The following is a 56,657-nucleotide window of genomic DNA, read 5'->3' as shown; positions in this document are numbered from 1 at the left end:
GCGATCGACGATGAACGGCATCCCCAAGAAAACGGGCCGCTTCGTCTGGCACCCCGTCGGCGCGGTCCAGATCGGGGACTACGCGGTGAGCGTGGGCGAGGGCCGGCTCGACCTGAGCGACCTCGCTCTCGGGCCCGGCGCCCGGGTCAGGTTCAACGCGTCGGTGTCGGTCGGGCAGCTCACGGTGATCGTGCCGGCGACCGCGCGGGTGGAGGTGCACGGGTACGCCCGGCTGGGCGAGGTGAAGATCGGCCACAGGGTCGAGGACGGTACGGGCGTCCGATTCGACCGGGTGCTCGAGCCCGAGGTGACCGGGACGTCCGACGCGCCCACCATCGAACTCCACGTGCGCGCCGGGATCGGCGACGTGGAGGTGCGCCCCGCTGCCTGATGCCTCTTATCCGGCCTGCGCCGAACATTTCTCTGGCCATGGTCGATGGGTCTCGTCGGCCGTCCGGGCGATCCTGGATATGACGGAATCGAGCGGAAGTGACGCATACCGAGGACACGCGGTCAGGGCCGTCTGCGCGGCGGTCGGCCGGCCGGTCAACGTGCTCGCGGGCAGCTCGCCCGGGGTGACCGTGGCCGAGCTCGCCGCCGCCGGTGCCCGGCGCATCAGCCTTGGGTCGGCGCTGGCGCGGGCTGCGCTCAGCGCCACTCTCGCCGCGGGGCGGGAGCTCGCGGAGCACGGCACGTTCGGTTTCTCCCGCGGGGTGCTCACCTATGCCGAGGCGAACGCGCTGTGGACGGAGGACGGCGTATGACCGACGAGTTGGAGCTTGAGCTGTCGGAAAATCGGTGGACGGTCCGTACGGCCCGCGGCGATCGTTGGCGGCATGCGTCAGGAGGAGATCTGGAACGTCGACGCCGCTCGGCGTTATGACACGCCGGGCACCGGCATGTTCGCGCCCGATGTGTTGGGGCCGGCCGTGGACCGCCTCGCCGAGCTCGCGGGCGACGGGCGAGCTCTCGAGTTCGCCATCGGGACCGGCCGCGTGGCGGTCCCGCTCGCCGAGCGAGGGGTGCCGGTCACCGGCATCGAGCTGTCACCGCCGATGATCGACCGACTGCGGACGAAGGCGGACGAAGCGACGATCCCAGTGATCGTCGGCGACATGGCGACCGCCGCCGCCCCGGGGAAGTACGCACTCGTCTTCCTCGTCTACAACACGATCGCCAACCTGCTCACCCAGGCCGAGCAGGTCGCCTGCTTCCGCAACGCGGCTCGCCATCTCACCCCGGGCGGCCGGTTCGTGATCGAGCTCTGGGTGCCCGAGCTGCGCAAGCTTCCGCCGGGTCAGCAGGCCGCGGTCTGGTCTTCGGAGCCCGGCTACATCGGTCTGGACACCTACGACGTGCTGCGCCAACAGGTCGTGTCGCACCATTTCACGTTCGACGAGAGCGGCCAGGCTCGGCTGTTCCGCACTCCGCACCGCTACATCTGGCCGTCCGAGCTCGACCTCATGGCCCAGCTGGCCGGGTTCGAGCTGGAGAGCAGACACGCGGACTGGACCGGCGCCGAGTTCACCGCCGAGTCGCGTTCCCACGTATCCGTCTATCGCATCCCCAGGATCCAGCGGTCGCGGCGGCGCGCCACCATCTGACCGACGAGCACGACGACGACGGTCATGACGAACATCAGCGTCCCGATGACGTTGACCTGGGGCGGCACGCCGCGACGGGCGGAACCCCACACGAACATGGGGCCGCGTCCGCCCTGCTCCCGCCCGGCAGGTCGGGGGAATGGTGTCGTAAGCGGCGTCACCTTGCTGGTCTCCCCGTCGAGGCGAATGAGAACTATCGTGGCCAGCATGGAAAATCCCCCTTCACGCAGGGACTCCCAGATGTCGCACCTGCGCGCCTCGGACAGCAACAGGGAGCAGATCGCCGCCCTGCTGGGTGAAGCCCTGAGCACCGGTCAGCTGAGCCACGAGGAGTACTCCGAGCGCCTGGACAGCCTCTACCAGGCCAAGACCGTGGGGGAGCTCGAGGTCCTCACCCATGACCTGCAGGTCGACCGGCCCCGCCCGGCGGCGAGCCCGGTTTCCTACGCGCCGGGTGCGAGTTCCGAGCCCGAGAACATCGTCGCCATCTTCGGCGGGGCCGATCGCAGGGGCCGCTGGCGGGTACGACGGAAGACCAGGGCGCTGGCCCTCTTCGGCGGCATGCGATTCGACCTGACCGACGCCGAATTCGAGGCGAAAGAGATCGAGATCACGGTCAATGCGATCTTCGGCGGGGCCGAGATCATCCTGCCTGAGGGGGTGGAGGTGCGCTGCCATGGTGTCGGCGTCTTCGGCGGCTTCGACGTGCACGGCAGCCCGGACGTCGACCCGTCGGCGCCGGTGGTCGTCGTGAAGGGCCTGGCGCTGTTCGGCGGAGTGAGCGGCAAGGCCCGGCGCCGGCGCGATCGCTGATCGACGGACGGTCGGCGCGCTCTTCGGCTCTCTTGTGCGCGTTTTTATCCAAATCTTGTTGTAAAAACCAGTAGGGTGGGTGAAAGTCGAGCCTGGACAGCCGAGGAGCATCGGGGACACCGGTAGCCGAAGGAGATCGCGTGGAGAGCGGGACACTGTCGTCGGCGCTGGAGCGGGAACATCGCGAGATCGACGAGGGAATCGAAACCTTCATCGAAGGTCTGGCGGAGGGCGGAGAGGACACCGCGCCGCTGAAGCGCGCGATGGAGGGGCTGCGCCGCCACATCTACCTCGAAGAGGAGTTCCTGTTCCCGCCGTTGCGGGAGGCGGGCATGATGGCGCCGGTCTTCGTCATGTTGCGCGAGCACGGTGAGATCTGGCAGACGATGGACCGGCTGGACGCCGAGATGGGCAAGGGCGTCGCGGCGGTCCCGTTGCGGGGGTTGTGCGCTGAGCTGCTCGGGCGGCTGGAGCAGCACAACTCCAAAGAGGAGCCGATCATCTACCCGCAGGCTGACGCGGTGCTGACGCCCGAAGCGACCGATCACCTCCAGCGTTTCATCGCGTCAGGCCGGATTCCCGAGGGCTGGGTGTGCCAACGAGCACAGGCGTGACCGATCCCGGAGGCCGGCCGGATGGCGGCTTACGGTAGGCGCACCTCGGGCGTACGGTCCACGAAGCGCGCGTACTCTTCGAACGCCTGCCCGATTTTCGCCCGCTCGGCCTTGCCCAGCGGCACGAGCGGTTGGACTGTGATCTGCACCTTGGTCTTGGTAAGTGACCGCTTCCAGGTGCCGACGACCCGGCCGTCGCATACCACTGTCGCCTGGAATATGCCGTTGTTGCCGGGAATGATGGCCGGTTTGTGCTCGTCGGCGAGCATGAGCGTACGGTCCTTGTAGCCCAGCAGGTACTCGTCGAACCCCGGCAGCACGAGGACCTCGCGGCCGTCCACCGCGGATGGTGCGGCGTCGAGCAGCGCCGGTTCCAGGTACATCTCGACGCCGTCGACGGTCACACCGGCCAGTCGGTCGCCTGCCGCCGCGATGCCGCGCTTGGCGTCGGCCATGGTCAGCCCGGTCCAGCCGGCGAAATCCTGCCTCGTGGTCGGCCCGTGGCCGCGGAAGTATCGCAGTGCGATGGTGGCCAGTGCCTCGTCGCGGTCGGGCCGGTGCGGGTCGGGGACCCACTCGTCGAGCAGCACGAAGCTCTGCTCGTTGCCGATGTTCGGGGCGATGCACAGCACGCCGCGCTGGCTGGCGTACCACAGCAGGTGGTAGCCGCGCTGGCCGTCGGCTTCGATGCCCTTGTCGGTGAGCACGGTGACGCATTGTGACCGGGTCAGCCGGCCACCGCCGGCCAGTGCCGCGCCCAGCACCTCCACCGCTCGTTCGGCGACCTCCTCACTCAGCCCAAGGAACTCGCGACGCTTCGCCGCACCCGCCAGTGCCCGCGAGCCCATCAGGTCGAGCATCCAGTGGGCGTCCCGCGGCGGAACGAAGTGAATGGTGCCGCGCATCGGCCAGGTGCGCAGCGCCTCGCGCCGCTCCAGCGCGGCGGTCACGTCGCTGACGGTGTATCCCGGCAGGCGTACGCCGAACGACCACAGGCCGCTGGCCAGGTCCTGCGCCTGCATCGCGCCGAGCCAGGTCACCACCCCGGCCACGTCGGCCGGCCGGTCCATGTCGTGATGCCGGTCGCGCAACAGCAGGCCGGCCATCCGCAGGGTGAGCGACTGCGCCCGAGTAATCCGCACCATTACCATCTCCTCGCAGGCAGCGTACCGATGGCCTACGACAACGTCGGGGCGTGCGACCTCTCGGAGTCAGCGGGGCGCGGAGAGCCCCATATGTGGAGAAGCTGTTCCACCGACGCGTGCGACTTCGGCGATTTGCACATATATTTCCTATTTGGGGCTTGTTGGGGGATTGCATTCGTCGCCGATGCCATGGTGCGACGGAGGAATGTGGTAATGGCGTTACCCACGGGGAAGAAATGAACGGCCTTCCGCTGGAGGTGTTCGACCCGGCGCCGGTCGGGGTGCTGGTCACCACCGGAAAGGACCACCGCCTGGTGTACCTGAACGACGCCATGCGGGCGATGTTCGGCGACCGGCTCATCGGGATGCCGGTCCGCGAGGCGTTCAGCAATCTCCTGCAGCAGGACTCCCTTCTGTCGTTCGATCGGGTCCTGGAAACCGGTGAGGCCGTACGGCGAGAGCATGCCTCCGCGAGGGTGGCCGCTCCCTCGGGCGGATCGCAGGAGCGCTTCTTTCACTACAGCCTCTCGAAGATCCCTCTCCCCGGCGGTGCGAGCGGAGTGCTGCAGATGATCGTGGAGGTCACGGAACAGTTCGTCGCCACCAGGCGGATGCGCACCCTGGCACGGGAGCAGCGCCGTCTCCTGCGCCGCTACCAGAGCCTGCTGTGGGTCAACGCGCACACCGTGTGGGCGAGCGATCCCAACGGCAGGTTCAGAGAGGTGAGCCCGGACTGGAGGAGGTTGACCGGGCAGACACGGGAGGAGTATCGCGGTTATGGATGGCTGCAGGCGGTCCACCCCGAGGATCGCGCGCCGACCCTGAGCACCTGGGTTTGGGCCGCCGAAGAGGTGCCCGCGCTGTTGGAGCTGGTCTTCCGCGTTCGCGTCCTCGACGGCACCTACCGGCATTTCCGGATGCGGGCCGTGCCCGTGTGCAAGGAAGGCGCCGTCGTCGAGTGGGTGGGCGCCGCGACCGACATCGAGCAGGAGTGGCAGGAGGAGCGGCGCCGCAAGCTTCTCGACCGCGCCGCCGTCGCTGTGGCGGACATCACGGATCTGGAGGAGATGTGCCAGGCGCTGGCCGATGTGATCGTCCTGGAGCTCGCCGACGCCTGCCACATCCACCTGCTCCCCGAGCTCGCCGGCGGCCTCTCGGATGTGCTCGTCACCGAGCGCATCGCCATCGCCGCGCGCCCTGGACTGCCGGGACTGCCGCGCCGCCAGAAGGCGCACCACCCCGCCGACGGTGAGTTCATGCGCGCGGTACGGCAACGCCGGCCCGGCTACCTGTCCTTCCCCCCGGGACATCCCCCACCTGGCTCCGACGCCAGGGCCGGGGAGTGGATGATCGAGGCCAAGGCGCACAGCCTGGCGATCATTCCGGTCGTCGCCCATGGCGAGGTGGCGGCCGTGGTGGTCGCCGCCACCTGCGGGAACCGGCCGCCGATCGATCCGGCCGACGCCGATCTGATGGGGCAGATCCTCGACCACACGCACGACGCCCTCGGCAAGGCTCTGCGGTTCCGGCGCACCCAGCGGGTGGCGCTGGCCCTGCAGCACAGCCTGCTCGCCGAACCGCCGCACGTCCCCGGACTGGAGCTCGCCGCCCGCTACCAGGCGAGCCCGGCCGCCGCGGAGATCGGCGGGGACTGGTACGACGCGTTCGTGCTGCCCGGTGGTGCCGTGGAGGTGGCCATCGGAGACGTGGCCGGGCACGACCTGGCCGCCGCTATCTGGATGAGCCAGGTGCGGAACATGGTCCGGGCGCTGGCCGTCGACCGCAACGAACCCCCGGGGGAGATCCTGCACCGCCTGGACACCGCCCTCGAGACCTTGAACAGTGAGACGACCACCGTGACCTGCGTGCTGGGGCGCCTCGAAGAGGGTGCGGACGGCGGGTGGCGGCTGACCTACGCGGTGGCCGGGCATCCGCCGCCGTTGCTGGTCACACACGACGGTGCCGGCCACTTCCTGCTGGAGGCGGACAATCTCCTCCTCGGCCTGTTGTTACAGGACCTGCCGTGGACCAGCGCCGTCGAACCATTGCCACCGGGTAGCACGTTGCTGCTCTACACCGACGGCCTCATCGAGCACAGGGAAGAGAATCTCGATCGGGGACTGGACCGGTTGCGGCGGTATGCCGAGACGCTCGCCTGTGAGCCCCTGGGCCGGTTCTGTGACGGACTGCTCGCCGGCATGCCCGTGACCGGGGAGGACGACGTAGCCCTGATCGCACTGCGGGTGCCTCCATCAGCGCCAACTGAGGGCTGTCCTATTGCGTGAGCGACGCGTCACCGAACACGGCACCGCCTGTCCATCTGTCGTAATACAGGCCAATCGGCGCTATTCGCGTGACGGCGAGTTCGAGTTTCATAATATCCCGAATGTCGACCCTTATCCGCACCGGTTTCGCGTATTCGACTCTCCTCCTGAGTAGAAGCCTCCCGTCGCCGTATATCTCGAACTCTGCTATCGAGTCGACTTCGTCCTTGTCGTTCACTCCCAGGGTCGCCTCAAGCGTCCGATAGCTGCCGTCTATCATATATTCGGTCCATTGGGTCTGGCCCACGGCGCCGAGTGCGAGGCCGATGCTGCGGCCGTAGGTCTTCCCGTTGATGGCGTAGGCGCCGCGGCTGGAGTATCCAGCGAGTTCACTCCATCCATAGGTCAGGTCTGCCAGGTAGACCGAGGGCGTCTTCGGCTCACTCCACTCCGGGGACGGCGTCGGGGCCGGCTCCGGGGACGGCTCGGGCGGGATGGCGGCGGTGGCCGTTGTGGCGGGCGTGACCGTCACAGTGGCCCACTGAGTCTTTTCGGCGGCCTGAGATATCTCCATGTCCGGTGTGAGGCCTTTGGTGACTCCGTGAGAGCTGAAATACAGGCCCGCCATCGTGCCGGCCAGAGTGAGGGTCGCGGCGCCGATGGAAGCGGCCGCGGCGATCCAGGCGTTGCCGCGCTCAAGGCGGCGCTGCTTTTCGGCGTCGCGCCTGTTGTATTTCAGGGTTGCCACGTACTCTCCGGTCGCCGACAGGGTCCGGTCTGGTCTTCCATCAGCAGTTTCCGATACAGAATGCCCGAGCGACTGTACGGACACCCTCCAGTCGGGGTCACTTTTCGTTCACGACATATGTTGTGTGCAGTTTTTGCGGCCATAAATACCTATGGGGATATTTCGCCGGAAGAACCATCAGTGGAGACTGGGCTCCTTCGTCCTCACCGTCGAACCGGGCACAGAAGCCCTCCAACGCCCGGGTGACACGGTCAGCACGGTGGCGTCTCGCGGGGACGATTGCGTTCGGCCAGCCGGTCGCAGCAGCTCGTGCCGGGGAACGTCGAGTACAGCAGTCGCCATGGAACGCCCGGTCGCCGCCGGCTCGGTCATCGTGCTCTCCGGGCCCTGGCGGTCATCCGGTGGGGCGGACGGCATAGCCGCCGAGAGAGGGCTCCAGGAGGCCGAAAGCGGCGTCGATGTAGCGGGTGAGAACCGCCGCGATCTCCGGGTCGCCCTGCCCCGCGATGGTACGGCGGAGTGTCTCATCGAACAGCAGCCGGTGGACGCCGCCGAGCTGGGCGGCGGCCACCCGGGGCAGGATGTCGTCGGGCCCGGCGCCGGTCTCCGTGGCGAGCGCGTCGGCCAGGGCCTTCTCGCGCTCGTCGTGGAATTCCCGTAGCCGGGCGGTCAGGGCCGGGCTGGCGTCGATCATCCGGGCGAACGCGGGGCCGGAGAAGCCGATGACCGGGTCGTGCTCGGCGACCGCGGCCAGGTAGGCGCGGCGGAGCGAGGCCAGGACGGATTCGCCGGGCGCCCTTCGGCGGACGGTCCGGGCCAGAGACTGCACGAACTCCTCGCCCAGATCGAAGACCAGGTCCTCCTTGCGGGGGAAGTAGTTCGTGACCGTCATCTTGGCCACCTGCGCGGCCTCCGCCACATCGGCGATCGTCACCTTGTCGAAGCCGTGTTCCAGGAAGAGCCGCGTGGCCTGGTGGGAGATGTTCTCCCTGGTCTGCTGCTTCTTCAGCTCTCTGAGTCCCATCTTCTGCGTGCTCACCCACCCACCTTACCTCGAATCAGCCTAAATTTGGTGTTGACATATTACTAGGTTGATTCTAAATTTAGGTCGTGTCAGCCAACCCGCGCTGACGCGACCACGGAAGGACATGCCGTTGAGCGCTGCCGCTCTCCCCGCCCGCCCCGCTCGCCACCCGAAGGGAGTCGTCGACATCGACCCGGTGAAGGACTACCTCAATCAGATCGGGCGCACCCCGCTGCTCACCGCCGAGCAGGAAGTGGAGCTGGGCCGGTGTATCGAGGCCGGCAGGCTCGCCGGGGAGCGTCTCGCCGCCGGGTGCGACGGGTCGTCCGAGCGGCGCGAGCTGGAACGGCTGGCCGCCGACGGCCGCCATGCCAGGGACCACATGGTCGAGGCCAACCTGCGGCTGGTCGTCTCGATCGCCCGGCGGTACGCCGCAGCCGGCGGCGGGCTGCCGCTGCTGGACCTTATCCAGGAGGGCACCATCGGGATGATGCGCGCGGTGGAGAAGTTCGACCACCGGCGCGGCCTGAAATTCTCCACGTACGCCACCTGGTGGATCAAGCAGGCGATCGGCCGCGCGCTGGCCGACCAGAGCCGGACGATCCGCCTCCCCATGCACGTGGTCGAGGACCTCAACCGGGTCAACCGGGCCCGTCGCGCGATGCTGCGGGAGCTGGGCCGCGAGGCCACCGCCGAGGAGCTGGCGGCCGAGCTCGATCTGACGCCAGAGAAGGTCGAGCAGTTGCTGCGGCACGGCCGCGAGCCGGTCTCGCTGCACACCCCGATCGGTGAGGACGGCGCCAAGCTGGGCGACCTTCTCGCCGACGACGCACCGGACCCCGCCACCGAGGTCGCCGATTCCACGCTCCGCCGCGACCTGGAGGCGGTGCTGGCGACGCTGCCTGAGCGGGAGTCGGCCGTCCTCACCCAGCGGTACGGCCTGGCCGACGACACGCCCCGAACCCTGGACGAGATCGGCCGGACCTTCGGGGTGACCCGGGAACGCATCCGCCAGATCGAAGCCAAAGGCATGCACAAGCTGCGCGAGCCCGCTCGCGCCCGCGTCCTGGCCGACCTCCTCGCCTGACTCTTCTCCGAAAGGATTCCCCCTTTGATTCCCGACCCGATGACCGTGCACCCGCTGCCCGCCCACGAGCGGGTGGTCTTCCTCAAACCGCTGGTCAGCTCCCCGAACATCGAGGTGGGTGAGTACACCTACTTCGACGACCCCGACGGCGCGACCGGCTTCGAGCACCGCAACGTGCTGTACGCCTACGGGCGGGAGAAGCTGATCATCGGCAAGTACTGCGCCATCGCCTCCGGCACGCGCTTCCTGATGGCCGGCGCCGACCACCCGACGATGGGCGTGTCCACCTTCCCGTTCACCATGTTCGGCGGCGAGTGGACCGAACGCACCCTCGACATCGTCACCGGCATGCCCAGCCGCGGCGACACCGTGATCGGCAACGATGTCTGGTTCGGCTACCAGGCCACGGTCATGCCCGGGGTGACCATCGGTGACGGCGCCATCATCGCGACCGGCGCCGTGGTCACCGCCGACGTCCCGCCGTACACCATCGTCGGCGGAAACCCGGCCAAGCCCATCCGCCGCCGTTTCGACGACGCCGACATCGAACGACTGCTACGGGCCGCCTGGTGGGACTGGCCCACCGAGCTGGTGACCGAGCACGCCCGCACCATCATGGCCGGCACCCCGGCCGACATCGCCCGCATCGCCGCCGAACACCGACTGGAGAAGAGCCTTTGACCCACGTGACCACCGAAGAGTACGCCGTGGCCGACCGCGACGCCGGGCCGTACGCGATCACCACGGGACCGGACGGCGCACTGTGGTTCACCATGGTCCACAGCGGCCGGATCGGCCGTCTGGTCCCCGGGGCCGAGCCGACGAGCTACGAACTCGACCCCGGCTGCGGGCCGACGATCATCGTCCCCGGCCCAGACGGCGCGCTGTGGTTCACCGAATACCAGGCGCACCGGATCGGGAGGATCACCACCGGCGGCGTCATCGACGAGTTCGCGTTGCCCACCCCCGGCTGCGGGCCGTACGGCATCGCCCCGGGGCCGGACGGCGCGCTGTGGTTCACCGAGACCGCCGCCGACCGCATCGGGCGGATCACCCCCGATGGCCGGGTCACCGAGTTCCAGCTCCCGGTCGCCGGCGCGTTCCCCTCCGCCATCGTCGCGGGAGCCGACGGCGGGCTGTGGTTCACCCTGAACCAGGCAGGCGCCCTTGGACGGATCGGCACGGACGGCATGATCACCCTCTACCCGTTGCCGACCGAGGCCGCAGCGCCGGTGGGGATCGCAGCGGGCCAAGACGGCGCCCTCTGGTTCGTGGAGATCGCCGCCGGCCAGATCGGGCGGATCACCCCCGATGGCCAGGTCACCGAGTTTCCCCTGCCCGACCGGGCCGCCCGGCCGCACGCCATCACCACCGACACCGCCGGCACTGCCTGGTTCACCGAATGGGGCACGGGCCGCGTCGGCTCCATCACCGCCGACGGCACCATCGCGGTACACCGCCTGCCCACACCCGGTTGCGAACCGCACGGCATCACCCTCGGCCCGGACGGTGCCCTGTGGACGGCGCTGGAAATCGGCGCGCTGGGCCGCATCGCTCCAGTGCAGCCCCCTTCTTCTGACGTCGAGAGGATTTCATGATCCAGCCGACCCCCTTCGAGTCGACCCCCTTCGAGCCGGGCGCCGAGTTCGACCGGCAGGTCCGTACCCTGATCGACCTCGGCTACCCGGCCATGGCCGGACTCGACTCCGCGCGGTTCGAGGCGATGCTCACCCCGCTACGCGAGCTCGCCACCCGCTACGGGCACACGACGTGCGATCCGGAGACTGGCCGCGTGCCGTTCCTGCTCGTGCTCACCCGCCAGGTCGCCGCGATCGAGCAGACCATGCCGCGCACCACCCTGCACGGAAAACGCAAACCCGGATTCGTCGATCACTCCTTCGAGCCCGGCGCCCTCGAGCGATTCGTCGCCACCCCTGCTGTCGCGCTCCCCAACCAGCACGTCTACCTGCTGTTCGATATCGAGCGCGGCGAGGAGTTCTGCGGCGCCGTCCCGAGCGACGCCATGAACACCATCACCGCCAGAGGACGCACCCCGCTCACCATCGAGGAAGGCATCGCCCTGATCACCCACTTCCCCCAGATCCTGGTCAAGAACAAATGCTTCTCCCTCGGTGGCTCCCGCTCCGGCGACCGTCGGGTCCCCGCCATCTGGATCAGCCAGAACGCCCCCAAACTCGGCTGGTGCTGGGAAGGAAACCCCCACACCTGGCTCGGCATGGCCTCCGCCGGCACCCGGCGGACCACGACATAGACAACACCAGGCGGCACGGCGGCTAACCTTCGCTGTCGAACTGGTCGCGTCCCCGCCGGCGACTCGCCCGTACGACTTCCGGCACGCGGCGGCGCCCCGGCCAGGCGCGACGCAAACCTACGGCGCTCGCGCCTGCGGTTTCCTCTGGCCGTCTCGTCGTTGAACCCCGCGCCAAGGTGGCCAGGGGAGGTGCGAAGGAGGTAGGGCCCGCGCCGAGGTGGCTGGCGTAGGCGCTGCCCGGGTGTCCCGTTCTGCGTAACGGCGCTCGCTTGCTGGGTGGTCGGCTGGGTCATGGGGCCGGCGGCGACCAGAGGCCGGTAACCGGGACGGCGACGATCCGATCGGCGAGGTGGAAGGCCCGCGGGCCGGTGTGAACGAGGAGCCCCGCGGCGAGCGTCGAGCCAAGCCGTTCATGCAGCCACTCAAGGTGGCGCGCGTCCGTGCGCGACGGAGCCGAGGTCGCCTTCACCTCAACCGCTATGACCTGGCCATCTCTGGCCTCGATGAGTAGGTCGATCTCGTGTCGGCCGTTGGCGTCGCGCAGGTGGAACAGGTCGGCGCCGACAATGCTGATGGCACATTCGGCTCGAAGTTGGGCGGCGACGAGGGTGTCGAGGAGTCGCCCAAGAAGATCCCCGTCGCGGAGCGCGCGACGTTGGTCGATGCGTAGGAGCGGGCCCAGGAGCCCTGGATCGATGAGGTATCGCTTGGGTAGCCGGACCGCCCTGTCCATGCGGTTGCCGGCCCAAGCGGGGACCCGCTGGGTGATCATCAGGGTGTCCAGCAGGTCGTCGTAGCCTGCGGCGGCGATTCTGCTGATGCCGGCGGCGTCGTACAGCATTTTGTGGGTCGGCACCCCGGCGGTGTTGGCGGCTATCGCCTGGAGGTATCTGCGCATCCGGACCGGGTCCCTGGCCACGCCGAGGGACGGCGCTTCCCTGGTTACGAGGTGATCGATGTACCCGGTCAGCCACCGGTCGCGAGCACGTTCGCTGGGCGCCCGGAGGGCCTCTGGCCAGCCGCTCGTGAGCGCCTCGGTCACGTATTGATGAAGGTCCCAGCCGGACGGAGGGCTGCCGAAGGCATCCACACCGTCAGTGATGATCCGATCGATCAGGGATGTCGCCGCCGGGTCGCCGTGTCGCTCCCGGCCGACGAGTGGGTGCATGGTCAGCCTGACGATCCGGCCGGTCGCGGGCCAACCCGTGGTGGTGAGGTCGGCTTGCGAGGATCCGGTCAGGACGAACCGCCCTGGGCGGGGATCGTCGTCCACTGCCCGTTTGACCGCGCCGAGAATGTCGGGGACCAGTTGCCACTCGTCGATCAGGATCGGCTCGTCCAGGCCGCGGAGTGCGGCATCGGGATCGGCCCGAACGACGGCGGCCTGGGCGGGGACGTCCAGGCGCAGAACGGAACGGCACAGGCGGCGGGTCGTGGTCGTCTTACCGCAGGCCCTGGGTCCGACGACCAGGACGGCGGGGTGGGCGGCCAAGACCTCGCTCAGCTCCAGATCAAGGAGGCGCGGTACGTAGGCATTCACCGGATCCTCCGGAGCGCTGACGATTTAACACAACATCTAACACCAATCTAGCACGCGTCGCGGTTACTAAATAGCACAGGTAGTGATTACGCTATAGCACGTGGCAGGCCGACTGAGCGTGCTCGGCGGGGTGTCGCCGGTGGAGGCAGTTCCGGAGATGGTGTGTGCGGCGATCGACCGCTTCCCCGTTGCCTCGGTCCTCGCCGTGACTTGAGGGAACAGAGCTTCAAGATCATTTCGTCGATATTCCGTGAACGGTGAGCCGCCTCGTCGTTGAGGCCCGCGCAGAGGTGGCCGGGGAGGCACGGAGTGGTGATCACCCAAGAGGCAAGCCCAGTGACCCTTGTGAGCGCCGCCCCCCGATCAGTCATCTCGACGAAACCCGTTCGTCAGACAACTTGTTCGTTAGCATGTTTACAAACATGTCGGCGAGCAAGCTCGGGGGTTCGTGGTGCTGACTACCGATCTTGGGGAGATCGTCCAGAACCTTCGGACGCTGGGTGCGGACATCAGCGACGTCGAGGTCAAGAAGGCAGAGGGCGGGCTGCCGAAGTCATTGCGAGAGACACTGTCCGCGTTCGCCAACGGGCACGGCGGGGTGATCATCCTCGGACTCGAAGAGGGGCGCGGATTCAAGGCCACGGGATTGGCGGATCCCGCAAAGCTCGCGGCCGATCTCGGCGCGATGTGCGCGGAGGAGATGGAACCGCCGGTACGGGCAGAGATCGGCATCCATGAGTTCGAGGGCCGCCATGTTCTCATCGCGGAGATCCCCGAAGCCCTTCCCACACAGAGACCCTGCTTCTACAAAGGCGCAGGGATCAGCAAGGGCAGCTTCATCCGGGTGAGCGATGGAGACCGGCGGCTGACCACCTACGAGGTACAACTCATGCTGTCATCGCGTGGACAGCCCAGGGAGGATGAGGAACCCGTGCCGGGCGTGGGCCTCGAATGCCTCGACGCAGCGGGTGTCGAAGCGTTGGTCGCCCGACTGCGCGTCACGCGCCCTTACGCGTTTCAGGGATTTGATCGAGACAGTGTCCTCAGGCGCGCCAAGGTGATCGTCCGTGCGCCGGATGGTGGCGACGCCGTCTCACTCGGCGGGCTGCTGGCCCTTGGAAGCTATCCCCAGGAACACTTTCCCCAGCTCATGATCACATTCGTCTCCTATCCCACCATCACCGGCGCTCCCTTGCCCTCAGGTGAACGCTTTCTGGACAACATCGCGCTTGAGGGACCGATTCCGGTAATGGTCCGTGACGCGCTCAACACGATCCGGCGGAACATGTCTCGGCGCGCCGTAATCGTGGGACTCGGCCGTCAAGACGTCTGGGAGTATCCCGAGACGGCGCTGCGCGAGGCACTCGTCAACGCCTTGGTGCATCGAGACCTGTCCTCAGCGGCGCGAGGCGGACAGGTCCAGATCGAGATGTACCCCGACCGGCTAGTCATCCGGAATCCCGGAGGCCTGTACGGCGCGCTCACAGTCGACGATCTGGGCGAGGAAGGCGTCTCCTCCGCACGCAACGCGACCCTGATGAGACTCCTGGAGGACGTGCCGGTCCCCGGCGAGACCCGAACTGTGTGCGAGAACCGCGGCTCCGGCATCCGTGCGATGCTCGACGCCCTGCGCAGCGCCGGGATGAGCCCGCCCCGTTTCGAGGACAAGATCTCTCGGTTCTCGGTGACCTTCCCCAACCACACACTGCTCAGTGCAGAGACGATCGCGTGGATAGCCGGGCTCGAACAGACCGGCCTCACCGACAGCCAAGGGCTCTTCCTCGCCCTCCTGTGGCAAGGCGAAGACGAGCCGATGGACAACAGGTCCTATCGCGAGCACACCGGTGTCGACTCACGCGTCGCGACATTCGAGCTCCGGGATCTGGTCTCCCGCGAACTGATCCTTCCGGAAGGAACCGGCCGGTGGACCCGCTATCGTCTGGCGGAATATCGATCCACACCGCACCCGCAGCGCGCCGACCGCCGGCAGACGATCCTCGCCGCGCTGGGCCACGAAACGCTCTCCCGCGCCGAACTGTCCTCACGCACCGGTCTCGGAGACCAGATCGTCCGCAGATGGCTTCGCGTCCTGCGTGAAGAGAACGTCATCGAGACCGTCGGTGGCAGCCATCGCAGCCCGAACGTCCGATACCGCCGCGCCCAGCAGGAACCGCTCTTCCCCCCACGCAGTTGAGGCGTTGTCGGCACCTCTGGCAGGTCGGCCAGGAGCAGGTAGAGGATCCCGGCCTGGTCATCAAGACTTGATCGAGGTCCTCCGTGGGAAGGTCGCGGTTCTGCCAACGCAGCCTCAAAACCTACTCCCGGAACAGCCTGTTCCGCCTGCCTGTCCCGCAGCCGTTCGCTTCCTCATACCTGATCTGCACGGATGTGACAGTGGCTATCCCGCATATATCCCGGAACCAGCGGCGTACGGGTGCCGAGAGTGATCTACGACTGCCTAAGATCGCTGGTCGGCTTCGGAGAAAGCCCAGGTGAGGGGCTGTTTGGCTTGATCAAAGAGTGCCCCCGGCAGGATTCGAACCTGCGGCACCCGCTTTAGGAGAGCGGTGCTCTATCCCCTGAGCTACGGAGGCGTGTCGTGCTATGTAAGCCTAGCGAAAGGTTGGGCCAGCTCGCGCCTCCCGGCGGGAGTGTCGCCCGAGGTATGCCGGTCATCGCTTGGCTGACGTGCGGTAAAGGGCTGGCAAGTGGATGTGTTCCGGCTTGCGTACGCTGATTACCGTCACTGTTCGTGACCGTAACGCGACTTAGGTACGTCCGCAGGCTTCGCCCGCTGGTGCTCATCACCGCGATGCTCGCGCCTGCGATCCTGGCCGTGGGCATGCTCATGGTGGAGTTCGCAGGCTACCGGGAGGCGGCACGGGGCAGCGTCGCCGGTGAAGGGAAGATGGCCGCGCAGGCGAGCCGGGCATCGGGAGCCGGTACGTCAGAGATCGCGTTGTCGCCGGAGACGTCCAGCGTGACGCGCCCCCCGGCCGAGGTTCCGGTCATCGCGTCCCAGACCGATGTCGGCATGCCTGGTTCGGCGGGTGACGTGACCGTCTTCCCGCCCACGATCACCCCGCCGGCCGCGCGGGGACGGGGACGGGGGCGTTCCGGGGCCGCGCCCGGGGCGGAGACGGCAGAAGACGGCGCGGGACGCACGCCCGTCGGCCCCGCCCCGCAGAGCAGCGCTCCCGCCCCCACCCCCTCTGCGAGTTCCGCGCCGTACGGCACGGCTCCCGGGAGCATCGACCACCGGAAAGCGGGTCACCGCAAAACGGATCGCCGGAACGCTGATCCAGGTCAGCCTGGCCCTGGCACGGCCGGAAGTGGTCCGAACGGGACCGTCACGAACAGCGTTCCTGCCGATGGCGATCAGGCCGGCCAGGCAATCCAGGTCGGCGAAACCGGCGGAGTGCCGGTGGCGCCGGGCGCCGAGGGACAGGTCGGCAAAACCGGCGGTGTGCCGGTGGCGCCGGGCGCCGAGGGGCAGGTGGGCGAGGCGCAGGTGGGCGAGGGGGAGCGGACGACGTCTGTACCGGCCGGGCGGGATGCGGTGCTGGAGCCGACCCGGGTTCCCGAGCCTTTCGGGCCGATACGCGTCTATGAAGGCCTGATCCTGATCTCGCGGCCCGAGCCCGTCCGTCAGGCTCCTCCCGCCGTCGTCAAACGACAGCCGAGGGCGACCGCGCCGAAGGAGCGGAGCGAACCGGCGGAGGTCGAGACACCGCTCACGTGCTCACTGGAGTGGCGGGACACCTGGCTGTGGGAGTTCTGCCGCGAGCACTCGCTGACCTTGGATGCCGCGTCTCCGCACGGCGACACGGCCCAGTCAGGCCTCCGCCGAGGCGTCGCACGACACGACAAAGCGCTCGAAAGTGATGAGATTGGCGGATAATGCATGTGGTAAGCGTGGTCCGTTCTCTGGTTCCTCTGTAGTAACGTGCGTCCCTGACCCAGGTCACGAGTTCGCAAACGGAGGAGTCGATCGTGCCCACTCCCCGGTCAGTACGCCTGATCGCGGTCGTCACGGCGATGTCTTCACTCTCCGCTGGGGTCCCGTACGGCGCGGCCGAGGCGGCCGCCGCCACCCGCTCGACCGCCCGCGCTACGGTCGCCAAGGACGCCAAGGACGCCACCGCGTGGAGCGCCACCGCCAAGCGTGCCGATGCCGCCGCCGTCGAGGGCCTCAAGGGTCTCGAGGGCGTCGAAGGCAAGGACCCGACCACGTTGACGGAGTTGCGCCGCCAGGCGCAGCAGGCCTACAAGGGGATCGAGGACGCCACGAAGGTCCTCAAGTCTCGGCAGAAGCGGTTCGAGTCGACGCAGAAGCAACTCGCGGGGAAGTTGACCCAGCTTCAGACGGCCACGCAGGAGCTCAACAAACTGCGCAGGCCACTGTCCGATCTCGTCCAGGGCATCTATCAGGATCCCGCCATGACCGGCATCGGCCCGTTCACGGCGAGCGGTGACGACACGGCGGCGCTGCGGGCGATGAGCGACCTGGACTACCTCGCCAGAGAGCGCAACACGGTGCTCAGCGACGCGGCGCGGCTGCAACGGCAGCAGGAACGGCTGGCCGCCGAGGCACAGGAACTGCGGTCGGCGAACCTTCTGCAGGAGGCCCAACTCGACGCGCAGATCAAGATGCTCCGGCAGCGCTCCTCGGCACTCGTCAAGTCCCTGACCAAGGCGCTGACCAAGCTTGGGGTCAAGATCGGCAAGGCGAACAGAGGCGGGTGCGACCCGACGAGGGTGGGGGTCGCCGAGCAGTACCCGAACGGCCTGCTCCCGCAGAACATCCTGTGCCCCCTGCCACAGCGAGGCGAGGAACTGCGCGCCGACGCCGCCATCGCGTTCGCCGACCTCAACCTGGCCTACCAGAGGCGGTTCGGCACGCCGATCTGCGTCTCCGACAGCTACCGGAGCCTGGCCGAGCAGCAGTCCGTCTACTGGCGGCGCCCCGGTCTGGCGGCCACCCCCGGCAAGAGCAATCACGGGCTCGGGCTCGCCGTCGACCTGTGCGGGGGCGTCCAGTCCTTCCGCTCGGTGCAGTTCAACTGGCTGGAGGCGAACGGCAAGCGGTTCGGCTGGATCCACCCCGACTGGGCCTATCGCAGCCCGTTCGAGCCCTGGCACTGGGAGTACGACCCGGAGGTCGGCTCCCTCCTCTGAGCACCCCCTCAGAGCACCCCCTCAGAGCACCCTCTCTGAGGGTCCTCTCTGCGCGCCGCCGATCCGCATCGAGGCGTCAGCGGGGATGGATCGCGACCGAGAGCCGCCCGTGTGCCTGTGCCTGCGCGAGTTGGGCGGCCTGGCCCGGGGTGGTCGCCAGCACGAGGAGGACGCCGTCGTCTCCTTCCCCCGCCGACGGAGGGGTTATCACCCGCACCTCGCGCGCGACCGTGACGGCCTGTCGCGCCCTCCCATCAAACGGAGCCCTCCCATCGAACGGCGGCCTTCCCTCCGACGGCCCCTGGAAGCCCATGTCGCCCGGTGATGCCGGCGGGGCCTGCGAATCCACGGCCCGGGGAGGATCCTCGAACGAGGCCCCCGCGTAGGGCGCCCCCACGAAGGGGTCCGTCTCGAACGCGGCCAGGACGTCGACGACGTCACCGGGCGAGAGCAGCCGGCCGGCGGCCGGATCGGCGATCCGGACCGGCGTCGCCACCATCCCGGGTCCCTGCGTCGCGAGCATTCCCCGCCCCAGGACTCGGGCGTCCGTCAACGGTTCGCCCCGGCGCATCGGCCCGGCCACGACCCGTCCAGTCAGGGTGGAGTCCGGACGGAAGGCGCCGTCCGGCACCGCGCCGGGCGGGAGCCGTACGACCATGACGTCGGAGGCGGACAGCCGGCCCCCACCCAGGTCATGGGCGGCGGCGAGGACCTCCACGCCGCCCGGGGGCCCTACGGATGTCAGCACGCATGCCACCGCCAGCCCCGCGAAGACCGCCGCGATCACGCGGCGATGAGCGGCCAGGCGACGAGTGATCGGACGGCTGCGCCGAGTAACCGGTTGACGGCGCGTGAAGAGACGGCTCAGGACATTCATGACGCGGCCGGTTACGGAAGCTCGAAGGGGAGCTTGACGCCGTCGAGCACCTTGCCGCAGGCGCAGTCACGTTCGATCGGGAGGGCCTCGGCGACCGAGCCGACCAGCGCGCGCATCCGCTCGACGTTGGCGGCGAAGAAGGCGAGGACCTCCTCGTGGGTGACTCCCTCGCCGGCCTCGACGCCCGCGTCGTGATCCGTGACGAGCGACATCGAGGTGTAGCAGAGCGCCAGCTCCCGGGCGAGCACCGCTTCGGGATGCCCGGTCATGCCGATGATCGACCAGCCCGCGGCCGAGAACCACCTCGACTCGGCGCGGGTGGAGAAGCGGGGACCCTCGATCACCACCAGAGTGCCGCCGTCGACGGTGTTCCAGCCCGCCTCGCGTGCCGTGGCCACGGCCGTGGCCCGGCCGGCCGGGCAGTAGGGGTCGGCGAACGACACATGTACGGCACAGCCGGTGTCGTAGTAGGTCTGCGGTCTTCCGCTGGTCCGGTCCACGAGCTGGTCTGGGATCACCAGTGCGCCCGGCCCGAGCTCGGGGCGCAGCGACCCCACGGCGTTGGGCGCCAGCACCTGGCGGACACCGAGGGAGCGCAGTGCCCACAGGTTCGCCCGATAGGGGATGCGGTGCGGCGGATGGACGTGGCCGCGGCCGTGCCGGGGGATGAACGCCACCGACCGATCGCCGATGCGGCCCAATGCGATCTTGTCGCTTGGCGGGCCGTACGGCGTCGCCAGGTCGATCTCCTCGGCGTCGTCCAGGAGGGAGTAAAGCCCCGAGCCGCCGATGATGCCGATCTCTACGCCATTGACCATGTCGCCGACCCTAACGAATCGCCCCCGCCCGGGCGGCACCCCCACGGCGCCCTGTGGATAACTCTCGGTTCACCCGCGGATCAGGCCGCGGCGGTCGAACCGGAGGAGCCCGACGAACTCGACGAGCCCGAAGAACCTGAGGAACCTGAGGAACCGGAGGACGACGAGGAAGAGGACGACGAGGAAGTGGACGCGGTCGCGGCCTCCTTCTTGCCCGAGTCGCCCGACGACTTCGCCGTCTCACTGCCCGACCCGTCACTGCCCGACCCGTTGGAGCCGCCGTTCGACGCGGCCGGCGCCGACGACGACGAACCCGAGGAACGGCTGTCAGTGCGGTAGAAACCGGAGCCCTTGAACACGATGCCCACAGCGGAGAAGACCTTGCGCAGCCGCCCCTGGCAGGACGGGCACTCCGTGAGCGGGTCGTCGGAGAACTTCTGGACGATCTCCAACTGCTCGCCGCAGGCCGTGCAGGCGTACTGGTAGGTGGGCACGCGTTCCTCCCGGAACTAGCACTGGAAACCAAGGTCGTGTTCGGTCATTCCTGCTCCGCGCGCTCGCGACCGGCAGTGTTCACCGAAAACTTCCTAGCACTCGACTAGGACGATTGCTAATGGTAAGCAACCCACGAGGCCAAACGCCACTCCGGCCCGGTTTATTGCCGTTCGAGCAGCGTGTCCCCACTCGCCCTGTTCTTGGGCCCGCGCCGTACGGCTCAGCTGCCGCGCTCGCCGTACCAGCCGGCCAGCTTGCCGCGCCGGCTCACGGCCCGAAGCCGACGCTCGACGGTCGTCCGCTGGGCGGCCGTGGTGACGATGAGGAGCTGATCCTCCACCCTGAGCCGGGTGGTCGCCGCCGGCACGAACGACCGGCCGCCTCGGACGACCAGCGTCACCATCGTGTCCGCCGGGAGTCGCAGCTCGAAGATCTCCACGCCGTGCAGCATCGAGCCGGCCGGGATGCGCACCTGGAGAAGATCGGCGTTCAGCTCCTCCAGCGGGGCGGAGTCCACGTCGAGTTCACGCGCCTCGCCGTCCGCCTCCAGACGCAGGAGCCGCGCGAGGTACGGCAGTGTCGGCCCCTGCGCGAGGGTGAACACGACGACGATGATGAAGACGTCGTTGAAGAGGCTCTTGGCCCCCGGCATCCCGGCGTTCCAGGGGATGGTGGCGAGCACGATGGGTACGGCTCCGCGCAGCCCGGCCCATGACAGGAACACCTGCTCCCGCCACGGGATCGCCTCCATCCGGGGGAATCGCACGCCGCCGTCTTTCAGCCAAACTCCCTGTGCCGACCGTTCGCCCAGCCCGAGCCGTACCTTCGGGTCGAGCCGAACGCCCCGCACCAGCCGTATGAGCAGGGCCGAGACCATGACCGACACCGGGCGGGCGAGCAGGACCAGGGCCATCCCGGTGACGAGGGCCGGGACGATCGCCCCGGGCAGCTCCGACGGGCTGGCCAGCATGCCGAGCATGACGAACAGGCCGATCTGGGCGAGCCAGGCCGCGCCCTCGGCGAACCCGCGGGTGTCGGCGACGTGCGGGAGCCGCGCATTGCCCAGCATCAGCGTGGCGACGTAGACGGCGAGGAACCCGCTCCCGTGCAGCAGCGCGGCCCCGCTGTAGGCGATGAAGGCCAGCGCCAGCACCGCGATGGGATAGAGCCCCGACGCGGGAAGCGCGACCCGGCGCAGCGCGTAGATCCCGGCCGGCCCCACCGCGACCCCGACGGCCGTGCCTATCCCCAGCTCGATCGCGGTGTTCAGCACGATGTTCCCCGGCGAGGGCAGCGGCTCGGCGACCACGCTCAGCATCATCACGATGATCACAGCGGGCGCGTCGTTGAACCCGGACTCGGCCTCCAGGATGCCCGCGAGCCGGGGGGGCAGCGGGAGCCGCCGGAGCACGGAGAACACGGCGGCGGCGTCGGTCGAGGCCAGCACCGCGCCGAGCAGCAGGGCACTGCGCCAGTCCATGCCCAGCAGGGCGTGTACGGCCACCGCGAGCACGCCGATGCTGACCGCGATGCCGGCCGTGGCGAGGATCAGGGCGGCGGGCACGGCGTCGCGGACGTTCTTCCAGCTGGTGGTCAGGCCGCCTTCGGCGAGGATGACCGCGAGCGCGACGAGGCCGAGTTGCTGAGCGAGCTGGGAGTCCTCGAACTGGATGCCGCCGATCCCGGCCTCACCGATGACCAGGCCGAGCCCCAGGTAGATGAGCAGACTGGGCAGCCCGGTGCGGTGCACGACCCGGACGGACGCGATGGCCGCGATGACGACGACGGCGGACAGGAGAAGCCAGACGTTCAGACGCTCCACCCGCCTCCCGTATTCATCGCCGCGACGCGTCCCCGGGGGTCATCGCGTTGCCGGCTGAGCGATTCCACTGGGCAGAGCCGCGAAACGCACGCGCTGGTCGTGCGGCTCCGCCGGTACGCCGTCGAGGAGCTCGCCCTCGTGCAGCAGCGCCACCGTCGGCACATTCGGCCCGACACGCGCCAGGGCCCGGTCGTAGCACCCCCGGCCCCGGCCGAGCCGTACGCCTGTCGTGCGGTCCACGGCGAGGGCGGGCACGAGGACCAGGGCCGCGGTACGGATGGCGTCGACCCCGCGCCGCGTGTCCACCGGCTCCATGATCCCAGACGGCCCGGGGGCGAGGGAGTCCGGCCCGTCGTAAACGGCCCAGTCGAGGTCGCCGTCCGGCAGCTGCACCGGAAGGATCACGGTCGCGCCGTGCTTCCACAGGGCGAGGACCAGCCCGTGGGTCGACGGCTCGGTCCCGATCGACCAGTAGCACGCCACCAGCCCGGCCATCTGCACCCACGGCTGATCGAGCAGGATCTCGCGCGTCGCCGCCGACGACTCCCGCAGCGTCGCCGGATCCAGCCCGGCTCTGCCGCCCAGGATCAGCCGACGCAGGTTCATCTTGTCCATAGCCTGCTCCGTTAGTGTTCAGACATGGCTGACTTCGACCCCGTGACCAAAGCCGTGGTGCCCGCCGCGGGTCTCGGCACCCGCTTCCTGCCCGCGACCAAGGCGACCCCCAAAGAGATGCTGCCGATCGTCGACAAACCGGCCATCCAGTACGTCGTGGAGGAGGCGGTGTCCGCCGGCCTGCTCGACGTCCTGATGGTGACCGGCCGCAACAAGCGGTCGATCGAGGATCATTTCGACGTAGCGTACGAGCTTGAGGACGCGCTTCGCGCCAAGGGCGACGAGGAGCGGCTCTCGCAGGTTCAGGAGACGGTCGACCTCGCCATCATGCACTACGTGCGGCAGGGCGAGCCGAAGGGGCTCGGCCACGCCGTGCTGTGCGCCAAGCAGCACGTCGGCCATGAGCCGTTCGCCTGCCTGCTCGGCGACGACCTCATCGATCCGCGCGACCCGCTGCTCAAGCGCATGATCGAGGTCCGCGCCACATACGGCGGCAGCGTCATCGCGCTGATGGAGGTCCCGCGCGAGCAGATCTCCCAGTACGGCGCGGCCGCGATCGTGCCGACCGACCAGGACGACGTGGTCCGCGTCACCGACCTCGTGGAGAAGCCCCCGGCCGACGAGGCGCCCTCCAACTGGGCGATCATCGGACGGTACGTGATCGACCCCACCGTGTTCGAGGTGCTCGAGAACACCCCGCCGGGGCGCGGCGGCGAGATCCAGCTCACCGACGCCCTGCGCACGCTGGCCGCCCGCGGTCCCGACGAGGGCGGCCCGGTGCACGGTGTGCTGTTCCGCGGCCGTCGCTACGACACCGGCAACAAGCTCGACTACCTCCGCACGGTCGTGCAGTTCGCCGCCGACCGTGACGATCTCGCGCCCGAGTTCCTGCCCTGGTTGCGGGAGTTCCTCGACAGCGTGAAGTGATGATGACGGATAGCGAAGCCCAGTCATAACGAAAGCGGGATCATGATGAAAGCCGTCGACCGGCATCTCGCCGACATCCTCGCGGCCGTCCGGCCCCTGGCCCCGATGGAGGTCGACATCGAGAACGCCCTCGGCACCGTGCTCGCCGAGGACGTGGCCTCGCCCATGCCGCTCCCGCCGTTCGACAACTCGGCGATGGACGGCTATGCCGTACGGGCCGAGGACGTGGCCGCCACTCCGGTCATGCTGCCGGTGATCGAGGACGTGGCGGCCGGCGACGGCGGGGTGCACGCCGTCGGGCCGGGGCTGGCCGCCCGCATCATGACCGGCGCGCCCGTGCCGGCCGGCGCGGACGCCGTCGTACCGGTCGAGTGGACCGACGGCGGCACCGCCCGCGTCACGATCAGCAGGCCGGCGCCGTTCGGCAACGCGATCAGGCGGGCGGGCGAGGACGTGGAGGCCGGCGACCTCGTGCTCCGCGCGGGCACCCGCGTCGGCCCCGCCCAGGTCGGCATCCTCGCCGGGGTCGGCCGCCGCCGGGTCACCGTACGGCCCCGGCCCCGGGTGGTGGTGCTGTCGACCGGCGCGGAGCTGGCCGAGCCCGGCACGCCGCTCGGCGCCGGGCAGATCTGGGAGTCCAACAGCTTCATGCTCGCCGCCGCCGTACGGCAGGCCGGGGGAGAGGGCTTCCGGGCCGGGGCGGTGACCGACGACCCGAGGGAGTTCCTGGAGGCGCTCGACACCCAACTGCTGCGGGCCGACGCCGTGATCACCAGTGGCGGGGTCTCGATGGGGGCCTACGAGCCGGTCAAGGAGGCCCTCGCGCCGCTGGGCAAGGTCGCCTTCGAGAAGGTCGCCATGCAGCCGGGCATGCCGCAGGGCTTCGGGCTGGTCGGCCCGGACGCGGTGCCGATCTTCACGCTGCCCGGCAACCCGGTCTCGTCGTTCGTGTCGTTCGTGCTGTTCGTCAAGCCGGCGCTGCTGGCCATGCAGGGGCTGCCGACGGGACCGCCGCCGACCGTGCGGGCGGCCACGACCGCGCCGCTGCGGTCGCCCGCGGGCAAGCGGTCCTTCCTGCGCGCGGTGCTGTCCGGCGGCGTGGTCGCCCCCGTGCACGGGCAGGGTTCCCATCAGCTCGCCGCGCTGGCGAGCGCCAACGCTCTGATCGTGCTTCCAGAGGACGTGACCGAACTGCCCCAAGGGGCCGAGGTGGAGGTGATCCAGCTATGAGCAGTGACATCGGGAGTCTCACGCACATCGACGAGTCCGGGGCGGCCCGCATGGTCGACGTCTCCGAGAAGGACGTCGGCGCCCGTACGGCGACCGCGACCGGGCGCGTCCTGCTCGCGCCGGAGGCCGTCGCGGTGCTGCGCTCCGGAGACGTCCCGAAGGGGGACGCGCTCGGCGTGGCCAGGATCGCCGGGATCATGGGGGCCAAGCGCACCCCCGACCTGGTGCCGCTCTGCCATCCGATCGCGTTGCACGGCGTGAAGGTGGAGCTCACGATCGTCGATGCCGGGGTGGAGATCAGCGCGAGAGTGAAGACGGCCGACCGGACCGGGGTCGAGATGGAGGCCCTGACGGCCGTCGCGGTCGCCGGGCTCGCCCTGATCGACATGATCAAGGCCGTCGATCCCGGCGCCGTCATCACCGACGTCAAAGTCGAGGAGAAGACCGGCGGCAAGACCGGCCGGTGGACCCGCCCCGACGCGGGCTGAGCTGAGCTGAGCTGATCTGAGCGGAGCCGGACGAGCCGGGACGGTTCGCGGCAACTTGGAAGAGGGGAGCGCGGCCGTGCGTGCTTTGGTGGTCACGGTGTCGAACCGGGCGGCGGCCGGAATTTACGAGGACAAATCGGGCCCGCTGCTGGCGTCGCTGCTGGCCGAGGCGGGCTGTGACGTGGTGGACGGACCGCGAGTGGTGCCCGACGGAGACCCGGTGGAGGCGGCGATGCGCGAAGGCGTGGCCGAGGGATACGACGTCATCGTGACGACCGGCGGCACCGGGGTCACCCCGCAGGACCTGACCCCCGAGATGACCCGCCGCGTCATCGGCCGCGAGATCCCCGGCATAGCGGAAGCCGTACGGCTGGCCAACCGGGATCGGGTGCCGACGTCGATCCTCTCGCGCGGCCTCGCCGGCCAGGCCGGCAGCACGCTGATCGTCAACCTTCCCGGCTCCTCGGGCGGCGTACGCGACGGCATGGCCGTGCTGGGCCCGATCCTCGGCCACGTCATCGACCAGATCCGCGGCGGAGACCACCCGCGCCGCCCCACCCCGTAACCCGCCACCCCCGCCCGTTGCCGCGGCCGAGGATTCGCTCATCGATCTCGATATCCGCGCCCTGGCTCCGCCCCCGATATCCTTCGCGGCACGCCGCCCCCCGCATGGCGCATTGACCGTCCTTCGGTGGATGATTGACTGATGGATCGACTTCGCGGCTGGCCGGCGACCCTGGTGGAGGGGCCCGTGGGGCTCCGCCCGCTGCGCCTTCGTGACGTCCGTGACTGGCGGGACACCCGCCTGCGCAATGCCGAGTGGCTGCGCCCCTGGGAGCCGAGCAACCCCGAGACCCCGCTGTTCCGCACCGGGCTCGGGCCGTACGTCTCGATGGTGGGCGCGCTCCGCCGTGAGGCCAGGCAGGGGCTCGCCATGCCGTGGGTCGTGACGTACGAGGGAAGGTTCGCGGGTCAGCTCACCGTCGGAGCGGTCGCCTGGGGTTCGGCGCGTTCGGCCCAGGTGGGGTACTGGATCGACGGCGCGCTCGCCGGACGGGGCATCATCCCGACCGCTCTGGCCATGGCGGTCGACCACTGCTTCTTCACCACCGGTTTACACCGTCTCGAGGCGAACATCCGGCCGGAGAACCACGCCAGTCGCAGAGTCGTGGAGAAGCTCGGATTCCGGGAGGAGGGCGTCCGCAGGCGTCAGCTCCATATCGACGGCGCGTGGCGTGACCACATCTGCTACGCGCTGACCGTGGAGGACGCGCCGCGCGGACTGCTCGCCCAGTGGCGCCGGACGACGAACGAGTCGTCCGCCCGGCGGAGCGAGTCCAGCCCCGGTTGACGTACACCCGCGGTTGTCCGGCCGGGGATGGGGCGGTGCACGGGATCGAATTACACAAAGGGCTTTGACGATCTCGCGACACACCGGACTGAATGCTCGTCAATCAGTGACAGACAGCTCTACCGTGCGTGACGTGAACACTGCGCCGCCGACACAGGTCCCCGGCAGTGTTCAGCATGTCCGGAGGTGGTCGCATGGGTAGCGCCCTCCTCTACTTCGCCATCGTCGTCATGTGGTTGAGCGTCCTGCTGCCCATGTGGTTGCGCCGGGACCGGCCCATCGACGAGGACGTCTTCGACGATCAGCTCACCGACGGCGAGACCGGGGCCGACGGCGAGACCGACGGCGAGACCGACGGCGATGGTGAGGCCGACACTGTTGTGGAGCCGCCGGCCGAGCGATCCGGACAGGAGGCGGGAACATCGGGCGAAGCCGCCGATGCCCCTACGCCTGACGAGGCCGCGACACCGGAAGGACCGGACGCGACCGCGGATCCCGCTGCCGACTCCGTGACGGTACGGTCGAACACCGGCAGACGGAGAGCCCGCATCCTCGCCCGCCGCCGCAGGCGGCTGCTGTGGAGCGTTCTGCTCGTCCTGGCCTCCGTGGTCACGGCGGCCGCCCGGGTGATGCCCTGGTGGGGGGTGGCGCCGTCCGGCGTCCTGCTCGTGGGCTACCTCACAATCCTGCGTGTCGCCGTACAGGCCGATCGGGAGCAGCGGGAGCAGCGGGAGCGGGCCGCCGCCGCGCGGGCGGCGCACCTGCGCAGGCAGCGGGAGCGGCGGCGGGCCATGGCCCGGGAGGCGGAGATCATCAAGTTCGAGGCGCGCAGGCAGGTCAAGGTCTTCGACCAGTACGCCGAAGGACGCCGCGCGGTCGGAGGCTGATTCGATGGCGCGAGAAGCCCGCAGAGTTTGCTAATCTGGTCGAGGTCGTTGGGGCTATAGCGCAGTCCGGTAGCGCACTTCGTTCGCATCGAAGGGGTCTGGGGTTCAAATCCCCATAGCTCCACCACGACAGAGGCCGGTCCCGCCCAGCGGGACCGGCCTTCTGATCTTCTGGGTGACTATGAAGGCGATCGCCCCGGTCTTCTCGTCGGTTTCCTGACGCAGATCGAAGACCACCTTGATGGCACTGGCTCTTGGGGTGTTTCCGCTGTGCGGGCATGGCTCCAAGCTCCCAGTGTCGGCAGTCTCCAGCCAACTCGGGCACCTCACGTCAGGGGGGCGGACGCCGTCGATGGTGTTCCACAGATGCCCGAGCACGAGGCAGAAGGCTGTGGTGACGCCCGCGGACAAGCAGCACCCGGCACACGGGTCGGCGCCGCTGCGCGTTGCCACCGGGTGTTGCCTGTTGCCATCCCGCCAGGACCCGGGCAACCCCTCCCCTTCGGACGGTCTCTGCGCGACCTTGTGAGCTGAGACACCGGGCAGGGAGAACAGGGGGAGACGGCAAGAGATGGTGAACCACATCACCAGGTCAGGGAAACCGTTCGGTTCCTTCCGCGGAGATATGACCCATCAGAGCCCTGAGGCCTTCCCCGCCTGCTCTCGGAGGCCCGGAACTCGATGAGGCGCCTCCTTCCTCTTCTCCTGCTGGTCGTGGCCGCGTCCAGCCTCGGCTGCTCTCCGGATCCAGCCATTGAGAAGAACGCCCCTATGATCTTGTCGGGCACTGTACGCAACGAAGATCTGGCTACGATCGATCAACGGCTGAAATCACCGGGACCCGTGTCCGTCGTCGTGGCAGGCCATACCGACCTGGCCTCCGACATAGACGTCAAGTACATCGACGACATCGCCAAGCTCACAGAAATCGCCCGGCCGAACAAGCAGGCCCCCGAGAACCAAGGAAAATCTCAGACAGGTGAGACGGCCAACCGGCAGGATGAGCTGGACAAGCTTCTAGCCGAGCTGAAAAAGCTAGTCAAGCAGGACAAGAAGGGCGATCTAGACAAGCTGCTGGTCAAGCTGAACAAGCTGGTCAAGCTTGACGAGCAGGAGGCCGGCCAACCCGCTGTATCTCCGGCTGACCGCGGCCAACTCGTCGTCTCGCTCGCCCAGCCGGGGGAGTCGGGCACCGGAGGGACGCTGCTCCTGCTCCTCGCACGGGTCCGCTTCGCGGTGCCGGATGCGACGCTGACCCCCCTTGATCAGGGGATCGCCGCCAGGCTCGGAGAAAGGGCGAAGAGCAAGAGCCTCGCCGAGTTGAAGGCTGCCGACCCTGGAAACCTCATCTCACCCGACTCCGCCACATGGCCATTCATATTCGGCGGCCTCTCGGCCACGGTCATCATCGCTCTCCTCTTCGTGCACCGGCGCAGCAGCGAGCGTCCGCCCCACACGAGCGGTCGATCCCTGAAGGCCAGGCCTAACCCCCATGCCACCGGACCTGCAACCGGTACTTCCAGGTCGACGAGGGGCCGTCCAACTCCCCCGCAGCCGCCATCACCGCGGCTCCGACCGCGGCCCCGACCGCGGCCGATCATCAAACGTGGTCCGCTGCCCGATGGAACCGGGATCGTCCGAACGGATCTAGATCCAGAGGGCTATGTGGAAGTGGACGGCGTGCTGCGACGCGCGGTGTGGCGTGGCGCAGGTGATCGGCCGGATATCGGCCGGCAGGTCCGCCTCAGTTCCACCGACGGCCATCTTCTCATCGCCACCAGGTAGTTTTCGGAGTCTCCCTTGTCATATGTCCCTCAAGATGTTCCGTACTCCATCTCACCCATCGATTTCAGCGACGGCGGCACGGCGCAGCGTCTGCCGGTGGTGCTGTGCCTGGACACATCGTCTTCGATGCAGGGCGAGCCGATCGAGGCTCTCAACACGGAGCTCACGGGATGGAGCAGGATCCTGAACAATGATCTGCAGCTTAGCTCCGCCGTGGACGTCGCGCTCGTCACCTTCGGTGCGGAGGGCGTCCGCGCCTGGCGGGGGCAGCAGGCCATACCCTCGAACAGTACGGAATCTCCGTTCGTTCCCGGCGAAAGATTCACGGCGCCCAAGCTGACCGCGGGCGGAGTGACGCCGATGATCGAGGCGCTCCGACTGGCCATCAGTCATGTGCGCAGATACAAGGAGAGCCTGCGTGCCAACGGTCTGCAGTACTACCGTCCATTGATCTTCCTGGCGACCGATGGCGCGCCCACCGGACCGGACGGACACGTGACATCCTCCTGGCGCGAGATCCTTCCCGAGCTGGCCGCGGACCGCGAGGAGAAGCGCTACCTGCTCTACGCGCTCGGGGTGGGCGACCTGCCGCCCGGGGCCACCGAGGTCCTGGCGTCTCTCGCCCCCGGTCGCAACCACGTGCTGGCCGGACTGGCGTTCAGGGAACTCCTGCAGGTGCTCTCCGCGAGCATCGACATGCTGAAGAAAGGTAAGGAAGAAGACCCCTTCGCCAAGATATTCCCCGGCCAGCGGCCGGCGGGATCGCCATGAGCGCGTGGCGGGTTCAGGGCCTCAGCCTTCCCGGATACAGCCACATGCGCTCCGGCCTGCCGTGTCAGGACGCACATCGGCACGCGATTCTCGAGAAGGTCAAGGCCGACGGTCCCGTCGTCGTCCTGGCGGTGGCGGACGGGGCAGGCAGCCGCAGCCGCTCGGCCGAAGGCGCGGAAATGGTGGTCTCCCTGGCCGTCGCCGCTGTCGAGGAGGCACTGTCGGAATACGTCCCGGCCGACGGTGAGGCGTGGAAAGAGCTGCTCTGCTCCTCGTTCCAGGCGGTGCTGACGAGATTCCACGATCACGCCACCCAACTGGCCGACGGCCACGGCGCCGACGACTTCGCCACGACGCTCACGGTCGCGGTGCTCAGCGGGGAATGGCTGGGCATCGCCAGCCTCGGCGATGGGTTCGTGGTGGTTCGCACGGAGGAACCCGACGGCCCGGCGGCGGCGTTCCATCTCGTCACCCAACCACCGGTCGTCGGGGAATACTCCAACCAGACGGTGTTCGTCACGTCGGCCGGCGCGCTCGAGTCTCTCTACGTCTGCTGCATCCAGGACGCCTGCGTCACCGGGCTGATGCTCTCCACCGACGGGCTGGCCCAGCCCGCTCTCAGGTGGGCGGACGGGGTGCCGCGCCGCCCCAACACGTCATTCGCCAAGGGCGTGCTGGATTTCGCGGAGAAGTCCGACGCCGATCCTCGCGCTCTGGCACAGCTCCTGCTCAGCGATGACGTGGTACGGCGTAACGCGGACGACAAGACGCTCCTGCTGGCGGTCCGCGGATGACCACGGTTCACACCGACCACGGCCCGCTGGTGCTCGCCGACCAGCCGCTGGGCACCGGAGGACAGGCGCGGGTCTTTCCGGTGGAGAAGGACGACAGACTCGTCGTGAAGCTCTACCACGAGCTGGACGAGCGGTCCGGACGCCGGTTGGAGAGCATGATGCGGCTGCCCCTCTCCGTCCGGAAGGCCGTGACCGACACGGCACCCGAGGTGGCCTGGCCCGCCCTCCTCGCCCGCGATGAGAACGGCAAAGTCGTGGGATACGTGATGGCCAGGATCGCCGGAGTCGGTCACGTACAGCTCTCCGCCCTGTTCTCGCTCGCGCAGCGACGGCGCTTCTTCGAGGGGCGCGCCAACTGGAACTTCCTGGTGGGGGTCGCCTGGAACCTGTCGGGCGTGGTCGCCCGACTACACCACAGCGGCGTGGTGGTGGGAGACCTCACCCCCGCGAACATCGTGGTGGATCGGGCGGGGTTCATCACGCTCCTCGACTGCGACTCGATGCAGTTCACCGACACCGTCACCCGAGAACTGTTCCCCTGTCCGGTCGCGACCGAGAACTACGCCGCACCCGAGGTGGCGCTGCACACCCAGCACTCACCCCAGAGTGACGACTTCACATTGGCGATCTTGATCTGCCAGCTGCTCACCACCGGATATCACCCGTTCTGCGGTCAGCCGACCGACGGCTCCGAGGCGAACATGGCCGACAACATCTCCAGTGGACGCAGCTACATCGTCGCGCCGGGTCGAGTTCAACTGTTCGTGCAGACGGTCAGCGCCGATGTTCTCCCACCTCCGGTGAGGGACCTGGCCAAGCGGGCCTTCGGCGACGGCCTCCACGCCCCGGAGAAGCGGCCGACGGCTCTCGAATGGGCCAAGGTCCTCGGCGAGGTGCGGGATCAGGTGAAGTCGTGTGAACGAACTCCCCAGCACTCATTCGGCGAGCACCTGGGCTCCTGCCCATGGTGCGCCCGACGAGACGGGGGGCTCAGCGACCCGTTCCCGGCTGAGCAACCTGTTCCGCCGCCGCCTCCACCCGTTCCGCAGCCGGGACCGCGGCGACGGCGTCCGTTGGCGAAGGCGGCCTTCTTGGTCCTACTCGCGATCTTCATCTTATTGATCATCGCCAACGCCTAGAGACTCGACGCTCCCGTCTGATCGAGAAATTTCATCCTGAGGAAAGCGAGCGACACGATCAGGGCGTCGGGACGGGCGGTGTCTTGATCTCGGTTATCTACCTCTTCTACGTCAAGCGATCGCAAGGAGAAATGGAATGAGCCAGCAGATCCTCCCCTTCTATCTCGTCTGCGACGAGTCATCGTCGATGATGGGTGGTCCGATCGATGCCATCAACAAGTCCCTCCCCGTGCTCCATCAGGAGATCGGAAGCAACCCGGTGGTCGCTGACAAGACGCGGTTCGCGCTGATCAGCTTCAACCATCAGGCCCAGGTGCTGCTGCCCCTGTCGGACCTCAGCATCGTCAGCTCCGTCCCCAGCCTGACCGCCTCCGGCGGCACCGACTACGAGGTCGCGTTCAACCTGCTCTACGACACCATCTCGCAGGACGTGGCGAAGCTGAAGGCCGACGGCCACCAGGTGCTCAGGCCTGCGGTGTTCTTCCTCACCGACGGCCAGCCCAATCCCAACAACTGGGTGGCGGCCTACCAGCGGCTCACCGACCCGGCCTGGGGGCTGCGGCCCAACATCCTCGCATTCGGCTTCGGAGAGGCCGACTCCGCGATCATCCAGCAGGTGGCGACGGTTCTCGGTTTCGTCGCTGACGGCTCACTCGGTCCGGCCGGGGCGCTGCAGGAGTTCGCCCAGTCGCTGATCCAGTCCATCGTCAGCTCCGGCACATCGGCCGACGCCAACGGCGGCATGAGCCTGTCCGCGCCGGAGAAGGTTTCCGGGTTCAGAACCGTCCCCGCCGATGTCGTCTGAGTCTGGGCGCCTCAGGAGAGGGCTGAGGAAGATGATTCTCCGACGATCCGAGCCGGGTCCTGAACAGGACGCGACCACCGACCACGACGGCCGCCCCGACCACGACGAGCCGATCAGCCGACCCGACCCAGGCGTGGAGCCCGTCTCCACACAGGCTCTCGGCACACAGACCGAGATCCCTCCGCGGGAGCGCGGTGCCGAGCCGCAGCCGGCGGTGGCGGCGGAGCCGGTGGGCGTGCCGGAGGAGCCACCGTCCCCCCAGCCGCCTGTTTTCCAGGCGCCGCCCGAGTACGGGAAACCGCACGAGAGGGCGGGCAAGCCGCGTGGGATACCCGAGATAGGGCGGGCTGCCCCCGACATGGTCGTCGACGGCGCGGACTTCCGCACTTTGACCGTACGCGGCGCCTCGCTGCGTGGTGACGATCACCGCTACAGCGGGACGACCCGGCAGGACTCGATGGGCCTGTGGACGCTGCGGCATCCGTGGGAAGGCGAGGTGCTCCTGGCCTGTGTGGCCGACGGCGTCGGCAGCCAGCCGCTGTCCCACCGTGGTTCGGAGCTGGCCTGCCGGTTGCTGCGGGCGGAGGTCGAGCCGTACGTCGCCGATCTGCTCGACGTCGGCGAGCGGTCGCGGCGGGACGAGGCGGCCAGGCAGCTCATCGAACGCGTCGCGCTCCGAATGCGTGGTGACATACAAGACTTCGGAACGGACCCCAGGACACTGTCGACCACGCTCGTGGTCGCCCTGGTCGAACTGACCTCGGTCGAGGCGCCCCGGAACTGCTTCGTCTTCGGTGTGGGCGACAGCACCGCACTGCTGTTGCGGGACGGCGCCTTCCGGGGACTGTGGACCGACAAGCACGGCGACGGCGCCATCTCGGACTCCAGGACCGACGCGCTGCCCGGCCATGTCGGCTCGGTGGCCACGGCGGAGGCCCGGCTGGGAGGCGACGACGCCCTGGTCATCTGCACGGACGGGCTGGCCAATCCGATGCGCGGCGAGGAGGTCGAGGAGCACCTGGTCCGTCAGTGGTCCTCGCGGCCGGTGCCCGGGCTCCTTGAGTTCGCCTGGCAGCTGAGCTTTCGGGCCAAGTCCTATGGCGACGACCGTACCGCCGTGTGCGTGTGGGGCAGGTGAGTTCCGTGAGCTGGCCGGACGGCTCCGATCTACAGCTGGGCTCACTGTCTCTCGGCGACAAGCTGGGTATGGGCGGGCAGGGCGCGGTGTACGACTTCAAGTCGCCACGGGGCAGGGGGTTGGAGGGCGCCGGCTACGTCTACAAGGAGTACCTGCAGCCCGCGGCGGTCAACGCGGCGGCGCTCGCCGACCTGGTGGCGCTTCCGGGACGGATGGCTTCCAACGAGCGTGACCGCCTGCTGGCCCAGGCCGCCTGGCCGCTGGCCCGGGTGCTGAACGGCAACCGGGTCACGGGGTTCATCATGGCCAAGGTGCCGAGCCAGTTCTGGGGAGAGGCGACGGCGGGGCGCAAGCTCCGTGAGGCGCAGTATCTGATGTTCGAACCCAAGCCGTTGTGGGGTGACATCGTTCCGCCGGACGCCGGCGGCCGCCTTGAGGTGGCCCGCCGGGCGGCGTCCCTGTTCCAGCTCCTGCACGCCAACAGGTTGATCGTCGGGGATGTTTCGATGCGAAATCTGCTCTGGTCGCCGAGTCCGGTCGGCATCTTCCTGTTGGACTGCGACGGCGCCCGCGTCGAAGGGCGCAGCCCGGTCATGCGGCAGCCGGAGACCATCGACTGGGACGACCCGCTCCAACTGCGGGCCGGCCCCGATCAGGACACCGACCGATACAAGCTCGCCCTCCTGATCGTCAGGATCCTGACCCGCGATCACGGCCTGCGCCCGGGCACGGATCCCCGGTTCGTGCCCGGCCTGCCGGACCCCGTCGTACAGGTGGTGACCAAGAGGTTCAAAGAGGCGGCGGGCCCCCGGGGCACCCGCCCCGATGCGGCCCGCTGGGCCATGGCCCTGATGGGCCGCGACATCATCGAACTGGATCCGCCCGGCCCGGTACGGAAACCTCCCACGCTGCCGAAGGCGCCGATGGACCAGCCCGGTCGGCGGTTCGACATCGATCTCACTTCTCAGGCCGGGGGCACGTAGGCCGGGCCGGCTACCGCGAGGTGGGCCATTCGCCGGCGAGGACGGACATCACGATCGTGTCGTGCCAGGCGCCCTCCCAGCGCAGCGCGTCGCGGAGCACGCCCTCCTCGGTGAATCCCACCTTTCGGTACACGTGCCGGGCCCGGTCGTTGAAGTCGTGGACCTCCAGGCTGACCCGGTGCAGTCCGACTGCCCCGAACGCGTGGTCCAGGACGAGCCGGATGGCCTCCGTACCGTAGCCGCGGCCGGCCGCGCGTGACGCGATCAGCGCGATCCGCAGGCTGCAGGACAGGTTGTCGGTGTCGAGGCAGTTGAGGACGATCTCCCCGCGGTAGCCGCCGTCCTGCGCGTCGCAGATCGCGAGGTCGAGTCGGTCGTCGTGCTCCGCCCTGGTGGCGCACCACTGCGCTATCGCCTCGCGCGTGAACTTCGTGTGCGCTCCGGTGAGGCGGGCGGTTTCGGGGTCGTTGACGAGTTCCCACAGGCCGTCGGTGTGCTCGGGGCCCACCGGGCGGAGCGCCACGCGCTTACCGATCAGGGTTGGTTTGTCAGCAAACATCACCCGATGGGGGATATCAGCCTCACTGATGCCTTGGCAACCAGGTTTTCCCGGAACTGTCCGGCTTCATGCTTCCGGCCCCTTCCTGGGAGTGACGCCGGCACAGTCATCTGAGGGACGGAAGCCGAAGTGCCGGGCCGACTCGGACTCCTGGGCGAGGCGGCGCATCGCGTCGAACGCCTTGCCGTAGAGCACCTGGCAGATCACCAGGGCCTCGACGGCCGTGTCCCGTGGTCCGTCCAGGGGGATCTTCCTGATGTCGTGCTCCCGCACCAGGGTGTCGGCGGCTTTCGCGTACGGGAGCAGCTCGTCGCGTGTCACCGGCATGCCGAGGTGCTTCAGCGTGACCAGGGTCTGTGCCAGCTCGTCGCGCGTCGGGGCGTCCGGCTGCACGCGGTCCCAGTCGAGGTCGGCGACCAGGTGGTCGACCATCTCCCGGGCATCGCGCCAGTCCGCGTCATCGGGGGCGGGCTCGGGCGCCGGGCTGAGCGCGTAATGGGCGGTGCCCAGCATGTCGTGGATGTCGGTCTCCTCGTCCTGGACGGCTTCGATGATCTTACGGATCGTCGCCACCGGCAGCCGCCCGACCTCCAGGAGCGCCCGGATGAGCCGCAGCCTGCGCAGGTGCGACTGGTCGTACTCCGCCCGGGTGGCCGACGTCTGCTCGCCCTGGGGCAGCAGCCCCTCGCGCAGGTAGAACTTGATCGTCGGGATGGGCACCCCGGATTCGGCGCTGAGCTGGGATATCCGCATATCTGGATAGTACTACTTGCCAATATCGATCGATAGCGCTACTGTCCAATTATTGAGTAGCGGCACTATCCAAGGGGGATGGTCATGCGCCAGAGTGCGCGGATCGACGGCGACTTCGTCGTCTTCCTGATCGGAATGCGGATCAATCGGTTCAGAGCGCTGCGCAAGTGGCTTCCGGTGATCCGTGCGATGGTCCCGATGATCAAGGAGTTGCGGGCCGATCCCGCTCACGGGCTGCTGGGCTTCGAGAGCTTCTTCAACGGCAGGACCACGCTGATGGTGCAGTACTGGCGGAGCACGGACCATCTGCTCGCCTATGCCAAGAACCGCGAAGCGACCCATTGGCCCGCCTGGAAGCGCTTCTTCCGCGAGGCGTACCGGAGCGAGGCCGTGGGGGTCTGGCATGAGACCTACACGGTCAGCGGATATGAGACCGTCTACGTCAACATGCCGCCGTTCGGCCTCGGCCGGGCCGGCGAGCTCGTGCCCACCACGAAACTGGGCGACAGGTCCGCCGAGCGCCTGGCCGTACGGAACTGACCAGCCGCTAGCCCAGGCCGGCGTACTGGCGGGGGCGCAGGGCCTGGGAGCGCAGCGCGGCCAGCGCGGCGGACCGTCCGGCGGCGGTGAGCCGCCAGGGGGCGTCCCACCTGCAGTCGACCCGCAGTCCCAGGGCGTCGAGGCGGCGTTCCAGCTCGCCGAGCGGAGCGGCCAGATCGAGGGGGGAGACCCGGTCGCCCCGAGCCGTACGCCAGCCCTCGCCGTTCACCACCTCGGCCACCCGGTCGCGCAACTCGTCGGGGTCCAGGGACGCGCCGTCGGCCAGGAGCATCAGCGCCGACTCCCGGGCCGAGATCTCGAACTCGTGCTCGCCGGCCGCCGGGGTGAGCAGCGTGCTCGTGGCCGCGCTCCACAGCGCGTCACGGTCGTCCAGCAGTTCCCGGCCCGCGGGGGTGAGGATGAGCTTGCGGCCGGTACGGCGCAGCACCCGAAGTTCCCGGACGGCGATCCCCTTGAGCGTGGTCAGCGCGAACACCTCGGCCTCGCTCCGGACCGATCCCGTCGTGTTGACCTCCCAGTCGAACCTTTCCACGGCCTCCACGGCGACGGCCCGGGCCAGGTTCAGCCGCTCGGTGAGGCGGATGCCGTGCCGGGCCAGCCCGAGCAGCCACCGCAGCGGCTCCAGATGCGGACCCTCCGGCGTTGTGACGGGGGCGTGCAGCCGTACCTCGAAGGGCTGGGCGAGCTCACGGCGGGCCGGGCCGCGACCGAGCACCCACCGGTTGAGCCGCTCTCCGTGTACGCGGTGCAGCCAGCAGTCGCCGCCCAGCTCGATGCGGGGAACGGTGAGCCAGCGCCGGGTCAGCTCCACCCGGTCCACCGGCTCGCCCGCCACGATCGCGAGCTCCAGGGCGGCGGCGCAGGCGACGTGCGCGCCCATCTCCTCCGGCCCCATGATGGAGCTCCAGGACAGCTCGGCGATGTCCGGGGGCACCACCCCGGTCGCCTCCAGCGCCTGATGGTAGGCGGCGATCCCGGCCTCCTCGCCCTCCCGGGCGTACGTCCGCAGGATCCGCGTCGTGACCGTGGAGTCGCAGAGGGCGGCGTACCGTTCCAGGCCGCCGAGCCGCAGCAACTCGCCGAGCGCCCGCGCGATGGTCCGGCGGTCGCCGGCCACCTTGACGGGCAGGGTGTACCAGAGGAACTCGCACACGTCGAGTTGGCTGATGGTCTCCAGCGCTTCGCCGCCGGCGAGCCATTCGACGGCCACACGGGCCGACTCGGCGATGTGCGGCTCCGAGCGCTCCAGCCGTGCGAGAAGCGCGGCCACATCAGGTGCGGGCATGACCCGCAGTCTGCCGTATGGACCCCATCGTTGACGACGACCCGGCATCATGGCGACCACCCCCGCGACCAACGATACGGGGGATCAAACCCACGATCTGAAAAGCATCCGGGCATACCAGTCGTCGTACGGCACGATCTGTGCGGCGATCACCGGGTAGAGCCACCAGAAGTTGGCCAGCGCGAGCAGGGCGAACACCCCGGCCCCCACGATGCCGGCGAGCCGGCGCTCCTGCGACGCGCCGACGCGTCCGATGAGAAGCCCGAGGCCCAGCACGATCGCCAGGATCATGAACGGGATCATCGGCATCATGTAGAACAGGAACATCGTCCGGTTGTCGGCGATGGCGAAGTAGAACCAGGGCAGCCATCCGGCGCCGTAGCCGACGAGCACCGCGGCCGCACGCCAGTCGCGTGACGCCACGTACCACGTGATCAAGCCGATCAGGGCGATCAGCCCGCCGTACCAGATCACCGGGGTCCCGGTGCCGAGCACCGCCCAGGAGCACGACGGCGCCCCACAGTTGGCGGGCTGCTCGTAGAAGAACGCGACGGGCTTGAGCAGCAGCGGCCACGACCATGGTTGCGACTGGTACGGATGCGTCGTCTGCAGGCCCTCGTGGAAGGTCAGGATCTGGTACTGGTACTGGTACAACGACCCCAGGGAACTGAACACGAACTTGATCGGCCCGCCCGAGGTCGCCTCGGCCCAGTCCCGGCCGTAACCGTTGCCGCTGACGAACCAGCCGGCGAACGACACGACGTAGGCCACCACGGGGACCACGCCCGACCAGAGAGCGGTCAGCGGCAGGTCCCGCCGGAACATCCCGGCGTACGGCCTGCGCACACCGGCCGCCCGCCGCGCACCCGCGTCCCAGAGCAGCGACATGATCCCGAAGGCGGCGATGTAGAACAGACCGGTCCACTTGGTGGCCAGCGCGGCGCCCAGGCACAGGCCGGCCGCGAGCCGCCACGGCCGCAGGCCGAGGGACGGGCCGAGACCCCGGGAGTCGTCGGCGGAGCCTGACTCGTGCCAGTCGGCCAGCCGCGCCCGCACCCGGTCGCGGTCGACGACCAGGCAGGCGAAGCCGGCGAGGATCCAGAACATCAGGAAGATGTCCAGCAGCGCCGAACGGGACAGCACGAAGTGCAGCGCGTCGAGGGAGAGCAGGAACCCGGCCAGGCAGCCCAGCAGCGTGGACCTGGTCATCCTGCGGGCCACCCTGGCGAGGATCAGAATGGAGATCGATCCCACCAGCGCGGCGGCGAACCGCCACCCGAACGGGTTCATCCCGAAGATCATCTCGCCGAGGCCGATGAACCATTTGCCGAGCGGCGGGTGCACCACATAGTTGGCGCACTGCTCCACCTGCTCGCAGTGCTTGAAGATATCCAGGTTGCCCGCGTTGACAAGGTCGTCGGCCCCGTCCACGAACTGCCGCTCGACGCCGAACCTGATCAGCGAGTAGGCGTCCTTCGCGTAGTAGGTCTCGTCGAAGACGATGACCTTCGGCGTGCCGAGGTGCATGAATCGCAGAATCGCCCCGAAGACGGCGACCGCGATCGGACCGAGCCAGCCCCACAGGACGTCACCGGTCAGGGGCGGCACCATCCGGTCACGCAGCGAAAGGGTGGAAGAACCGGGCGAATCGGGGGCGTCACCCGGCGAGGTCTGGGACCCCTGCTCGGGCTGTTCGAACGCCTGGTAAGGGGAATCGGTCACGGCCACTCCGTCAGGGTACTGGCGAGGGCAAGGCCGGAACATGGCCTACGCGAGGATTGGGAATATCTAGCCTTTCACGGATGAACGTTTCAGGGCGTCATACGCTGGAGAGGTGCTGATTCTCGCAGGAGCCCCGATCGGCCGTACGGGAGACGCGACGCCGCGGCTCCGCGAGGCACTCGGAACCGCCGACGTGATCGCCGCCGAGGACACCCGGCGGCTGAAGAGGCTGGCGGCCGATCTCGGCGTCACCGTGACCGGGCGAATCGTTTCCTATTACGACGCGAACGAGAGCCGGCGGGCCGGTGAGTTGCTGGAGGCGCTGGTCCAGGGCAGCACGGTCGTGGTGATCACGGACGCGGGGATGCCGGGGGTGTCCGATCCCGGCTATCGCCTCACCCGGCTGGCCGTGGAGGCGGGCGTGCCGGTCACCGCCCTGCCGGGGCCCTCGGCCGTCACCACGGCGCTCGCCGTCTCCGGCCTGGCGAGCGACCGGTTCTGCTTCGAGGGGTTCCCGCCGCGCAAGCCGGGAGAGCGGGCCAGGCGGCTCGCGGCCCTGGCCGCCGAGGAGCGCACGATGGTGTTCTTCGAGGCGCCGCACCGCCTGCACGCGTGCCTGGAGGCGATGGCCGAGGCGTTCGGCCCCGACCGCGAGGCCGCCGTCTGCCGTGAGCTCACCAAGACCTACGAGGAGGTACGGCGCGGCGCCCTCGCCGAGCTGACCGAATGGGCCGAGGGCGATGTCAGGGGGGAGATCACCCTCGTCGTCGCGGGACGGGCGCCCGACGACGCGCCGCCCGACATGGCCGAGCTGGTCGACGAGGTGGCCCGGCGGGAGGCCTCGGGCGTGTCGCGCAAGCACGCGATCGTCGACGTGGCGAAGTCCGCCGGCATCCCCAAACGCGACCTGTACGACGCCGTGCACGGCCTCTGAGCGGGGCGCCTACCGAAGACTGCGGCGGTGCCGGGCGGGCCATCCGGGGACGGTGAGGCCGTCCACGGTCCGCGAGCGCCGGCCGGCGAGCGCGATCGCGGCGGCGAGGCAGGCGAGCGGGACGGCGGGAAGCAGGTAGCGGTAGTCGAACTCGGCGGTCGCCGCCGGCGCGAGGATCAGCCCGGCGCCGCCGAGGAACGGCAGCAGGACCGGCCCGCCGAGCTCCCGCCACCGTACGGCCACGCCGTACAGGCCGACCAGCAGCAGCACGCCCAGCCCGAGGCCGGGGAACCGCACCACCTTCTGGTAGCCGATCATGAAGTCGGACCACGGCGCCACCGCGCGCGTCGCGGCCTTGCCGTTCTCGTAGGCCTCGACGTCCCGGTCCGTCGTGCTGCGGTAGGAGCTCCACTTCGGGATGGCGCGCGTGTACTCGTTGCTGAACTCGTACAGCTTGAAGGTCTTGGCGTCCGGGAACTGCGGCCGGTCCCACCGGAAGGCCCGGAAGAAGTCCTTGGCCACGGCCGCGAGATAGTCGCCCGGCTGCGCGAGGATCGCCTTCTTGGCGAACGCGCTGGCGTTGGCGTTGATCTCCGGGGTGAACTTCATGCCCGAGCCGAAGACGTGCAGCTGGTTCTGGTCGTCCCACCACAGGTAGGCCTGGGCGGAGGGCACGCGCTGGTCGGGCGGGGTGTTGATGCACAGCAGCGCCAGCTCCAGCTCCTCGCGCTTGTCCAGGTTCATCTTGTGGCAGTCGGCGAACAGCGACGTGCGCATGTACAGGATGACGCCGTCGCTGTTGGTCATCGCGAACTGCCCGTTGACCGCCTTGAACCAGCTCATGTACGCGATGACGGGGACGGCGCACGCGACGACCATGGCGAGGATCGGCCGCCACCCGGTGCGCTTGATGAGCAGGTAACCGACGACCAGGGCCAGGATCGGCAGGCCGATGCTGCGGGTCAGCGCCGTCACCGCGAGCAGCAGCCCGACGGCGGCCCCGGCCCGCCACGACATCGAGCGATGCCACAGCACCAGCGTGACGACGCCCACCACGAGCAGGATGAACATCGCGTCCGACATGATGAGCTGCTCGAGCTGGATCTGGTACGCGTCGAACAGCACGGGTGCGGCGGCGAGCGTCGCCCCCCAGCGTGGGACGCCGAATTTCTTGGTCAGCAGCGCATAGATCAGTACGGCTGTCGCGAGGCCCATGAGGTGCTGGGTGAAGACGACGACGGAGAAACTGTGCAGCGGCTTGAGGATGAGCAGCCAGAAACCGTAACCGTCCGGGCGTATGGGATGCGGCCGGGGCCGCAGCGCCACCGACACGTAGTCGTACGAGTCGTTGAACCACATGGCGGGGCCGAAGCCGAGCATGGTGACGACCCGCAGCACGGCTCCCGCCACGAGCGCGGCCGTGAAGAGCCGGTGACGGCGCGGCAGGGCGGCCAGCCGCCGCCACCCCCGGTCAGGGGAGGGGCCGACTGTCGGAGCATCAGCGACCGCGACCATGGTTACAGAATGCCAGCCGTTTCGGGGACTTGACTCAGGCCCTACGGGGAAGCGGGCATCATTGGTGTCCTGGCGTCATATGCAAGGAGTTGCGACGTGGAACTGTCCGTTGTCATGCCATGCCTCAACGAGGCCGAAACCGTGGAGACCTGCGTACGCAAGGCCCTGGCCTGCATGCGTGAGCACGGGATCGACGGCGAGGTGGTGATCGCCGACAACGGCAGCACCGACGGATCCCAGCAGCTCGCCAGGGACGCCGGGGCGCGCGTGGTCCACATCGACCAGAAGGGGTACGGCAACGCCCTGATCGGCGGCATCCGGGCCGCCCGCGGCAAGTTCGTCATCATGGGCGACGCCGACGACTCCTACGACTTCACCGGCCTGCTGCCGTTCGTGGAGCAACTCCGCGACGGCGCCGACCTGGTGATGGGCAACCGCTTCAGGGGCGGGATCGCGCCGGGCGCCATGCCGGCGCTGCACCGCTACCTGGGCAACCCGGTCCTGTCGTTCATCGGGCGGCTGTTCTTCCCGAGCCGGATCGGCGACTTCCACTGCGGCCTGCGCGGCTTCCGCCGCGACTCGATCCTTCGGCTGGGCCTGCAGACGGGAGGCATGGAGTTCGCCTCCGAGATGGTCGTCAAGTCCACGCTGCAGGGGCTCGACGTCCGGGAGGTCCCCACGACGCTCTCGCCCGACGGCCGCTCGCGCCCGCCGCACCTGCGCTCCTGGCGGGACGGCTGGCGCCACCTGCGCTTCCTCATGCTGTACAGCCCCCGCTGGCTGTTCTTCATCCCCGGACTCGTGCTGATGACCCTCGGCCTGGTCGCGGGCGCCGCGCTGACCTTCGGCCCGGTCTACATCGGCAAGCTCGCCTTCGACGTCGACACCCTGGTCGGTGCGTCGGCGATGGTGGTGATCGGCTTCCAGGCCGTGCTGTTCGCGCTGTTCACCAAGGTGTACGCCGCGGAGGAGGGCTTCCTCCCCGAGGACCGGCGGGTCAGGCGGCTCGTGGACATCGTCACGCTGGAGAAGGGCCTGATCGCCGGCGGTCTGCTCGCGGTCGCCGGTCTCGGCGGCCTGGTCGCGTCGCTGGCCCACTGGGGTGGACGCGGGTTCGGTGAGCTGATCCCGGCGGAGTCGCTGCGCCTGGTGGTGCCGTCGGCGACCGCGTTCGTCATGAGCTTCCAGACGATCTTCGCGGCGCTGTTCATCAGCATCCTCGGCATCCGCCGCTCGAAGGAGACCCCGGTCGACATCGCGGCGTCCGCCGCGGAGGAGGCCGCCGAGGCCGTCAGCCACGACAGCCACGAGCCGGTCGTCGGCGCTTAATAGCAGGGGGCACGGGCGCCGGGCCGATAGGATTTCCGCATGGCGGCTACAGGATCGACAGCAGCAGGGGAGTCGGCGTTCTACGTCACGACGCCGATCTACTACGTCAACGACGCTCCCCACCTGGGCCACGCCTACACGACCGTCGCGGGCGACGTGCTCACGCGCTGGCACCGCCAGCGTGGCGAGAAGGTGTGGTATCTCACCGGCACGGACGAGCACGGTCAGAAGATCATGCGTACGGCCGACGCGAACGGCGTCACGCCACAGCAGTGGTGCGACAAGCTCGTCGAGGAGGCCTGGAAGCCGCTCTGGTCGCACCTGTCCGTCGCCAACGACGATTTCATCCGTACGACCGAGCCGCGCCACACCGAGCGCGTGCAGGAGTTCGTGCAGGACCTGTACGACAAGGGGGAGATCTACCAGGGCGGCTACGAGGGGCCGTACTGCGTGGGCTGTGAGGAGTACAAGTCGCCCGGCGACCTGCTGGAGGGCGACCTGTGCCCGGTCCACAAGCGGCAGGTCGAGTGGCTGAAGGAGGAGAACTACTTCTTCCGTCTCTCCGACTACGGCCCGCGCCTGCTGGAGTTCTACGAGAGCCACCCCGACTTCATCCAGCCCGCCTCCGCGCGCAACGAGGTGCTCCAGTTCGTACGGCAGGGCCTGCAGGACCTGTCGATCTCACGGTCGACCTTCGACTGGGGCATCCCGATCCCGTGGGACCCCAAGCACGTCATCTACGTCTGGATCGACGCGCTGCTCAACTACGCGACCGCCGTGGGGTACGGCTCGGACCAGGCGAAGTTCGACGCCACCTGGCCGGCGAACGTGCACCTGGTCGGCAAGGACATCCTGCGGTTCCACGCGGTGATCTGGCCGGCCATGCTCATGGCCAACGGCCTGCCGCTGCCCGGCAGGGTCTTCGCCAACGGCTGGCTGATGGTCGGCGGCGAGAAGATGAGCAAGTCCAACCTGACCGGCATCTCGCCGCGGCAGCTCACCGAGCACTTCGGGGTCGACGCCTACCGCTACTACTTCCTGCGGGCGATCCCGTTCGGCCAGGACGGCTCGTTCTCCTGGGAGGACTTCTCGGCGCGGTACACCTCCGAGCTCGCCAACGACTTCGGCAACCTGGCGTCGCGGGTCGCCGCCATGGTGGGCAAGTACTTCGACGGGGTGCTGCCGGAGGCGGTGGCGGCCGGGCCGGCCGAGCAGGCGGTCGCCGACGGGCTGGCCGAGGCGGCCACCCGGGCGGACACGCTGATCGGCGACAACCTGGACTTCGCGGGCGGCATCGCCGCGATCTTCGATTTCGTCAAGCAGGTCAACGGTTACCTGACCGAGCAGGCGCCGTGGAAGGTCGCCAAGGACGAGTCGCCGCAGGGCCGCGCCCGCCTGGCGACGATCCTCTACACGGCGGCCGAGTCGCTGCGTGCGATCGCGGTTCTGCTCAACCCGGTCATGCCCGCGACCTGTGCGAAGCTGTGGGCGTCGCTGGGGGCCGAGCCTCATCTCGGGCCGCTCGCCGACCAGCGCGTCGGCGACGTCGCGCGGTGGGGCCAGTTGCCGGCCGGCGCCCAGGTCACCAAGGGTGAGATCCTCTTCCCCCGCCTCGAAGACCCCAAGTCCTGACAACCCAGCGCGACACAGGCTGGGCTCTGAAAAGGGCTGCCCACCTAATCGATCTTGACGTTATTGCGCAAAAACAGCCACTCAGGCAGCAATAACGTCAAGGTCGATTACGACGGGCCTTGGCCCCGGCTAGGACAGGGCCCCGGCTCGCCGTAGGAGGTCGCCTATCTCCTGCACGATCAGGTCGGGCGTGTGGTACACGTGCGCCTTGGTGTAACGGCGTAGCATCCACCCTGCACCGAAGATCCGGTTCTGCCGGTCCACATCGTCGAGCCAGCGTCGCTCGTGATTCTCCCCGTCATATTCGATTCCCAGTTTGATCTTCGGATATGCGAGATCGACCCGGCCTATCAGCAGGAAGTCCTCGTTGTAGATCTCGTACTGGCTGATCGGCGGCGGCAGCCCACCACGCACGAGCAGCAGCCGGAGCCTCGTCTCCATGGGCGACTCGGCGAGCGGGTCGCTGAGCCGTACGATCTCGGGGAGCCGGCTCACTCCGCGTACGCCGGGATGGCGCGCGGCATAGTCCAGCAGGGCTGACGGCGCGAAGTGGCGATGCGCACCGATCCGAGCCAGCGCGTCCACGATCACGACAGCCTCGCACAGGTCGGGCTCGTCCCGGGCGAGGTCGAAGGCGATCCGGAGCGGCCGCAGCGCGGGCAACCGCTGCACCAGGCGGATCTCGCCATCGGCGAGCCGGTAGGAGTGGACGGTGATCCCGGGACGCGACCGCATGTACGTCCCCGGTGGGATCACGACATCGACCGGGTCGCTGCGGTCCTCACGCAGCAGGTTGGCCCCGTACAGCCACGCGGCCACTCGCCCTCCGATGACCCCGCCCTTGGGCAACAGCAGTGAGGCGCCCGCGGCCCGCACCCACGGCGTGATCGGGACACGTTCATGAACGTACACATCGCGAAATATGCGGATCCAGGGCGGTTTGCGGAGCCGTGCCAACGTCACGATCCCGGCGCGGACTGCCGCCGAACCCAGAAATGGGCCATTGAGCAGCTTCCGTGGCGGATCGGGGGCGGGGGTCACGCGCCCAGCCTGCCAGGCGACCTCTATCTGTGTACGGCTCTCGCCCAAACCGGCACCCGAGCTAATCGACCTTGACGTTATTGTGCAAAAAAAGCCACTCAAGCAGCAACAACGTCATGATCGATATTGCAGTGGCGAAGCCGCCGAAAGAGCCCCCGGAGGACCGGGGGCTCTTGAACGTCCGAGGTCAGCAGTTGACGAGTTCGGGGGTCTGGTTGAGGATCTGGGCTTCGGGGCTGGTGAACTCGGCGTACGCCTTGTCCGCTGCCGGGTCGAAGACCGCGACCCGGTGGCAGTTCTGGAAGGCCAGGCGGACGCCGAAGTGGTTTTCCAGTGCCTCGCGGATCGAGGTGCTGGCCAGTGCCCGGAAGAGCTGGCCGTAGGCCGCCTCATCCGGTGGTGCGACCAGGTTGTCGACGAACTCGGCTCCGGTCGCCTCGCGACGTCGGGCCAGATCGCTGACGAGCGACCAGGCGAACGGCAGGGAGTCGCGGATACAAGCGAGGAAGGCGGTGTCGTCGATCTTTCCCCGTTGAGCTTGCTCCAGCAGGTCAGACGGAACGGTCAGAGACATGTCACCTCCATGCAGACTTTCCCGACGCTAGGTGGCATCTGACGCCCCGTCTATCACCTCGTAGTAATGATTGTCATTCCACCAGCGGCTTTCTCAAGCGCGGTTGAGCGGCTCCTCTCCAGCAATACCCTCGTCACATGACCACGAAGAAGATCGGCATCAGCCTTGATTCCGAGCCGCACGACTGGGTGAAAGCGGGAGCCGACGACGCCGAGTCGGTCTCCGAGCGCATCGCCGGCGTACTCCAGGCAGAACGCGAGCGGGACGCGTGGCTCGCCGAGGAAGTGCTCGTGGAAGAGCTGCCATGGACCACATGGTTGCCTGAGGCCGAGCGTCAGACGTGTGCGCGTGAGCTTCTCGATCACCTGGTCGCGGGTGCTGACACCGGTGAGCTCCTGCCGTTCAGCCGCGCTCCCACTTCCTGGCGATCGACAGCAGTGGCATGGAGTGACCCGCGGCTTGCGCGAGAGCTTCAGGGGCCGTTCGCCGGTGACGGGCCAGAGGTCCGCGCCCCTTTGAGAAGTCCGCATGACAGGCCGCGGAGACGAGGTCGCGCGGTCAACGTGCGGGGGCGCGGTAGGTTTGGGGGCATGTCCCGGATGTCGCAAGAGCTTCCCACAAGGCCGGAGGCGCTGCCCGCCGAGGTGTTCGACAGCCACTGCCACCTCGACATCATGGTGGGCAGGCGGAAGGCCACCTCCGGGGATCCGGTCGCCCAGGCGGCCCAGGCGGCGGACGCCACCGTCGAGGAGATCCTCGACGAGGCGAGGAGCGTCGGCGTCACCCGGCTGGTGAGCGTCGGCTATGACCTGCCGTCCTCCCAATGGAACGCCGCCACGGCCGCCGCGCACGCGGACGTCTACGCGGCCGTGGCGATCCACCCCAACGAGGCGCACGCCGCCACTCCCGAGACGCTGGCCGAGATCGAGGAGCTGGCGCGGCAGCCGTACGTCCGGGCCGTGGGGGAGACCGGGCTCGACTACTTCCGCGACTGGGCCTCGAAGGAGGACCAGCACGCGAGCTTCCGCGCGCACATCGAGATCGCCAGGCGGACCGGCAAGGCCCTGGTCATCCACGACCGTGACGCCCACGACGACGTGCTGAAGGTGCTGGCCGACCAGGGCGCCCCCGATATCGTGATTTTCCACAGTTTCTCGGGGGATGCCGACCTGGCCGAGCAGTGCGTGGCCGCCGGATATTTCCTGTCATTCTCCGGTCCGGTGACGTACAAGAACGCGGGCTACCTCCGCGAGGCGGCGCGTGTCGCGCCCCCGGAGCTCATGCTCGTGGAGACGGACGCGCCCTATCTGCCCCCCGTGCCGCACCGGGGCAAGCCCAACGCGCCCTACCTCATCCCGCTGACGCTCCGTTGCCTGGCCGAGGTCAAGGGACTGGACGTCACGGACCTCGCCGCCACGATCACGGCGAACGGAGAGACCGCCTTCGGCGCCTGGTGACCGCCCCGCGACCCTATTCGGGCGTGGTGTCGTATTCCGGGCTCATGGCGGCCGCGAGAGAAAGATGCGGTTCGCCGTCCCAGGAGGCCGGCGCCCTTTCCAACCGCCGCTTGCCGATGTACGCCCAGGGGCAGACCACGTCGGCCCACATCTCGACCCGCATAAGACCCAGCCTGTCACGGACGGATGGGCGATCGGACCCGCCCGGATGCTCGACACTGGAGGCATGAGCCTGCTCGGACCGGTCGAAGTACGTGCGTTGGCGGAGAAGCTGAACATCCGGCCGACCAAGAAGCTGGGGCAGAACTTCGTGATCGACGGCGGCACGGTCCGCCGCATCGTCCGCGTGGCCGAGGTGACCCGGGAAGACGTGGCCATCGAGGTCGGCCCTGGGCTCGGCTCGCTCACCCTCGCTCTGCTGCCCGAGGTCGCGAAGGTCGTCGCCGTCGAGATCGATCCGACGCTGGCGGCCCAGCTCCCGATCACGGTGGCCGGCATGGCCTCCGAGCACGCAGATCGGTTGACGGTCGTCCATGCCGACGCCCTCCGGGTCGGCGTGGCCGATCTCGGCGCGGCCCCGACCGTGCTGGTGGCCAATCTGCCGTACAACGTGTCGGTGCCCGTCGTGCTGCACCTGCTCGAGGTGCTGCCGTCGCTGCGCCGGGGACTGGTGATGGTCCAGGCCGAGGTGGCCGACCGTCTCGCCGCCCGGCCCGGATCCAAGATCTACGGCGTGCCGTCCGTGAAGGCGGCCTGGTACGCCGACGTGCGCCGCGCCGGGCCGGTCGGCCGCAACGTGTTCTGGCCCGCCCCGAACGTCGACTCCGGCCTGGTCTCGCTCGTACGGCGGGACCCGCCGAAGACGTCGGCGACCCGCGAGGAGGTGTTCAAGGTGATCGACGCGGCGTTCGCGCAGCGCCGCAAGACGCTGCGCGCCGCCCTCGCCTCCTGGGCCGGTACGCCTGCCGCCGCTGAGGAGGCGCTGGTCGAGGCCGGCGTGGACCCGTCGGCGCGGGGCGAGCAACTCGGCGTCGAGGACTTCGCCCGGATCGCCGAGCACCGTCCGGCCTGATCCGGATGTGGGCGACGTGACCGGCGCGTACGGCTTTCGCCTGCCTTCCGGTCTTTTGAGCCTTTATCGAGAGGATCTCTTGGCCTGGCGTAGACGCAGGTCACGTTAGGCTCGTGGACCGTGTCCGTACCGAAGTCCAGAGTGAACCGACGAGCCGGCGAGCGCCAGGCGACCGCGAGCCCGGTTGCGGTGAACGGCTGATGCGCGCGATCACCGTGCGCGTCCCCGCGAAGGTCAACCTCCAGCTCGCCGTGGGCCCGCTCCGCGAGGACGGTTACCACGACCTGGTGAACGTCTTCCACGCGGTCTCCCTGTTCGATGAGGTGACCGCCGCCGAGCCGGGTGATCTCGGCGATCCGGGCCGCCCGATCAAGGTCACGGTTCGCGGAGAGTCCGCGGCCGAGGTTCCGGCGGACGACGGCAACCTCGCTGTGCGGGCGGCTCAGGCGCTGGCCAGGTCAGCCGGCCGCTCATACCGCGCGGACCTGGTGATCGACAAGGCCATCCCGGTGGCCGGCGGCATGGCGGGCGGCAGCGCCGACGCCGCCGCCGCGCTGGTCGCGTGCAACGAACTGTGGGGCCTCGGCCTGCCGGTCGAGGACCTCATGGAGATCGCCGCGGACATCGGCAGCGACGTACCGTTCGCGTTGCTGGGTGGCACCGCCGTCGGCACCGGCCGGGGCGAGCGGCTGACGCCGCTGGAGACCGCCGGCGTGTTCCACTGGGTGTTCGCGCTCGCCGACGGCGGGCTGTCCACGCCCCGGGTGTACGGCGAATGCGACCGGCTGCGGGAGGCGCGAGGAATCGGAGCGCCCCAGCCTACGGTGAGCGAGTCGCTGCTGGCCGCGCTGCGAGAGGGAGACGCCAAGGAGCTCGGACGGGCACTGTGCAACGATCTGCAGCCGGCCGCGCTCTCGCTACGCCCGTCGCTGGCTCGTACGCTCGAGGTGGGCCTTGAGCTGGGCGCCCTCGGCGCGATCGTCTCGGGTTCCGGCCCGACCTGCGCGTTCCTCGCCGAGTCGCAGGCTCACGCGGCCGACCTGGCCGCCGCGCTCGCGAACGACCCGGCATGCTCAGCCCTCAGCCGCGAGGCGGGGCTCAGCCGGTCCGTCGTCACCGCCTTCGGGCCCGTCCCCGGTGCCGTGTCGGGCTAGGCCCGCTCTGGAGTCTGTGGGAACTGGGGCGGTGGGCCGCGGATTGGGCTGGGTAGGGGTGGTGGGCCGGATAGGCTTTGTCAGCGATGAACCTGGTCAATCTCGAATCCGTTTCCCACGCCTTCGGACCCAAGCCGCTGCTGTCCGATGTCTCGCTCGGCGTCGAGCAGGGCGATCGTGTCGGCGTGGTCGGCCGCAACGGCGGTGGCAAGACCACGCTCATCTCGATCATCGCCGGCGAGTTGCGGCCCGACAGCGGTCGGGTGACCCACACCCGCGGCCTGCGCGTCGGCGTGCTGTCGCAGCGTGACGACTTCGATCCGGCGTCAGCCGTACAGGATCTGGTCCTCGACGGCAGGGCGGAGCACGAGTGGGCCGGAGACCCGACGATCAGGGGGATCCTCGCCAACCTGCTCGCCGACATCGACCTGTCGGCCAGGGCCGGGGATCTGTCCGGTGGGGAGCGGCGCCGTACGGCTCTGGCCCGGCTGCTCATCGGCGAGCACGACCTGATCATCCTCGACGAGCCGACGAACCACCTGGACATCGAGGCCATCGCCTGGCTCGCCGGGCACCTCGCCCAGCGGAGGTCCGCGCTGCTGGTGGTCACCCACGACCGCTGGTTCCTCGACGCGGTGTCCACCCGGACCTGGGAGGTCGTGGACGGATCGGTCGAGCGTTACGAGGGCGGATATGCCGCCTATGTGCTGGCGAAGGCCGAGCGGGCGCGGATCGCGCAGGCCGCGGAGGAACGCCGGCAGAACCTCATGCGCAAGGAGATCGCCTGGCTGCGGCGCGGCCCGCCCGCCCGTACGTCGAAGCCGAAGTTCCGGATCAACGCCGCCGAGGCGCTGATCGCGGACGTTCCGCCGCCTCGGGAGACCGTGGAACTGATGAAGTTCGCCTCGGCGCGGCTGGGCAAGACGGTCGCCGATCTCGAAGACGTGACGCTCCACGCCGGGGGACCGGGTGCGGGACCGCTGGTGCTCGACCGCTGCACCTACCAGTTCGGCCCGGGTGACCGGATCGGTCTGATCGGGGTGAACGGCTCGGGCAAGTCGTCGGTGTTGCGTCTGCTGTCCGGGACGGTCGAGCCCGACTCCGGCCGGGTCGTGCGCGGCAAGACGGTGCGGCTGGCCCACCTGTCGCAGGAGCTCAGCGAGCTCGACCCGTCGCGGCGGGTGCTGGAGACGGTCGAGGAGATCCGCAAATACGTCCAGGTCGGGAAGAAGGAGTGGTCGGCCTCCCAGCTCCTGGAACGCCTCGGCTTCCGGGGCGAGGAGCAGTGGAAGGTCATCGGCGACCTGTCCGGCGGCGAGCGCCGCCGCCTGCAACTGCTCAGGTTGATCATGGATGAGCCGAACGTGCTGCTGCTCGACGAGCCCACCAACGACCTCGACATCGAGACGCTCACCGAGCTGGAGGACCTGCTCGACGGCTGGCCCGGCACGCTGGTGGTCGTCAGCCACGACCGCTACTTCCTGGAGCGGGTCGCCGACCGGTGCGTCGCCCTGCTGGGCGACGGCAGGCTGTCGATGCTGCCCGGCGGCGTCGACGAGTACCTGGAACGACGCGCGGCCGGCAATGCCCTGTCCGCTCGTGCGGCTGGTACGGCTTCCGCCCCGGCGGTGGCCTCGAGCGGCTCTTCCGGCGCTTCCGGCGCTTCCGGGCCCGCTGACTCCTCAGGGCCTTCGGGCGGGCTGTCCGCCAAGGAACTACGGGAGCTGCAGAAGGAGCTCGGCCGGCTGGAACGCCAGCTCGACCGGCTGGGTGCGGAAGAAACGAGCCTGCACGCCGAGATGGCACAGGCCGCGAGCGATTTCGAGCGCCTGGCGAAGCTGGACGCCGAGCTTCGCGAGATCGGCGCCCGCAAGGAGGCCGTCGAGGCCGAGTGGATGACGCTCGCCGAGCGCCTCGACGACTGACGCTGACGACTCCGCTGATGACCCCGACAAAGGAGGAAGGGGCCCGGCGACGCGCCGGACCCCTTCCCTATGACCCTTACAATCAGGTGATCTTGCCGGACCAGCGGTTCGCGGCGGACTTGTAGACGGCCAGCGTCTCACCGTCGAAGTACGGGGAGAGGCTGGTGTCGATCCGCCGGTTGCCGTCGCGGTCGGCCACCGCGATGGTCACACCGTTGAGGTAGCCGAGCCGCTTGCTGTTGCTGTAGCGGTACAGCCACGCCGAGCCGAGGGCGCCCTCACCGGTGAAGGATGACTTGATGCCCAAAAGCTCCTCGCCCTTGATGGCCGGGGCGGTCGCGGCGAAGGTCTTGCCGTACGACCACTTGAGGGTCTTGCCGGTGAAGGCGTGGTTGCCGTCCGGGTGCGACCCGCTCGGGTAGCCGAACACGAAGACCTTGGTGCCGACCCGCTGGTTGTAGGCGATGCCCTGCCCGCCGACGTTGTCGCCCAGGCGGCCGACGTCGTCGAGCCGCACGTCGATGACGCGGCCGTGCAGCTTGTAGTCGACGTCGAAGACGCCCCAGAAGGTGGACTTGTACCAGTAGCCCTGGTCCTTGTCGTACCAGTAGTAGGTCGTCTGCTTCGTCGCGTCGTCGGAGTTCCAGTGGTTCTCGTCCGAGCCGAAGCCACCCTTGGTGAACTCTCCCTTGGTGACGCGCTCGGCGACGGTGCCCCACGTGTCGTCGCTGTAGGTGGAGGTGCCCTTCTTGGCCTGAGTCTCGAGGGTCGTGCGGGCCCCGTCGATGGTCGAGGGGTTGACCGCGATCTGGGCGACGCTGGCGGAGACCTTCTTGGCGCCCCGGGTACGGAGCTTCTCCTTGTGGGCCCAGTCGACGACCTGGGTGATCCTGCCGGAGACGGCGGTGTGCTTGGTCTCCAGCGCCTTCTTGGCCTTGGCGGCCTCACCCCTGGTCTCGAAGACGGTGTTGTCGATCCACTGCCCGACCCTGGTCACCTTCGAGCCGGTGACCTTGACGCCGTTGTAGACGGTGACGAACGCGTAGTCGCGGTCGCCGTCCTCGAAGACGTCGAAGTCGGAGTGGGTGAACGCCTGCTTGCCGACGTAGATGCCCCACGGGGTCTTGCCCTGGTAGTAACCGGGGACGAAGACCCACTTGTCCAGCGTGGCCTTGTTGCTCTTGGTGTCGTAGACGCAGTGGCCGGCCGTCGCGACCAGGTTGCGGTACTTCGACTGGACCGCGGTGGCCGAGCACCAGTGCGGCCTGCGGTCCGCGCCGATGAAGAAGACCTTGCCCGAGGTCCGGGGCAGGTTGACGTTCTTCGACCTGCCGGCGGAGCCCTTGTAGCCGCTCGAACTGACGACGCCGGGCTTGCTGTCCGCCTCGGGGCCGTTGCTGACCGAGACATGCTTGGCCCGGACGGTGGTCTCCACGGCGTACGGCTTGGCGTTGCGCAGGTTGGCCATCTTCTCGCCGAACCAGAACGCCGCCACCTGCTTGGCGGCGAAGTTGCTGTTGGCCAGGTTGTCGGCGGCGACGGGGTTGTCCGCGTGGGCGGGGGTGGCGATGGCCGCGGTGGCCAGCAGGCCGGCCGCGATGCCACCGAATGCGAGGGTGCGCTTCATGAGGGTTGTTCTCCTTGGTCTGTCGTGGGGCAACTTTTGGCCCCAAGCGTCAGTAAAGGAACCGTCAGCAAAGCTATAAGAAAGATGTTGGGGAAAGTAGCGCTTCGCACCGCTCACAGGTTGCTCACAGTGATCAGGCGCGGCTCCGACCGTGGCGGCATATGCGGTGTTTCGCCTGGTAGTGAACGGGGTGTAGCGTCAAACGTGACTCTACGCAACTAGCCGAAGTTCGGACTAAATGTGACCTAAATCACACTGTCTGGATGAAACCGAAAGCCTGGTTGATCACGTCTGAGATTGCCCGCCTCTGATGCCGACCCGTTGATCGTCTGGGGACGACGAAGGGCCCGGCCGAGACGGCCGGGCCCTTCTGTCGGATCTCGCGCGATCTCGTCAGACGATCTTGCCGGACGGGGTGGCCGCGGCGACCTTGTAGACGGCCAGGGTGTCACCGTCGAAGTACGGCGAGACGCTGGTGTCGTAGCGGTTGTTGCCGTCGGTGTCGGAGACGCCGATGGTGACGCCGTTCAGGAAGCCGAACCGCTTGGAGTTGCTGTAGCGGTACAGCCAGGACGAGCCGAGGGCGCCCTCACCGGTGAAGGACGACTTGATGCCCACGAGGGCCTCGGCCTTGAGGCCCGTGACGCTGGCGGGGAAGGTCTTGCCGTACGAGTACTTGAGGGTCTTGCCGGTGAAGGCGTGGTTGCCGTCCGGGTGCGACCCGCTCGGGTAGCCGAACACGAAGGTCCCCTGGCCGACCTTCTGGTTGTAGGCCAGGCCCTGACCGCCGACGCTGTCGCCGAGCTTGCCGACGTCCGCCAGGTCGAGGTCGAGGACCTTGCCGACGAGCTTGTAGTCCAGGTCGTAGTTCACCCAGAAGGTGACCTTGTACCAGCCGTTCTCGTGCTCGAAGTAGAAGGCCTTCAGGTCCTCGGAGAAGCGGAAGGGGACACCGTCCACGGAGGTCGCCGAGTTCCACTCCGACCGGGTGACCCGGGTGACGTTGACGCCGGTGCCCGGTGCCGTCTTGAACGTCGTGGTCGCGCCGCGGCCCTGGTTCAGCTTCGCCAGCGCGTCCTTGACCTTGGAGTCGATCTGGGCCACGGTGGGCTTCTCCGTGGCCAGGCGCGTCGGCACGACGTCCTCATACTGAGCGATCACCCAGTCGAGCAGGTCGACGTCGGTCTTCTTGAACTCCTTGTTCTTCTTGTCCCGGACCACCGTCTTGGGCTCGGAGACGAACGGCACGATGCGGCCGGCGAAGGCCGTGTGCTTGGTCTCGAGGTCGCGCTGCACCTTCAGAGCCTCGGCCCTGGTCTTGAAGACCTTCTTGTCGATCCAGTCGTCGACCCTGGACGTCTTCGAGCCGGTGACCTTGACGCCGTTGTAGACCGCGACGAACGCGTAGTCGTAGTCGTAGTCGGCGTACGTCTCGAAGTCGAAGTGGGTGAAGGCCAGCTTGCCGACGTAGATGCCCCACGGGGTCTTGCCCTGGTAGTAACCGGGGACGAAGACCCACTTGTCGAGCATGGCCTTCTCGGTCTTGGTGTCGTAGACGCAGTGCCCGGCGGTGGCCACCAGGTTCTTGTGCATCGACTGGACCGCGGTGGCCGAGCACCAGTGCGGCTTGTGGTCCGCGCCGATGAAGAAGACCTTGCCCACGGTGCGCGGCAGGTTGACGTTCTTCGACTTGGCGGTGGACGCCTTCTGGTCGCCGCTGGACCCGACCGTGCCCGCCTTGGTGTCGGTCGGCGTGGGGGCGACGTCGACGTGCTTGGCGGCGACCTTGGTCTCCACGGCGTACGGCTTGGCGTTGCGCAGGTTGGCCATGTTCTCGCCGAACCAGAACGCCGCCACCTGCTTGGCCGCGAAGTTGGTCTCGGCCAGCGGCTTCGGCTTGGGCGCTGTCTTACCGGCGTGGGCCGGGGTGGCGATGGCGGCGGTGGCCAGCAGGCCGACCGCGACACCACCGAGCATCAGGGTGCGCTTCAAAGAGGGAGCTCCTTGGTCTGTCGTGAGGCAGCACTTTTGGCCTCATTCGTCAGTAAAGGATGGGCAAAGCGAAACTAGGGGATTGATGCCTGCTTTGTACAGGGGGTCCACCTGCGAGTAAAAGGGAAAAAGGACCCGGCTGGGTGCCGGGTCCTTTCCTTACTTCATCGGATCGCCCAGGGGTCAGACGATCTTGCCGGACCAGCCCTTCTCGGCGGCCTGGTAGACGGCCAGGGTCTCACCGTCGAAGTACGGCGAGACGCTGGTGTCGATGCGGTTGTTGCCATCGGTGTCGGAGACGCCGCTGGTGA

Annotated in this window: 54 protein-coding genes and 2 tRNA genes; 35 read left to right on the top strand and 21 right to left on the bottom strand. The window is 68.6% G+C overall.

The annotated features are described in order from the left end of the window. The 3 genes from Mth01_RS23045 to Mth01_RS23035 form a co-directional block, all read left to right on the top strand. On the top strand, positions 1 to 391 hold a 391-nt coding region (locus Mth01_RS23045; protein WP_239089926.1), incomplete at its 5' end, for a LiaF domain-containing protein. A 79-nt stretch (positions 392 to 470) separates the two neighbouring features. Continuing rightward, the gene (locus tag Mth01_RS23040; protein WP_204018006.1) at positions 471 to 764 is read left to right on the top strand and encodes an isocitrate lyase/phosphoenolpyruvate mutase family protein; all 294 of its coding nucleotides are present in this window, start codon (positions 471 to 473) and stop codon (positions 762 to 764) included. Between the two features lie 72 nt (positions 765 to 836). Next, a complete protein-coding gene (locus Mth01_RS23035) occupies positions 837 to 1,604 on the top strand; it encodes a class I SAM-dependent methyltransferase (protein WP_204018005.1) in 768 nt (255 codons plus the stop codon). Here Mth01_RS23035 and Mth01_RS23030 read toward each other — a convergent pair. After that, complete coding sequence (locus tag Mth01_RS23030) at positions 1,556 to 1,813, bottom strand: hypothetical protein (RefSeq protein ID WP_204018015.1); 258 nt, start codon at positions 1,811 to 1,813, stop codon at positions 1,556 to 1,558. The two genes, Mth01_RS23035 and Mth01_RS23030, sit on opposite strands and share 49 nt — an antisense overlap. On the opposite strand from Mth01_RS23030, the gene Mth01_RS23025 reads away from it, so the two are divergent. Next, positions 1,812 to 2,417, top strand: coding sequence for a DUF1707 SHOCT-like domain-containing protein (locus Mth01_RS23025; RefSeq protein WP_204018004.1), 606 nt, complete (start codon positions 1,812 to 1,814; stop codon positions 2,415 to 2,417). The two genes, Mth01_RS23030 and Mth01_RS23025, sit on opposite strands and share 2 nt — an antisense overlap. A gap of 140 nt (positions 2,418 to 2,557) precedes the next feature. After that, positions 2,558 to 3,031 carry a hemerythrin domain-containing protein gene (locus Mth01_RS23020; protein WP_204018003.1) on the top strand — a complete coding sequence of 158 codons (474 nt, stop codon included), beginning with the start codon at positions 2,558 to 2,560 and terminating at the stop codon, positions 3,029 to 3,031. Between the two features lie 29 nt (positions 3,032 to 3,060). Here the strand turns inward: Mth01_RS23020 and Mth01_RS23015 are convergent, their stop codons facing one another. Then, on the bottom strand, positions 3,061 to 4,176 hold the full coding sequence (locus Mth01_RS23015; RefSeq protein ID WP_239089925.1) for a winged helix DNA-binding domain-containing protein: 1,116 nt from the start codon (positions 4,174 to 4,176) through the stop codon (positions 3,061 to 3,063). Between the two features lie 236 nt (positions 4,177 to 4,412). On the opposite strand from Mth01_RS23015, the gene Mth01_RS23010 reads away from it, so the two are divergent. Continuing rightward, a complete protein-coding gene (locus tag Mth01_RS23010) occupies positions 4,413 to 6,461 on the top strand; it encodes a SpoIIE family protein phosphatase (RefSeq protein ID WP_204018002.1) in 2,049 nt (682 codons plus the stop codon). Here the strand turns inward: Mth01_RS23010 and Mth01_RS23005 are convergent. Next, complete coding sequence (locus Mth01_RS23005) at positions 6,451 to 7,188, bottom strand: NPCBM/NEW2 domain-containing protein (RefSeq protein WP_204018001.1); 738 nt, start codon at positions 7,186 to 7,188, stop codon at positions 6,451 to 6,453. The two genes, Mth01_RS23010 and Mth01_RS23005, sit on opposite strands and share 11 nt — an antisense overlap. A gap of 394 nt (positions 7,189 to 7,582) precedes the next feature. Beyond that, positions 7,583 to 8,227, bottom strand: coding sequence for a TetR family transcriptional regulator (locus tag Mth01_RS23000; RefSeq protein ID WP_204018000.1), 645 nt, complete (start codon positions 8,225 to 8,227; stop codon positions 7,583 to 7,585). Between the two features lie 115 nt (positions 8,228 to 8,342). Between Mth01_RS23000 and Mth01_RS22995 the strand changes: the two genes are divergently transcribed. Genes Mth01_RS22995 through Mth01_RS22980 form a run of 4 tightly spaced genes read left to right on the top strand, consistent with a single transcriptional unit; the run spans position 8,343 to position 11,571 of the window. Beyond that, positions 8,343 to 9,299, top strand: a complete 957-nt coding sequence (locus Mth01_RS22995; RefSeq protein WP_308440835.1) for a sigma-70 family RNA polymerase sigma factor — start codon at positions 8,343 to 8,345, stop codon at positions 9,297 to 9,299. A gap of 39 nt (positions 9,300 to 9,338) precedes the next feature. Continuing rightward, a complete protein-coding gene (locus tag Mth01_RS22990; protein WP_204018013.1) occupies positions 9,339 to 9,980 on the top strand; it encodes a CatB-related O-acetyltransferase in 642 nt (213 codons plus the stop codon). 5 nt (positions 9,981 to 9,985) lie between these two features. After that, a complete protein-coding gene (locus tag Mth01_RS22985; protein WP_204017998.1) occupies positions 9,986 to 10,897 on the top strand; it encodes a Vgb family protein in 912 nt (303 codons plus the stop codon). Beyond that, positions 10,894 to 11,571, top strand: a complete 678-nt coding sequence (locus Mth01_RS22980) for a DUF5701 family protein (RefSeq protein ID WP_204017997.1) — start codon at positions 10,894 to 10,896, stop codon at positions 11,569 to 11,571. The genes Mth01_RS22985 and Mth01_RS22980 overlap by 4 nt, the downstream gene beginning before the upstream one ends. Before the next feature lie 289 nt (positions 11,572 to 11,860). On the opposite strand, the gene Mth01_RS22975 is transcribed toward Mth01_RS22980, so the two are convergent. After that, positions 11,861 to 13,111 (bottom strand): ATP-binding protein, encoded by a 1,251-nt coding sequence (locus Mth01_RS22975; RefSeq protein WP_204017996.1) that lies wholly within the window; start codon positions 13,109 to 13,111, stop codon positions 11,861 to 11,863. A gap of 448 nt (positions 13,112 to 13,559) precedes the next feature. On the opposite strand from Mth01_RS22975, the gene Mth01_RS22970 reads away from it, so the two are divergent. Continuing rightward, positions 13,560 to 15,305, top strand: a complete 1,746-nt coding sequence (locus Mth01_RS22970) for an ATP-binding protein (protein WP_239089923.1) — start codon at positions 13,560 to 13,562, stop codon at positions 15,303 to 15,305. Positions 15,306 to 15,632: 327 nt separating this feature from the next. Here the strand turns inward: Mth01_RS22970 and Mth01_RS22965 are convergent. Continuing rightward, positions 15,633 to 15,705: transfer RNA gene (locus tag Mth01_RS22965), tRNA-Arg, on the bottom strand. A 158-nt stretch (positions 15,706 to 15,863) separates the two neighbouring features. On the opposite strand from Mth01_RS22965, the gene Mth01_RS22960 reads away from it, so the two are divergent. Both Mth01_RS22960 and Mth01_RS22955 read left to right on the top strand, forming a co-directional pair. After that, positions 15,864 to 17,012, top strand: coding sequence for a hypothetical protein (locus tag Mth01_RS22960; protein WP_204017995.1), 1,149 nt, complete (start codon positions 15,864 to 15,866; stop codon positions 17,010 to 17,012). Positions 17,013 to 17,104: 92 nt separating this feature from the next. Continuing rightward, on the top strand, positions 17,105 to 18,289 hold the full coding sequence (locus tag Mth01_RS22955; RefSeq protein ID WP_239089922.1) for a M15 family metallopeptidase: 1,185 nt from the start codon (positions 17,105 to 17,107) through the stop codon (positions 18,287 to 18,289). Positions 18,290 to 18,365: 76 nt separating this feature from the next. On the opposite strand, the gene Mth01_RS22950 is transcribed toward Mth01_RS22955, so the two are convergent. The 5 genes from Mth01_RS22950 to Mth01_RS22930 form a co-directional block, all read right to left on the bottom strand. Beyond that, positions 18,366 to 19,076, bottom strand: coding sequence for an SAF domain-containing protein (locus tag Mth01_RS22950; protein ID WP_239089921.1), 711 nt, complete (start codon positions 19,074 to 19,076; stop codon positions 18,366 to 18,368). A gap of 101 nt (positions 19,077 to 19,177) precedes the next feature. Beyond that, complete coding sequence (locus tag Mth01_RS22945) at positions 19,178 to 19,984, bottom strand: S-methyl-5'-thioadenosine phosphorylase (RefSeq protein ID WP_204017993.1); 807 nt, start codon at positions 19,982 to 19,984, stop codon at positions 19,178 to 19,180. An 80-nt stretch (positions 19,985 to 20,064) separates the two neighbouring features. After that, positions 20,065 to 20,478, bottom strand: a complete 414-nt coding sequence (locus Mth01_RS22940; RefSeq protein WP_204017992.1) for an FmdB family zinc ribbon protein — start codon at positions 20,476 to 20,478, stop codon at positions 20,065 to 20,067. A 221-nt stretch (positions 20,479 to 20,699) separates the two neighbouring features. Continuing rightward, positions 20,700 to 22,301 (bottom strand): potassium/proton antiporter, encoded by a 1,602-nt coding sequence (locus Mth01_RS22935; protein ID WP_308440834.1) that lies wholly within the window; start codon positions 22,299 to 22,301, stop codon positions 20,700 to 20,702. Between the two features lie 39 nt (positions 22,302 to 22,340). After that, complete coding sequence (locus Mth01_RS22930) at positions 22,341 to 22,916, bottom strand: 5-formyltetrahydrofolate cyclo-ligase (RefSeq protein ID WP_204017991.1); 576 nt, start codon at positions 22,914 to 22,916, stop codon at positions 22,341 to 22,343. Between the two features lie 24 nt (positions 22,917 to 22,940). On the opposite strand from Mth01_RS22930, the gene galU reads away from it, so the two are divergent. From galU to Mth01_RS22860, 14 genes are all read left to right on the top strand, one after another. Then, positions 22,941 to 23,843, top strand: a complete 903-nt coding sequence (gene galU / locus Mth01_RS22925; protein ID WP_204017990.1) for a UTP--glucose-1-phosphate uridylyltransferase GalU — start codon at positions 22,941 to 22,943, stop codon at positions 23,841 to 23,843. Between the two features lie 45 nt (positions 23,844 to 23,888). Continuing rightward, the gene (gene glp, locus Mth01_RS22920) at positions 23,889 to 25,073 is read left to right on the top strand and encodes a molybdotransferase-like divisome protein Glp (RefSeq protein ID WP_204018009.1); all 1,185 of its coding nucleotides are present in this window, start codon (positions 23,889 to 23,891) and stop codon (positions 25,071 to 25,073) included. Then, complete coding sequence (moaC, locus tag Mth01_RS22915) at positions 25,070 to 25,561, top strand: cyclic pyranopterin monophosphate synthase MoaC (RefSeq protein WP_204017989.1); 492 nt, start codon at positions 25,070 to 25,072, stop codon at positions 25,559 to 25,561. The genes glp and moaC overlap by 4 nt, the downstream gene beginning before the upstream one ends. Before the next feature lie 76 nt (positions 25,562 to 25,637). Then, positions 25,638 to 26,126, top strand: a complete 489-nt coding sequence (locus Mth01_RS22910; RefSeq protein ID WP_204017988.1) for a MogA/MoaB family molybdenum cofactor biosynthesis protein — start codon at positions 25,638 to 25,640, stop codon at positions 26,124 to 26,126. 141 nt (positions 26,127 to 26,267) lie between these two features. Further along, complete coding sequence (locus tag Mth01_RS22905) at positions 26,268 to 26,912, top strand: GNAT family N-acetyltransferase (protein ID WP_204017987.1); 645 nt, start codon at positions 26,268 to 26,270, stop codon at positions 26,910 to 26,912. A gap of 194 nt (positions 26,913 to 27,106) precedes the next feature. Then, the gene (sepX, locus tag Mth01_RS22900; protein WP_204017986.1) at positions 27,107 to 27,799 is read left to right on the top strand and encodes a divisome protein SepX/GlpR; all 693 of its coding nucleotides are present in this window, start codon (positions 27,107 to 27,109) and stop codon (positions 27,797 to 27,799) included. Between the two features lie 50 nt (positions 27,800 to 27,849). Continuing rightward, positions 27,850 to 27,926 (top strand) — tRNA-Ala (locus Mth01_RS22895). A gap of 587 nt (positions 27,927 to 28,513) precedes the next feature. Then, positions 28,514 to 29,584, top strand: a complete 1,071-nt coding sequence (locus Mth01_RS22890; protein WP_204017985.1) for a hypothetical protein — start codon at positions 28,514 to 28,516, stop codon at positions 29,582 to 29,584. 15 nt (positions 29,585 to 29,599) lie between these two features. Further along, a complete protein-coding gene (locus Mth01_RS22885; RefSeq protein ID WP_204017984.1) occupies positions 29,600 to 30,355 on the top strand; it encodes a vWA domain-containing protein in 756 nt (251 codons plus the stop codon). Beyond that, positions 30,352 to 31,149, top strand: a complete 798-nt coding sequence (locus Mth01_RS22880) for a PP2C family serine/threonine-protein phosphatase (RefSeq protein WP_204017983.1) — start codon at positions 30,352 to 30,354, stop codon at positions 31,147 to 31,149. Before Mth01_RS22885 ends, Mth01_RS22880 begins: the two co-directional genes overlap by 4 nt. Continuing rightward, on the top strand, positions 31,146 to 32,288 hold the full coding sequence (locus tag Mth01_RS22875) for a protein kinase domain-containing protein (protein WP_204017982.1): 1,143 nt from the start codon (positions 31,146 to 31,148) through the stop codon (positions 32,286 to 32,288). The genes Mth01_RS22880 and Mth01_RS22875 overlap by 4 nt, the downstream gene beginning before the upstream one ends. Positions 32,289 to 32,424: 136 nt before the next feature. Next, entirely contained in the window at positions 32,425 to 33,093 is a 669-nt protein-coding gene (locus Mth01_RS22870; RefSeq protein WP_204017981.1) for a vWA domain-containing protein, read from the top strand. Positions 33,094 to 33,124: 31 nt separating this feature from the next. After that, complete coding sequence (locus Mth01_RS22865) at positions 33,125 to 34,231, top strand: protein phosphatase 2C domain-containing protein (RefSeq protein WP_204017980.1); 1,107 nt, start codon at positions 33,125 to 33,127, stop codon at positions 34,229 to 34,231. 5 nt (positions 34,232 to 34,236) lie between these two features. Beyond that, positions 34,237 to 35,214, top strand: coding sequence for a hypothetical protein (locus Mth01_RS22860; RefSeq protein WP_204017979.1), 978 nt, complete (start codon positions 34,237 to 34,239; stop codon positions 35,212 to 35,214). 10 nt (positions 35,215 to 35,224) lie between these two features. Here Mth01_RS22860 and Mth01_RS22855 read toward each other — a convergent pair whose 3' ends face one another. Beyond that, positions 35,225 to 35,773: a GNAT family N-acetyltransferase gene (locus Mth01_RS22855; protein ID WP_204017978.1), complete on the bottom strand. Its 549-nt coding sequence runs from the start codon at positions 35,771 to 35,773 to the stop codon at positions 35,225 to 35,227. Between the two features lie 66 nt (positions 35,774 to 35,839). Continuing rightward, the gene (locus tag Mth01_RS22850) at positions 35,840 to 36,526 is read right to left on the bottom strand and encodes a MerR family transcriptional regulator (RefSeq protein WP_204017977.1); all 687 of its coding nucleotides are present in this window, start codon (positions 36,524 to 36,526) and stop codon (positions 35,840 to 35,842) included. Between the two features lie 84 nt (positions 36,527 to 36,610). Between Mth01_RS22850 and Mth01_RS22845 the strand changes: the two genes are divergently transcribed. Further along, on the top strand, positions 36,611 to 37,066 hold the full coding sequence (locus Mth01_RS22845) for a DUF4188 domain-containing protein (protein ID WP_204017976.1): 456 nt from the start codon (positions 36,611 to 36,613) through the stop codon (positions 37,064 to 37,066). 7 nt (positions 37,067 to 37,073) lie between these two features. Here the strand turns inward: Mth01_RS22845 and Mth01_RS22840 are convergent, their stop codons facing one another. Together Mth01_RS22840 and Mth01_RS22835 are read right to left on the bottom strand one after the other, a co-directional pair. Further along, complete coding sequence (locus tag Mth01_RS22840) at positions 37,074 to 38,372, bottom strand: hypothetical protein (RefSeq protein WP_204017975.1); 1,299 nt, start codon at positions 38,370 to 38,372, stop codon at positions 37,074 to 37,076. A gap of 84 nt (positions 38,373 to 38,456) precedes the next feature. Further along, a complete protein-coding gene (locus tag Mth01_RS22835) occupies positions 38,457 to 40,094 on the bottom strand; it encodes a dolichyl-phosphate-mannose--protein mannosyltransferase (RefSeq protein ID WP_407695971.1) in 1,638 nt (545 codons plus the stop codon). A gap of 112 nt (positions 40,095 to 40,206) precedes the next feature. Between Mth01_RS22835 and rsmI the strand changes: the two genes are divergently transcribed. Then, positions 40,207 to 41,028: a 16S rRNA (cytidine(1402)-2'-O)-methyltransferase gene (gene rsmI, locus Mth01_RS22830; protein ID WP_239089920.1), complete on the top strand. Its 822-nt coding sequence runs from the start codon at positions 40,207 to 40,209 to the stop codon at positions 41,026 to 41,028. A gap of 9 nt (positions 41,029 to 41,037) precedes the next feature. Here rsmI and Mth01_RS22825 read toward each other — a convergent pair whose 3' ends face one another. Further along, positions 41,038 to 42,543 carry a hypothetical protein gene (locus Mth01_RS22825; protein ID WP_204017973.1) on the bottom strand — a complete coding sequence of 502 codons (1,506 nt, stop codon included), beginning with the start codon at positions 42,541 to 42,543 and terminating at the stop codon, positions 41,038 to 41,040. A gap of 96 nt (positions 42,544 to 42,639) precedes the next feature. Between Mth01_RS22825 and Mth01_RS22820 the strand changes: the two genes are divergently transcribed. Both Mth01_RS22820 and metG read left to right on the top strand, forming a co-directional pair. Beyond that, complete coding sequence (locus Mth01_RS22820) at positions 42,640 to 43,872, top strand: glycosyltransferase (RefSeq protein ID WP_204017972.1); 1,233 nt, start codon at positions 42,640 to 42,642, stop codon at positions 43,870 to 43,872. Positions 43,873 to 43,911: 39 nt separating this feature from the next. Continuing rightward, positions 43,912 to 45,504 (top strand): methionine--tRNA ligase, encoded by a 1,593-nt coding sequence (metG, locus tag Mth01_RS22815; protein WP_204017971.1) that lies wholly within the window; start codon positions 43,912 to 43,914, stop codon positions 45,502 to 45,504. A gap of 129 nt (positions 45,505 to 45,633) precedes the next feature. Here metG and Mth01_RS22810 read toward each other — a convergent pair whose 3' ends face one another. Then, the gene (locus tag Mth01_RS22810) at positions 45,634 to 46,416 is read right to left on the bottom strand and encodes a DUF559 domain-containing protein (protein ID WP_204017970.1); all 783 of its coding nucleotides are present in this window, start codon (positions 46,414 to 46,416) and stop codon (positions 45,634 to 45,636) included. 316 nt (positions 46,417 to 46,732) lie between these two features. Further along, the gene (locus Mth01_RS22805) at positions 46,733 to 47,119 is read right to left on the bottom strand and encodes an SCO5389 family protein (protein ID WP_204017969.1); all 387 of its coding nucleotides are present in this window, start codon (positions 47,117 to 47,119) and stop codon (positions 46,733 to 46,735) included. Positions 47,120 to 47,709: 590 nt separating this feature from the next. On the opposite strand from Mth01_RS22805, the gene Mth01_RS22800 reads away from it, so the two are divergent. Then, entirely contained in the window at positions 47,710 to 48,576 is an 867-nt protein-coding gene (locus Mth01_RS22800; protein ID WP_204018007.1) for a TatD family hydrolase, read from the top strand. Between the two features lie 13 nt (positions 48,577 to 48,589). Here the strand turns inward: Mth01_RS22800 and Mth01_RS30455 are convergent, their stop codons facing one another. After that, entirely contained in the window at positions 48,590 to 48,739 is a 150-nt protein-coding gene (locus Mth01_RS30455) for a DsbA family protein (RefSeq protein WP_407695970.1), read from the bottom strand. Positions 48,740 to 48,802: 63 nt separating this feature from the next. Between Mth01_RS30455 and rsmA the strand changes: the two genes are divergently transcribed. The 3 genes from rsmA (at position 48,803) to Mth01_RS22780 (ending at position 52,727) form a co-directional block, all read left to right on the top strand. Further along, positions 48,803 to 49,648 (top strand): 16S rRNA (adenine(1518)-N(6)/adenine(1519)-N(6))-dimethyltransferase RsmA, encoded by an 846-nt coding sequence (gene rsmA / locus Mth01_RS22790; RefSeq protein ID WP_204017968.1) that lies wholly within the window; start codon positions 48,803 to 48,805, stop codon positions 49,646 to 49,648. Between the two features lie 200 nt (positions 49,649 to 49,848). Then, positions 49,849 to 50,802 carry a 4-(cytidine 5'-diphospho)-2-C-methyl-D-erythritol kinase gene (locus Mth01_RS22785; protein WP_204017967.1) on the top strand — a complete coding sequence of 318 codons (954 nt, stop codon included), beginning with the start codon at positions 49,849 to 49,851 and terminating at the stop codon, positions 50,800 to 50,802. A gap of 86 nt (positions 50,803 to 50,888) precedes the next feature. Further along, a complete protein-coding gene (locus Mth01_RS22780) occupies positions 50,889 to 52,727 on the top strand; it encodes an ABC-F family ATP-binding cassette domain-containing protein (RefSeq protein ID WP_204017966.1) in 1,839 nt (612 codons plus the stop codon). Positions 52,728 to 52,809: 82 nt separating this feature from the next. Here Mth01_RS22780 and Mth01_RS22775 read toward each other — a convergent pair whose 3' ends face one another. Beyond that, positions 52,810 to 54,354: a trypsin-like serine peptidase gene (locus Mth01_RS22775; protein WP_204017965.1), complete on the bottom strand. Its 1,545-nt coding sequence runs from the start codon at positions 54,352 to 54,354 to the stop codon at positions 52,810 to 52,812. Positions 54,355 to 54,747: 393 nt separating this feature from the next. Continuing rightward, positions 54,748 to 56,346: a trypsin-like serine peptidase gene (locus tag Mth01_RS22770; protein WP_204017964.1), complete on the bottom strand. Its 1,599-nt coding sequence runs from the start codon at positions 56,344 to 56,346 to the stop codon at positions 54,748 to 54,750. Positions 56,347 to 56,657 lie beyond the last annotated feature (311 nt).

The sequence above is a fragment of the Sphaerimonospora thailandensis genome (assembly GCF_016863115.1).
Taxonomy (GTDB): domain Bacteria; phylum Actinomycetota; class Actinomycetes; order Streptosporangiales; family Streptosporangiaceae; genus Sphaerimonospora; species Sphaerimonospora cavernae.
The sequence above is the reverse complement of the archived record's forward strand: the minus strand, read 5'-3'. Positions and strand labels throughout refer to the sequence as shown.

Coding starts and splice junctions, on each gene's coding strand:
- Mth01_RS23040 (WP_204018006.1), top strand. CDS start 471: ATGACGGAATCGAGCGGAAGTGACGCATACCGAGGACACGCGGTCAGG.
- Mth01_RS23035 (WP_204018005.1), top strand. CDS start 837: ATGCGTCAGGAGGAGATCTGGAACGTCGACGCCGCTCGGCGTTATGAC.
- Mth01_RS23025 (WP_204018004.1), top strand. CDS start 1,812: ATGGAAAATCCCCCTTCACGCAGGGACTCCCAGATGTCGCACCTGCGC.
- Mth01_RS23030 (WP_204018015.1), bottom strand. CDS start 1,813: ATGCTGGCCACGATAGTTCTCATTCGCCTCGACGGGGAGACCAGCAAG.
- Mth01_RS23015 (WP_239089925.1), bottom strand. CDS start 4,176: ATGGTGCGGATTACTCGGGCGCAGTCGCTCACCCTGCGGATGGCCGGC.
- Mth01_RS23010 (WP_204018002.1), top strand. CDS start 4,413: ATGAACGGCCTTCCGCTGGAGGTGTTCGACCCGGCGCCGGTCGGGGTG.
- Mth01_RS22990 (WP_204018013.1), top strand. CDS start 9,339: ATGACCGTGCACCCGCTGCCCGCCCACGAGCGGGTGGTCTTCCTCAAA.
- Mth01_RS22980 (WP_204017997.1), top strand. CDS start 10,894: ATGATCCAGCCGACCCCCTTCGAGTCGACCCCCTTCGAGCCGGGCGCC.
- Mth01_RS22945 (WP_204017993.1), bottom strand. CDS start 19,984: ATGGTCAATGGCGTAGAGATCGGCATCATCGGCGGCTCGGGGCTTTAC.
- Mth01_RS22930 (WP_204017991.1), bottom strand. CDS start 22,916: ATGGACAAGATGAACCTGCGTCGGCTGATCCTGGGCGGCAGAGCCGGG.
- galU (WP_204017990.1), top strand. CDS start 22,941: ATGGCTGACTTCGACCCCGTGACCAAAGCCGTGGTGCCCGCCGCGGGT.
- glp (WP_204018009.1), top strand. CDS start 23,889: ATGAAAGCCGTCGACCGGCATCTCGCCGACATCCTCGCGGCCGTCCGG.
- moaC (WP_204017989.1), top strand. CDS start 25,070: ATGAGCAGTGACATCGGGAGTCTCACGCACATCGACGAGTCCGGGGCG.
- Mth01_RS22905 (WP_204017987.1), top strand. CDS start 26,268: ATGGATCGACTTCGCGGCTGGCCGGCGACCCTGGTGGAGGGGCCCGTG.
- sepX (WP_204017986.1), top strand. CDS start 27,107: ATGGGTAGCGCCCTCCTCTACTTCGCCATCGTCGTCATGTGGTTGAGC.
- Mth01_RS22880 (WP_204017983.1), top strand. CDS start 30,352: ATGAGCGCGTGGCGGGTTCAGGGCCTCAGCCTTCCCGGATACAGCCAC.
- Mth01_RS22875 (WP_204017982.1), top strand. CDS start 31,146: ATGACCACGGTTCACACCGACCACGGCCCGCTGGTGCTCGCCGACCAG.
- Mth01_RS22870 (WP_204017981.1), top strand. CDS start 32,425: ATGAGCCAGCAGATCCTCCCCTTCTATCTCGTCTGCGACGAGTCATCG.
- Mth01_RS22865 (WP_204017980.1), top strand. CDS start 33,125: ATGATTCTCCGACGATCCGAGCCGGGTCCTGAACAGGACGCGACCACC.
- Mth01_RS22855 (WP_204017978.1), bottom strand. CDS start 35,773: ATGTTTGCTGACAAACCAACCCTGATCGGTAAGCGCGTGGCGCTCCGC.
- Mth01_RS22850 (WP_204017977.1), bottom strand. CDS start 36,526: ATGCGGATATCCCAGCTCAGCGCCGAATCCGGGGTGCCCATCCCGACG.
- Mth01_RS22845 (WP_204017976.1), top strand. CDS start 36,611: ATGCGCCAGAGTGCGCGGATCGACGGCGACTTCGTCGTCTTCCTGATC.
- Mth01_RS22840 (WP_204017975.1), bottom strand. CDS start 38,372: ATGCCCGCACCTGATGTGGCCGCGCTTCTCGCACGGCTGGAGCGCTCG.
- Mth01_RS22825 (WP_204017973.1), bottom strand. CDS start 42,543: ATGGTCGCGGTCGCTGATGCTCCGACAGTCGGCCCCTCCCCTGACCGG.
- metG (WP_204017971.1), top strand. CDS start 43,912: ATGGCGGCTACAGGATCGACAGCAGCAGGGGAGTCGGCGTTCTACGTC.
- Mth01_RS22805 (WP_204017969.1), bottom strand. CDS start 47,119: ATGTCTCTGACCGTTCCGTCTGACCTGCTGGAGCAAGCTCAACGGGGA.
- Mth01_RS22800 (WP_204018007.1), top strand. CDS start 47,710: ATGTCCCGGATGTCGCAAGAGCTTCCCACAAGGCCGGAGGCGCTGCCC.
- Mth01_RS30455 (WP_407695970.1), bottom strand. CDS start 48,739: ATGCGGGTCGAGATGTGGGCCGACGTGGTCTGCCCCTGGGCGTACATC.
- rsmA (WP_204017968.1), top strand. CDS start 48,803: ATGAGCCTGCTCGGACCGGTCGAAGTACGTGCGTTGGCGGAGAAGCTG.
- Mth01_RS22785 (WP_204017967.1), top strand. CDS start 49,849: ATGCGCGCGATCACCGTGCGCGTCCCCGCGAAGGTCAACCTCCAGCTC.
- Mth01_RS22780 (WP_204017966.1), top strand. CDS start 50,889: ATGAACCTGGTCAATCTCGAATCCGTTTCCCACGCCTTCGGACCCAAG.
- Mth01_RS22775 (WP_204017965.1), bottom strand. CDS start 54,354: ATGAAGCGCACCCTCGCATTCGGTGGCATCGCGGCCGGCCTGCTGGCC.